General features: G+C 74.3%; 45 protein-coding genes (2 of these 45 cut by a window edge). 24 read left to right on the top strand and 21 right to left on the bottom strand.

The window, feature by feature from the left end; genetic code table 11:
- The 4 genes in view from FHR78_RS06985 to FHR78_RS06970 are tightly spaced (each overlapping or abutting the next) and all read right to left on the bottom strand, a layout consistent with a single transcriptional unit that may run on beyond the window.
- Positions 1 to 1,463, bottom strand: the start of a protein-coding gene (locus FHR78_RS06985) for a glycoside hydrolase family 2 TIM barrel-domain containing protein (protein WP_166759827.1). It extends 1,714 nt beyond the left edge of the window; 1,463 of the gene's 3,177 nt are visible here — the first part of the coding sequence; it begins with the start codon at positions 1,461 to 1,463; its stop codon lies beyond the left edge, outside the window.
- Complete coding sequence (locus FHR78_RS06980; protein ID WP_166759826.1) at positions 1,460 to 2,434, bottom strand: carbohydrate ABC transporter permease; 975 nt, start codon at positions 2,432 to 2,434, stop codon at positions 1,460 to 1,462. Before FHR78_RS06980 ends, FHR78_RS06985 begins: the two co-directional genes overlap by 4 nt.
- Positions 2,431 to 3,324: a carbohydrate ABC transporter permease gene (locus FHR78_RS06975; RefSeq protein WP_166759825.1), complete on the bottom strand. Its 894-nt coding sequence runs from the start codon at positions 3,322 to 3,324 to the stop codon at positions 2,431 to 2,433. The genes FHR78_RS06980 and FHR78_RS06975 overlap by 4 nt, the downstream gene beginning before the upstream one ends.
- The gene (locus tag FHR78_RS06970) at positions 3,321 to 4,658 is read right to left on the bottom strand and encodes an ABC transporter substrate-binding protein (protein WP_166759824.1); all 1,338 of its coding nucleotides are present in this window, start codon (positions 4,656 to 4,658) and stop codon (positions 3,321 to 3,323) included. The genes FHR78_RS06975 and FHR78_RS06970 overlap by 4 nt, the downstream gene beginning before the upstream one ends.
- Before the next feature lie 108 nt (positions 4,659 to 4,766).
- On the opposite strand from FHR78_RS06970, the gene FHR78_RS06965 reads away from it, so the two are divergent.
- The 3 genes from FHR78_RS06965 (at position 4,767) to FHR78_RS06955 (ending at position 8,279) form a co-directional block, all read left to right on the top strand.
- Positions 4,767 to 5,444 carry a TetR/AcrR family transcriptional regulator gene (locus tag FHR78_RS06965; protein ID WP_166759823.1) on the top strand — a complete coding sequence of 226 codons (678 nt, stop codon included), beginning with the start codon at positions 4,767 to 4,769 and terminating at the stop codon, positions 5,442 to 5,444.
- 84 nt (positions 5,445 to 5,528) lie between these two features.
- Complete coding sequence (locus tag FHR78_RS06960) at positions 5,529 to 6,050, top strand: DoxX family protein (RefSeq protein ID WP_166759822.1); 522 nt, start codon at positions 5,529 to 5,531, stop codon at positions 6,048 to 6,050.
- A gap of 99 nt (positions 6,051 to 6,149) precedes the next feature.
- Positions 6,150 to 8,279: a RecQ family ATP-dependent DNA helicase gene (locus FHR78_RS06955; protein ID WP_166759821.1), complete on the top strand. Its 2,130-nt coding sequence runs from the start codon at positions 6,150 to 6,152 to the stop codon at positions 8,277 to 8,279.
- 63 nt (positions 8,280 to 8,342) lie between these two features.
- Here the strand turns inward: FHR78_RS06955 and FHR78_RS06950 are convergent, their stop codons facing one another.
- Together FHR78_RS06950 and FHR78_RS06945 are read right to left on the bottom strand one after the other, a co-directional pair.
- Positions 8,343 to 9,962 (bottom strand): molybdopterin-dependent oxidoreductase, encoded by a 1,620-nt coding sequence (locus FHR78_RS06950; protein WP_243862264.1) that lies wholly within the window; start codon positions 9,960 to 9,962, stop codon positions 8,343 to 8,345.
- A gap of 78 nt (positions 9,963 to 10,040) precedes the next feature.
- Positions 10,041 to 10,325 carry a hypothetical protein gene (locus FHR78_RS06945; protein ID WP_166759820.1) on the bottom strand — a complete coding sequence of 95 codons (285 nt, stop codon included), beginning with the start codon at positions 10,323 to 10,325 and terminating at the stop codon, positions 10,041 to 10,043.
- Between the two features lie 57 nt (positions 10,326 to 10,382).
- Between FHR78_RS06945 and FHR78_RS06940 the strand changes: the two genes are divergently transcribed.
- Positions 10,383 to 10,739: a hypothetical protein gene (locus FHR78_RS06940; protein ID WP_166759819.1), complete on the top strand. Its 357-nt coding sequence runs from the start codon at positions 10,383 to 10,385 to the stop codon at positions 10,737 to 10,739.
- A 33-nt stretch (positions 10,740 to 10,772) separates the two neighbouring features.
- Here FHR78_RS06940 and FHR78_RS06935 read toward each other — a convergent pair whose 3' ends face one another.
- Together FHR78_RS06935 and FHR78_RS06930 are read right to left on the bottom strand one after the other, a co-directional pair.
- Positions 10,773 to 13,280: a glycoside hydrolase family 65 protein gene (locus tag FHR78_RS06935; RefSeq protein ID WP_166759818.1), complete on the bottom strand. Its 2,508-nt coding sequence runs from the start codon at positions 13,278 to 13,280 to the stop codon at positions 10,773 to 10,775.
- The gene (locus tag FHR78_RS06930) at positions 13,277 to 14,098 is read right to left on the bottom strand and encodes an HAD family hydrolase (RefSeq protein ID WP_166759817.1); all 822 of its coding nucleotides are present in this window, start codon (positions 14,096 to 14,098) and stop codon (positions 13,277 to 13,279) included. Before FHR78_RS06930 ends, FHR78_RS06935 begins: the two co-directional genes overlap by 4 nt.
- A gap of 168 nt (positions 14,099 to 14,266) precedes the next feature.
- On the opposite strand from FHR78_RS06930, the gene FHR78_RS06925 reads away from it, so the two are divergent.
- Both FHR78_RS06925 and FHR78_RS06920 read left to right on the top strand, forming a co-directional pair.
- A complete protein-coding gene (locus tag FHR78_RS06925; RefSeq protein ID WP_166759816.1) occupies positions 14,267 to 17,896 on the top strand; it encodes a DEAD/DEAH box helicase in 3,630 nt (1,209 codons plus the stop codon).
- Between the two features lie 69 nt (positions 17,897 to 17,965).
- The gene (locus tag FHR78_RS06920) at positions 17,966 to 18,358 is read left to right on the top strand and encodes a hypothetical protein (RefSeq protein WP_166759815.1); all 393 of its coding nucleotides are present in this window, start codon (positions 17,966 to 17,968) and stop codon (positions 18,356 to 18,358) included.
- A gap of 17 nt (positions 18,359 to 18,375) precedes the next feature.
- Here FHR78_RS06920 and FHR78_RS06915 read toward each other — a convergent pair whose 3' ends face one another.
- Positions 18,376 to 19,545, bottom strand: a complete 1,170-nt coding sequence (locus tag FHR78_RS06915) for an SDR family oxidoreductase (protein ID WP_166759814.1) — start codon at positions 19,543 to 19,545, stop codon at positions 18,376 to 18,378.
- Positions 19,546 to 19,634: 89 nt separating this feature from the next.
- Here FHR78_RS06915 and FHR78_RS06910 point away from each other — a divergent pair, with 89 nt between their 5' ends.
- The 3 genes from FHR78_RS06910 (at position 19,635) to FHR78_RS06900 (ending at position 23,799) form a co-directional block, all read left to right on the top strand.
- Positions 19,635 to 20,270: a T6SS immunity protein Tdi1 domain-containing protein gene (locus FHR78_RS06910; protein ID WP_208393029.1), complete on the top strand. Its 636-nt coding sequence runs from the start codon at positions 19,635 to 19,637 to the stop codon at positions 20,268 to 20,270.
- A gap of 10 nt (positions 20,271 to 20,280) precedes the next feature.
- Positions 20,281 to 21,927: a threonine/serine ThrE exporter family protein gene (locus FHR78_RS06905; protein WP_243862263.1), complete on the top strand. Its 1,647-nt coding sequence runs from the start codon at positions 20,281 to 20,283 to the stop codon at positions 21,925 to 21,927.
- A 72-nt stretch (positions 21,928 to 21,999) separates the two neighbouring features.
- Complete coding sequence (locus FHR78_RS06900; protein WP_166759813.1) at positions 22,000 to 23,799, top strand: DEAD/DEAH box helicase; 1,800 nt, start codon at positions 22,000 to 22,002, stop codon at positions 23,797 to 23,799.
- Between the two features lie 90 nt (positions 23,800 to 23,889).
- Here FHR78_RS06900 and FHR78_RS06895 read toward each other — a convergent pair whose 3' ends face one another.
- Complete coding sequence (locus FHR78_RS06895; protein WP_166759812.1) at positions 23,890 to 24,243, bottom strand: hypothetical protein; 354 nt, start codon at positions 24,241 to 24,243, stop codon at positions 23,890 to 23,892.
- Positions 24,244 to 24,435: 192 nt separating this feature from the next.
- Here FHR78_RS06895 and FHR78_RS06890 point away from each other — a divergent pair, with 192 nt between their 5' ends.
- The 3 genes from FHR78_RS06890 (at position 24,436) to FHR78_RS06880 (ending at position 25,861) form a co-directional block, all read left to right on the top strand.
- Complete coding sequence (locus FHR78_RS06890; protein ID WP_166759811.1) at positions 24,436 to 24,792, top strand: hypothetical protein; 357 nt, start codon at positions 24,436 to 24,438, stop codon at positions 24,790 to 24,792.
- Positions 24,793 to 24,900: 108 nt separating this feature from the next.
- Entirely contained in the window at positions 24,901 to 25,239 is a 339-nt protein-coding gene (locus FHR78_RS06885) for a hypothetical protein (protein ID WP_166759810.1), read from the top strand.
- Between the two features lie 94 nt (positions 25,240 to 25,333).
- Positions 25,334 to 25,861, top strand: a complete 528-nt coding sequence (locus tag FHR78_RS06880; protein WP_347878103.1) for a very short patch repair endonuclease — start codon at positions 25,334 to 25,336, stop codon at positions 25,859 to 25,861.
- Here FHR78_RS06880 and FHR78_RS06875 read toward each other — a convergent pair.
- Complete coding sequence (locus FHR78_RS06875) at positions 25,830 to 29,249, bottom strand: TM0106 family RecB-like putative nuclease (protein ID WP_347878102.1); 3,420 nt, start codon at positions 29,247 to 29,249, stop codon at positions 25,830 to 25,832. The two genes, FHR78_RS06880 and FHR78_RS06875, sit on opposite strands and share 32 nt — an antisense overlap.
- A gap of 141 nt (positions 29,250 to 29,390) precedes the next feature.
- A complete protein-coding gene (locus tag FHR78_RS06870; RefSeq protein ID WP_166759809.1) occupies positions 29,391 to 30,257 on the bottom strand; it encodes an AraC family transcriptional regulator in 867 nt (288 codons plus the stop codon).
- Between the two features lie 90 nt (positions 30,258 to 30,347).
- Between FHR78_RS06870 and FHR78_RS14845 the strand changes: the two genes are divergently transcribed.
- From FHR78_RS14845 to FHR78_RS06825, 9 genes are all read left to right on the top strand, one after another.
- The gene (locus FHR78_RS14845) at positions 30,348 to 33,809 is read left to right on the top strand and encodes a tetratricopeptide repeat protein (RefSeq protein ID WP_208393028.1); all 3,462 of its coding nucleotides are present in this window, start codon (positions 30,348 to 30,350) and stop codon (positions 33,807 to 33,809) included.
- Positions 33,810 to 33,824: 15 nt separating this feature from the next.
- Positions 33,825 to 34,832 (top strand): substrate-binding domain-containing protein, encoded by a 1,008-nt coding sequence (locus tag FHR78_RS06860; protein ID WP_166759808.1) that lies wholly within the window; start codon positions 33,825 to 33,827, stop codon positions 34,830 to 34,832.
- Positions 34,833 to 34,906: 74 nt separating this feature from the next.
- Entirely contained in the window at positions 34,907 to 36,451 is a 1,545-nt protein-coding gene (locus FHR78_RS06855; protein ID WP_208393027.1) for an ATP-binding cassette domain-containing protein, read from the top strand.
- Between the two features lie 14 nt (positions 36,452 to 36,465).
- Positions 36,466 to 37,515 carry an ABC transporter permease gene (locus tag FHR78_RS06850; protein ID WP_166759807.1) on the top strand — a complete coding sequence of 350 codons (1,050 nt, stop codon included), beginning with the start codon at positions 36,466 to 36,468 and terminating at the stop codon, positions 37,513 to 37,515.
- Between the two features lie 3 nt (positions 37,516 to 37,518).
- On the top strand, positions 37,519 to 38,694 hold the full coding sequence (locus FHR78_RS06845) for a zinc-dependent alcohol dehydrogenase family protein (RefSeq protein WP_208393026.1): 1,176 nt from the start codon (positions 37,519 to 37,521) through the stop codon (positions 38,692 to 38,694).
- Entirely contained in the window at positions 38,691 to 39,665 is a 975-nt protein-coding gene (locus tag FHR78_RS06840; RefSeq protein WP_166759806.1) for a hypothetical protein, read from the top strand. The genes FHR78_RS06845 and FHR78_RS06840 overlap by 4 nt, the downstream gene beginning before the upstream one ends.
- Before the next feature lie 171 nt (positions 39,666 to 39,836).
- On the top strand, positions 39,837 to 41,486 hold the full coding sequence (locus FHR78_RS06835; protein ID WP_166759805.1) for a DUF3375 family protein: 1,650 nt from the start codon (positions 39,837 to 39,839) through the stop codon (positions 41,484 to 41,486).
- Positions 41,483 to 42,370, top strand: coding sequence for a DUF4194 domain-containing protein (locus FHR78_RS06830; protein ID WP_166759804.1), 888 nt, complete (start codon positions 41,483 to 41,485; stop codon positions 42,368 to 42,370). Before FHR78_RS06835 ends, FHR78_RS06830 begins: the two co-directional genes overlap by 4 nt.
- Entirely contained in the window at positions 42,367 to 45,921 is a 3,555-nt protein-coding gene (locus FHR78_RS06825; protein WP_166759803.1) for an ATP-binding protein, read from the top strand. Before FHR78_RS06830 ends, FHR78_RS06825 begins: the two co-directional genes overlap by 4 nt.
- A 95-nt stretch (positions 45,922 to 46,016) precedes the next feature.
- Here the strand turns inward: FHR78_RS06825 and FHR78_RS06820 are convergent, their stop codons facing one another.
- Genes FHR78_RS06820 through FHR78_RS06800 form a run of 5 tightly spaced genes read right to left on the bottom strand, consistent with a single transcriptional unit; the run spans position 46,017 to position 51,322 of the window.
- Complete coding sequence (locus FHR78_RS06820; protein ID WP_347878101.1) at positions 46,017 to 46,913, bottom strand: citryl-CoA lyase; 897 nt, start codon at positions 46,911 to 46,913, stop codon at positions 46,017 to 46,019.
- Entirely contained in the window at positions 46,910 to 48,178 is a 1,269-nt protein-coding gene (locus tag FHR78_RS06815; RefSeq protein ID WP_347878100.1) for a CaiB/BaiF CoA transferase family protein, read from the bottom strand. The genes FHR78_RS06820 and FHR78_RS06815 overlap by 4 nt, the downstream gene beginning before the upstream one ends.
- Positions 48,175 to 49,725: a tripartite tricarboxylate transporter permease gene (locus FHR78_RS06810; protein ID WP_166759802.1), complete on the bottom strand. Its 1,551-nt coding sequence runs from the start codon at positions 49,723 to 49,725 to the stop codon at positions 48,175 to 48,177. The genes FHR78_RS06815 and FHR78_RS06810 overlap by 4 nt, the downstream gene beginning before the upstream one ends.
- Positions 49,725 to 50,324, bottom strand: coding sequence for a tripartite tricarboxylate transporter TctB family protein (locus FHR78_RS06805; protein ID WP_208393025.1), 600 nt, complete (start codon positions 50,322 to 50,324; stop codon positions 49,725 to 49,727). Before FHR78_RS06805 ends, FHR78_RS06810 begins: the two co-directional genes overlap by 1 nt.
- The gene (locus FHR78_RS06800) at positions 50,321 to 51,322 is read right to left on the bottom strand and encodes a Bug family tripartite tricarboxylate transporter substrate binding protein (protein ID WP_347878099.1); all 1,002 of its coding nucleotides are present in this window, start codon (positions 51,320 to 51,322) and stop codon (positions 50,321 to 50,323) included. Before FHR78_RS06800 ends, FHR78_RS06805 begins: the two co-directional genes overlap by 4 nt.
- Before the next feature lie 138 nt (positions 51,323 to 51,460).
- Between FHR78_RS06800 and FHR78_RS06795 the strand changes: the two genes are divergently transcribed.
- From FHR78_RS06795 to FHR78_RS06785, 3 genes are read left to right on the top strand one after another with little or no spacing between them, the layout of a single operon-like run.
- Positions 51,461 to 52,273 carry an IclR family transcriptional regulator gene (locus tag FHR78_RS06795; RefSeq protein WP_166759801.1) on the top strand — a complete coding sequence of 271 codons (813 nt, stop codon included), beginning with the start codon at positions 51,461 to 51,463 and terminating at the stop codon, positions 52,271 to 52,273.
- A 59-nt stretch (positions 52,274 to 52,332) separates the two neighbouring features.
- Positions 52,333 to 52,998, top strand: a complete 666-nt coding sequence (locus tag FHR78_RS06790; RefSeq protein WP_166759800.1) for an RraA family protein — start codon at positions 52,333 to 52,335, stop codon at positions 52,996 to 52,998.
- Complete coding sequence (locus FHR78_RS06785) at positions 52,991 to 53,947, top strand: NAD(P)-dependent oxidoreductase (RefSeq protein WP_208393024.1); 957 nt, start codon at positions 52,991 to 52,993, stop codon at positions 53,945 to 53,947. The genes FHR78_RS06790 and FHR78_RS06785 overlap by 8 nt, the downstream gene beginning before the upstream one ends.
- Before the next feature lie 158 nt (positions 53,948 to 54,105).
- On the opposite strand, the gene FHR78_RS06780 is transcribed toward FHR78_RS06785, so the two are convergent.
- From FHR78_RS06780 to FHR78_RS06765, 4 genes are all read right to left on the bottom strand, one after another.
- Positions 54,106 to 54,696: a small multidrug efflux protein gene (locus tag FHR78_RS06780; protein WP_166759799.1), complete on the bottom strand. Its 591-nt coding sequence runs from the start codon at positions 54,694 to 54,696 to the stop codon at positions 54,106 to 54,108.
- A 180-nt stretch (positions 54,697 to 54,876) separates the two neighbouring features.
- On the bottom strand, positions 54,877 to 55,686 hold the full coding sequence (locus tag FHR78_RS06775) for a MerR family transcriptional regulator (RefSeq protein ID WP_166759798.1): 810 nt from the start codon (positions 55,684 to 55,686) through the stop codon (positions 54,877 to 54,879).
- Positions 55,687 to 55,949: 263 nt separating this feature from the next.
- Positions 55,950 to 57,314: an ABC transporter substrate-binding protein gene (locus FHR78_RS06770; protein ID WP_166759797.1), complete on the bottom strand. Its 1,365-nt coding sequence runs from the start codon at positions 57,312 to 57,314 to the stop codon at positions 55,950 to 55,952.
- Between the two features lie 65 nt (positions 57,315 to 57,379).
- Positions 57,380 to 57,671 carry the 3' portion of a carbohydrate ABC transporter permease gene (locus FHR78_RS06765; RefSeq protein ID WP_166759796.1) on the bottom strand. 698 nt of this gene lie beyond the right edge of the window, so only the last 292 of its 990 coding nucleotides appear in the window; its start codon lies off the right edge, out of view; it ends in the stop codon at positions 57,380 to 57,382.

Below are 57,671 nucleotides of genomic sequence, written 5' to 3'. Positions count from 1 at the left end.
GCGCCCGTGTAGTCGCCCTCGTAGTGCACGGGGCGGCCGGCGTCCCGGGCGTGCGTCCACGCGGCCATCGCCGCGAGGTTTCGCCCGGTGCCCGCCTCGTTGCCGAGCGACCAGAGCACGATCGAGGGGTGGTTCTTGTCCCGCTCGACGGTGCGCACCATGCGGTCGACGTAGGCGTCGTGCCAGGCGGCGTCGTCGCTCGGGTTCTCGGTCCAGGCGTCGCGCTCGAAGCCGTGGGTCTCGAGGTCGCACTCGAGCACGACCCAGAAGCCGAGCTCGTCCGCGAGGTCGAGGAGGCGCGGGTGCGGCGGGTAGTGCGAGGTGCGGATGGCGTTCACGTTCGACCGCTTCATCTGCAGCAGGTCGCCGCGCGACCACTCCTCGTCGAAGACGCGGCCGCGGTCGGGGTGGGTCTCGTGCCGGTTGACGCCGTGGAACACGACGCGTCGGCCGTTCACCGTGAACAGGTCGCCGTCGATGCGGACCGTGCGGAACCCGAGGCGCAGGCTGACGACCTCGGCCCCGAGCGCGCTCGAGACGGTGGCGTCGTAGAGGCGGGGCAGCTCGGCCGACCAGGGCTCGACGCCGCCGGGCAGCTCGACGGGGGCGACGTCGTCGGGCGTGGCCCAGGTGACGTCGACGCCGAGCTCGGGCACTGCGAGGGTGACGGGGAACGCCGCGGGACCGGCGGTGACCTCGGGGACGATCGTCGCGCCTCCCTCGGCCTCGCCGGCGGTGCCGTGCCAGGGGGTGCGCAGCCAGACGTCGTCGAGACCGCCGACCGGGCGGGCCTCCAGCGTGACGCTGCGGAAGATGCCGGGCAGCCACCACTGGTCCTGGTCCTCGACGTAGCTCGAGGCCGACCACTGGTGCACCCGCACGGCGATGACGTTCTCGCCGGGGCGCACGACCTCGGTGACGTCGAACTCCTGCGCGAGGCGGCTGCCGACGCCGACGCCGACGTGCTCGCCGTTGATCCAGACCGCGTACCGGGACTCGACGCCGTCGAGGCGCAGCAGCACCCGCTCGGCGCCCTCGAAGTCCGCGGGCAGGTCGAAGCGGCGGCGGTGGTCGCCGGTCGGGTTCGCGTCGGGCACGAACGGCGGCTCGGTCGGGAACGGGAACTGCACGTTCGTGTAGATCGGCGTGCCCCGCTCGCCGTCGCCGGTGAGCACCCAGTGCGACGGGACGGCGATCGTGCCCCACGTCGAGTCGTCGAGGTCGGGGTCGGCCACCCCGTCGACGGCCTCGCCCTCGGGCAGCACCCCGCGCCCGCCGGGCGTGCCGGGCGCGCCGGCCAGCAGGCGGAACGCCCACTCGCCGTCGAGCGACAGCGTCGGCGCGTCGGTGTGCAGCCACGAGCGGGCGGGGCTGCGGCGGCCGCTGCCCGGCCCGGGGTCGGTGAGGTAGGCGGCCGGGGCCGGAGCCGAGGAGGCGGTGGTCGATGGAGCGGTGGTCGTCACTTGACGGATCCTTCCGTGAGGCCGCCGCGCCAGAAGCGCTGGAGGACGACCATGGCGATGACCAGCGGGATGATCGACAGCAGCACGCCGCCGGTCGTCAGCTGGTAGAACTCGGGCAGTCGGTCGGTCTGGCTCAGCCAGTTGTTGAGGCCGAGCGTGACGGGGAACTTGTCCACGTCGCTCAGCATGACCAGGGGCAGGAAGTAGTTGTTCCAGATGCCGACGAGCTGGAACAGGAACACCGTCACGAGGGCGGGCGTGAGGATGCGCAGCCCCAGGGTGTGGAAGATCCGCAGCTCGCCGGCGCCGTCGAGGCGGGCGGCCTCCATCAGCGAGGTGTCGACGGTGGCCTGGGCGTAGATGCGGCAGAGGAACAGCCCGAACGGCGACACCAGCGACGGCAGCAGCACGCTCCAGTAGGTGTTCGCGAGGCCCATCTGGCTGAAGAGCAGGAACAGCGGCAGCGCCGTCGCCGTGCCGGGCACCAGCACGCCGCCGAGGATCGCGCCGAAGACGGCGTTCCGCCCCCGGAACTCGTACTTCGCGAGCGCGTAGCCGCCGGCCGCGGCGAAGTACGTCGCGAGCAGGGCGCCGACCCCGGCGTAGAGCACCGAGTTGCCGAGCCAGCGCACGAAGACGCCGTCGCCGTAGGTGAGCACCTGGCCGAGGTTGTCCCAGAGCGCGAAGGTGGGCGCGAACCAGAACCCGAACGTGCCGAAAAGGTCGCCCGTCGTCTTCGTCGCGGCCACCACGACCCAGTAGACCGGCACCAGGAAGTACAGCGCGACGACGACGAGCAGCCCCGTGACGACGATGGTGGAGGCGCGGCTGCGGCCCGCGGACCGGTCCGGCCCGGTGGTCTGCGAGCGGCGGGCGGCGGCCCGGCCCTCGCCGCGCCTCCTGCTCGATCCGGCCGTGACGATGGACTCGGTCGTGGTGGCGTGCTCCGCAGTCGTTCTCGAGGGGCTCATGCGGACTTCCTGTTCGTGACGGTGAGGAACACGATCGACAGCGTGAACGCGACGACGGCGATCAGCACGGACTGCGCCGCGGCGACGTTGTAGTCGTTGTAGGCGAAGGCCGTCGTGTAGGCGCTGAGGTTCGGCGTGTACTGGCTGTCGATGGCGGGGGCCACGCGCTGCAGCACCTGCGCCTCGGCGAAGAGCTGCAGGGTGCCGATGATCGAGAACACGGCGGTGAGCAGCAGGGCGGGACGGATCAGCGGCAGCTGGATGCTCGTCGCGACCCGCAGCGGCGACGCCCCGTCGACCTTGGCGGCCTCGTAGAGCTCGACCGGGATCGACTTCAGCTGGGCGATGACGATCAGCATGTTGTAGCCGGTGTAGCTCCACGTCACGATGTTCGCGATCGACCAGAGCACCGTGTCCGCCCCGAGGAAGTCGGGCGAGACGCCGACGAGCTCGGCGACGTCGATCAGCGGGCTGAGGCCCGGCACGTAGAGGAACGACCAGAGGATGGTCGCGATGACGCCGGGCACCCCGTACGGCAGGAAGTACGCGGCGCGGAACGCACCCGGCCACTTCGCCGAGGCCGACTCGAGCATCAGCGCGAGGACGGTGCAGAGGATCAGCATGACCGGCACCTGCACGACGCCGAAGAGGAACATGCGGCCGATCGAGGCGACGAAGTTCGGGTCGCCGACGACCTGGGCGTAGTTGTCGAGGCCGGCGAACTCGGTGACGACCCCGGCCTCGCCGAACAGCCCGCCCCGGGTCACCTTCGTGAAGCTCGAGACGAGCGCCATGCCGATGGGCACCAGGAACGTCAGCAGGAACAGCGCCAGGAACGGGGCCAGCAGCACCCACGGTGCGCGCCTGGTCGCGCCGGACGACGCGCTCATGCGCCGGCCTTGCGGATCGACAGGCCCTTGTTGCGCATGACGGCGACGATGTCCTTCTCGGCCTGGACGACGGCGTCGACGAGCGTGCCGCCCGACGCCTTGCCGCGGAACCCGTCGCTCAGGATGTTGAACGACTGCTGGGTGACCGGCCACCAGCTCCAGTCCTGGTTCTGGCTCGACTCCTGGACGGCGGGCACGAAGACCTCCTGGGCGTAGTTCTGGCCGCTGAAGAACGCGCTCGGCTGCTCGCGGAGCGTGCCGACGACGTCGCGGGCGGGCGACCAGCCGATGCCGCAGAACTCGATGAGCGCGTTGACGCCCTCCTCGGTCGTGGTCATCCACACGGCGAAGTCGAGCGCCTCCGCCGGGTGCTCGCTGTTCGCGAGGACGGCGGCGGTCGACCCGCCGAGGAAGCTCGACGCGTAGCCGGTGCCCCAGGTCGGCAGGGGCGCGACCCGCCACCGGCCGGCGGCGCCGCTGACGCCCTCGATGAGCGCGTCGCCCCACGAGCCGGTCGCGACGGAGGCGATCCGGCCGTCGGCCGCGGCCGAGAACCAGGCCGGCGTGTAGGCGCCGTAGGCCGTGGTCACGATGCCGTCGTCGATGGCGCGGTCGAAGAACGCCGCGACCCCGAGGGTGGCGTCGTCGGTCATGTCGATCACCCAGCCGTCGTCCTCCGCCGTGAACCAGGAGGCGCCGGCCTGGGTCGCGTAGGCGGCGAACGGCGACGCGTCGGCGAGCGGGAACGAGTCCATCAGCACCCCGGCGCCCTTGAGCTCGGCGCCGACCTCGGCCCACTCCTCCCAGGTCGCGGGCACGGCCGCGCCGACTTGGTCGAGGACTGCGGGCTGGTAGAACATGCCCATCGGGCCGCTGTCCTGCGGGATCGCGTAGACGCCGCCGGTGTAGCTGACCTGGTTCCACAGCGTGGGGTCGTAGAGCTCCTCGTACTGGTCGACGCCGTACCGGCTGAGGTCGACGACGCCGTTCGCGAGCAGGAACTCGGGCAGCGAGCGCAGCTCGACCTGGGCGATGTCGGGCCCGGCGCCGGCGGCGAGCGCCGAGTACAGCTTCTGGTAGCCGCCCGCGTTGCCGCCGGGGATGAACACGGCCTCGACGTGCACGCGGTCCTGGGTGCGGTTGTAGAGCTCGGTGACCCGGTCGATGCCCTTGAGCCAGGCCCAGTACTCGAGCCGGACCTTGCCGGAGGCCGGCGGGACGGTGGGCAGCGTGTTGACCGAGGTCGTGCCCGGGGTGGCACACCCGGCGAGGACCGCGGCGGCCGACGCGCCGAGGCCGAGGCCCAGCAGCTGCCGACGACTGAGAGGACTCATCAGGACTCACTTCGTTGTGGACGGGTTCGGCACGACCGTAACACGACTTTTCGAGTGGGTGCTCGAAATTGAAGCAGAGGAGGCGCGGGTCGTCGTAGGCTCCCGGTCATGACCGAAGGTGCTCCCGTCGCGGCCCGTGGCCGTCGTGGCCCGTACGCGAAGTCCGCCGAGCGCCGTGCCGCCATCGTCGAGGCCGCGTTCGAGGTCTTCGCGGCGCACGGCTACCAGGGCGGGTCGCTGCAGCGGGTGGCGGACGTCGTCGGCATGAGCCAGACGAGCCTGCTGCACTACTTCCCGTCGAAGAGCGACCTGCTGCTCGCCGTGCTCCGCCGACGAGACCAGATGTCGAGCGGCGAGTTCGAGCGCGGCACGGGAGCGCAGCTCGCGGGCGACGTCGAGCGCCAGGCCCGCTACAACGAGGGCGTGCCCGGGCTGATCGGGCTCTACACGGTGCTGTCGGGCGAGGCGGTGACCGAGGGCAACCCCGGGCGCGAGTACGTGACCCGACGCCTGGCCGACCTGCGCCGCGACTACTCGGCCGACTTCCGGGCCCTCGCCGCGGCGGGGCGCCTGCGCGCGGGCGTCGACCCGGACCGCGCGGCGGCGGGGCTCGTCGGCCTCTGGGACGGCGTGCAGCTGCAGTGGTTGCTGGCCCCCGACGAGATCGACGTGCCGCGCCTGCTGCGGGACTACCTCGACCTCGTGGTCCTGCCCGACGACGCGACCCTGCCCGACGCGACCCTGCCCGACACTGTCCTGCCCGACGACGGGGCCGACCGGGCCTGAGCCACGGTGCCCCGCACGCCGGTCGCGGACGGCGACTCCCCCGCGACGCAGACGTCGACGGCCGCCAGCGGGTAGGCATGATGCATGAGCCTCGCATCCACCCTCCTCCGCCTGACCGTCGGCGGCTTCTTCGTCGGCCACGGACTCCAGAAGCTGACCGGCGCCTTCGACGGGCCCGGCCTCGCCGGCACCGAGCAGATGATGGCCGGCACGGGCATGCACCCCGCGGCACGGAACGCCCGCCTGGTCGCCCTGACCGAGACGGCCGGCGGAGCCGCCCTCGCGCTCGGCGCGGCGACCCCGCTCGCCGCCGCCGGCATCGTCGGCACGATGGTCACCGCCGTCCGCAAGGTGCACCTCGCCAAGGGACCGTGGGTCACCGAGGGCGGCTACGAGTACAACGCCGTCCTCATCGCCGCGGCCGCGGCCCTGGCGTCGGGCCCCGGCGGCCCGTCGGTCGACCAGCTCTTCGGCAAGAAGTCGTGGGGAGCGGGCGGGACGCTCTTCGCCCTCGTCGGCGGCGTCGTCGCCTCGGTCGTCGCGGTCGAGCTGGGCAAGCGCGCGACTCCCCCGGCCGAGCCGGACGCCGACTCCTCGGCAGCCTGACCGACCTCCCCTCTCGTGCCCCGGGGCGCGGCCGCCCCACGGGCGGCCGCGCCCCTCGTCCGTCCCCCGGGTGTCGGCGGCCTCTGCGAGCATGGGCCCATGACACCGACCAGCACCGCCACCGACATCGACGCCGAGGCCCTCGAGCTGCTCCGGGCCCTGACGGGCCGTGACGACGCCGTGTTCCACGACGGCCAGCTCGAGGCGATCCGGGCCCTCGTCGCCGATCGCCGCCGCGCGCTCGTCGTGCAGCGCACCGGCTGGGGCAAGTCGGCCGTGTACTTCATCGCGACCCTGCTGCTGCGCCGCCGGGGCGGCGGGCCGACCCTGCTGGTCTCGCCGCTGCTCGCGCTGATGCGCGACCAGGTGGCGGCCGCGCAGCGGGCCGGCGTGCGGGCCGTCGCGGTCAACTCGGCCAACGCGCACGAGTGGTCCGACGTGCAGCAGGCGCTGGCCGCCGACGAGGTCGACGTGCTGCTCGTGTCGCCCGAACGGCTCAACAACCCGCGGTTCCGCGACGAGCAGCTGCCCGTGCTCGTGGCCCGTCTCGGCATGCTCGTCGTCGACGAGGCGCACTGCATCAGCGACTGGGGCCACGACTTCCGGCCCGACTACCGTCGGCTCGCCGACCTGATCCGCACGCTGCCGACCACGGTGCCCGTGCTGGCCACCACGGCCACGGCCAACGAGCGCGTCGTCGCCGACGTCGAAGAACAGCTGACGGCCGGGCCCGACGACCAGGTGCTGACGATCCGCGGCTCGCTGGCCCGCGCCTCCCTGCGCCTCGGGGTGCTCACGCTGCCGACCTCGCGCGACCGCCTGGGCTGGCTGCTCAGCCACCTCGACGACCTGCCGGGCAGCGGCATCATCTACACGCTCACGGTCTCGGCGGCCGACGACACCGCCCGGCTGCTGCGCGAGGCCGGGCACGCCGTGCGCGCCTACTCGGGCCGCACCGACAACGAAGAACGAGAGGCGCTCGAGGGGCAGCTCAAGGCCAACGAGCTCAAGGCGCTCGTGGCGACCAGCGCCCTCGGCATGGGCTTCGACAAGCCCGACCTCGGCTTCGTCGTGCACCTCGGGGCGCCCTCGTCGCCGGTCGCCTACTACCAGCAGATCGGCCGCGCCGGGCGGGCCACCGACAACGCCGACGTGCTGCTGCTGCCCGGCACGGAGGACGCCGAGATCTGGCAGTACTTCGCGACGGCCTCGATGCCCTCCGAGGCGCGGGCCGCCGCCGTGCTCGCCGAGCTCGGCGAGACGCCGCTGTCGACCCCGGCCCTCGAGGCCCGGGTCGACGTCAAGCGGTCGCCGCTCGAGCTGATGCTCAAGGTGCTCGACGTCGACGGCGCCGTGTCGCGCGTGCAGGGCGGGTGGGTCAGCACGGGCAGGCCCTGGGTCTACGACGCCGAGCGCTACGGGCGCATCGGCGAGGCGCGGGTCGCCGAGCAGCAGTCGATGCTCGCCTACGAGCAGGCGACGACCTGCCGCATGCAGATGCTCCAGCTCGACCTCGACGACCCGGCCGCCGCCCCGTGCGGCCGGTGCGACGTCTGCGCGGGCGCCTGGTACCCGAGCGAGATCGCGGGCGACGCCGCGGCGTCCGCCTCGACCTCGCTCGACCGGGTCGGCGTCGAGGTCGAGCCCCGGGCGCAGTGGCCCACCGGCGCCGACCGGGCCGGGGTGCCCGCCAAGGGCAAGATCGCCGAGGGCGAGCGCGTCGAGACGGGCCGCGCCCTCGCCCGCCTCACCGACCTCGGCTGGGGCTCCACGCTGCGCCAGGTGTTCGCGGCCGGGGCTCCCGACGGCCCGCTCACGAAGAACCTGCTCGACGGCGTCGTGCGCGTGCTGAAGGAGTGGCCCTGGGCCGAGCGCCCGGTGGGCGTCGTGGCGATGCCCTCGACGTCGAGGCCGCAGCTCGTCGGCTCGCTCGCCGAGGCGATCAGCACCGTGGGCCGCCTGCCCCTGCTCGGCTCTCTGACGCCCACGCGGCCGTCGGCGGGGCGGGGCACCGGCGGGGGCGGCAACAGCGTCTACCGCCTCGCCGACGTCTGGCAGGCCGTCGAGGTCGGGCCCGACCTCGCGGCCGCCCTCGCGGCGACGCCCGGGCCCGTGCTGCTCGTCGACGACCTGATCGACAGCCGCTGGACGATGACGACCGCGGGCCGCGAGCTGCGCCGGGCCGGGGCCCCCGCCGTGCTGCCGTTCGCCCTGGGCGTCGTGGCCTGAGCCTCGCGGGCCGTGCCGCAGACCGCGTCGCGGGTCACACCGCGGGCGCGCGGACACCCTCGATCAGCGCACGGTGACGGCGTGCTCGTCCCAGCCCTCGGCGCCGTTCGGCGCCGGCGGCAGCTCCGTCTCCGACTGCACGGTGCCGTCGGCGCTCGTCGCCCGCACGCGCAGCGAGTGCGTGCCCGACGTCGCCGACCAGCGGTGCACCCACTGCACCCAGGTGTCGGCCGAGATCGACTCGGCCAGCTCGGCCTCGGCCCAGACGCCGTCGTCGACCTGCACCTCGACGCGCGAGACGCCCGTGTGCGGGTGCCACGCGACGCCGGCGACCGCGACCGTCCCCGCGTCGACCGTGGTGCCGGCCGCGGGCACGTCGATGCGCGACTCGAGCTTGACCGGCCCCAGGGCGTCCCAGCCGCGAGGCGTCCAGTAGCCCTCGGCGTCGGCGAAGCGCGTGACCTCCAGCTCGGTGACCCATTTCGTGGCCGACACGTAGCCGAACAGGCCGGGCACGACGAGCCGCGCGGGGAACCCGTGCTCCTGCGGCAGGGGCTCGCCGTTCATGCCCACGGCGAGCAGCGCCTGCGTGTCGTCGTCCTGCAGCACCTCGAGCGGGGTGCCGGCGGTGAACCCGTCGATGCTGCGCGACAGCACCATGTCGGCACCCGCCTGCGGCCGCGCCCGGGCGAGCAGGTCGCGCAGCGGGTGGCCGAGCCACCGGGCGGTGCCGATCAGGGTGCCGCCGACCTCGTTCGAGACGCAGCTCAGGGTGGCCGTGTGCTCGACGAGCGGCAGGGCGAGCACGTCCTCGAACGTGAGCACCACCTCCTCGTCGACGAGTCCGTGGATGCGCAGCGACCAGTCGGCCGGGTCGATGCCGGGCACGCGCAGGGCGGTGTCGATGCGGTAGAACTCGTCGTTCGGGGTGACGTAGGGCGTGATGCCGTCGACGTCGAGCGAGGCGCCGGCCGGCACGGCCTCCTCGGCCGAGGCGGGGGCCGGCAGGCTGAGCGCCGCGCGCAGCTGCGACACGTTCGCCCGGGTCGCGTTCCAGGCGCGCGCACCGGTGCCGAGCAGCACCGCCGCGCCGCCCGCGACGGCCGCGGTCAGCACGAAGCTACGACGCTCGACGTCGGGCCCGCGCAGCATCGGGGCCGGCACGTCGGCCTCCGACCACCCGGTGCGGGTCGTTGCGCGCCAACGCGACAGCCGCCGGACGAGGGTCGTCAGCAGCAGCAGGGCGACCAGCGTGCCGACGGCCGTCGGCACGCCGTCGATGCCGGTCGCGTCGGCCCGGGTGAGCACGGCCACCATGGCCAGGACGCCCCCGAGGCCGAAGACGACCTTGCCGACCGGGGGCCGGCGCAGCTCGCCGACGCCGGCGCCGGCCGTGATGGCGGCGAGCAGCACGCCCATCAGCGTGAAGAGCGCGACCTTGTCGCCGGTGCCGAAGAGGGCCACCATCGTGTCCTTGGCCGCGGGCGGCGCGAGGTCGATGACGGCCGACCCGACCGCGTAGAGCGGGCTGCCGCCGGGCCCGGTGACCACCGCCGCGAGCTCGGCCGACGCGAGGAACCCGGCCGCCGACACGACGCCGGCCAGGGCGGCCCAGGCCGAGGAGGCGCGGGTCGTCATGCCCTCGCGGGTCGACGTGGCGGGTGACTCCAGGCGCACGGACATGGCGTCAGGCTAGAGGCCGCTGCTCGGGAACGGCTGGGGCCGGGGCGCCCGGGGCAGGCGGCCCGAGCTCGCCGCGCCTCACTCGTCGTCGTCGACGAGGCTCTCCATCAGCTCGGTGATGAACGCGACCGACGACTCCGAGCCGGCGACCGGCTCGACGTCGTCGTCCGCGTCGACGACGAGCAGCGGGATGCCGGGGCCGATGACCAGCTGGGCCATGTGCGCGACCCCGCCGAGGCGGGCGGCCACGGGCACCCGGAACGTGCGGTCGTCGTCGCTGAACTCCATGGCGGCGGCGAGCAGCACCTCGGCGAGCTCGTCGGTCACGATCAGTTCCTGGCCGGCGTAGAACAGCGTCTTCATGCCCGCCACCCTACGGGCGCGGCGGCCCGGGCCACGACGTGCCGTAGCCTCGGGCGCATGGCACAGAAGCGAGCACCCCAGGTCGAGACCGGCGACGCGGACGTGACCCGCGCCTCCTTGGAGCTGGCCCTGCCGGTGTCGCTGCTGGCCGGCGTCGTGCGCCGCGCCGTCCAGGCGACGCCCGCCTTCGCGTTCACGTCGGCCGACGAGCACGGCGCCCTGCTGATCCGTCGCTCGGCGACGGCGAGCGACGCCGACGCCGTGCACCTGGTCTTCGAGGAGTCGGACGGCGGCAGCCGGATCACGGGCGAGGTGCACGCCCCGGCGGGCACCATCGGCGCGAGCGTCAAGAAGCGCGACGCCGACACCACGGCCCTGTTCGACGCGATCGCCACGGCGGCCGGCCCCTTCTAGCGGGGACCGGCCGCGCGAGGCGGGGCCGGACGGCTAGGCCGAGGCCTCGTCGTCCTCGTAGCGGTCGCTGCTGATCGTCGGGATCGACGCCGTGATGACCGAGCCGTCGGCCCGGACGAGGCCGCGCAGGTCGCTCGTCGTGGGCACCTTCGTCGTGATGCGCGGCCCCTGGTCGTCGAGCGCGACGCGCACCGGGCGGTCGGTCGGCACCTCGACGGTCTCGCCCCGGACGCTCACCGTCACGCCGTCGCCGGTCTCGACCGTGAAGACGATCTCGTCGGCGGCGAGGTCGACGCGCAGGCGGCTGCCCTTGATCGTCAGGCGGAACGTGAGCTCGTCCCAGTCGGCGGGCAGGCGCGGGTCGAAGCTGATGCCGCCGAGGTAGTCGCGCATGCCGCCGTAGCCGCAGACGAGCGCGCTCCAGATGCCGCCGGTCGAGGCGACGTGCACGCCGTCGGCCGTGTTGCGGTGCAGGTCGGCGAGGTCGACGTAGAGCGACGAGAGGAAGTACTGCATCGACAGCTGGTGGTGCCCGACCTCGGCCGCGACGATCGACTGGACGACGCCCGACAGGGTCGAGTCGCCGGTGGTCAGGGCGTCGTAGTACTCGAAGTCGCGCAGCTTCTGCTCGGGCGTGAACTCGTCGCCCTGGAGGAACAGCGCGAGCACGACGTCGGCCTGCTTCAGCACCTGGAACCGGTAGATCACGAGCGGGTGGTAGTGCAGCAGCAGCGGCCGCTTGTTGGCGGGGGTGGCGTCGAGGTCCCAGAGCTCCTTGTCGAGGAACTGGGCGTCCTGCGGGTGGATGCCGCGGTGCTCGTCGTAGGGGATCTCCATCGCCTCGGCGGCGAGCTGCCAGCCGGTGATCTCGTGCTCGTCGAGCCCGAGGCGCGACACCATCCGCTCGTAGGCGGCGGGCGAGTGCTCGGCGAGGGTGTGCACGTAGCGGACGGCGGCGCGCAGGTTCGCCCGGGCCATGACGTTCGTGTAGAGGTTGTCGTCGACGACGGTCGTGTACTCGTCGGGGCCGGTGACCCCGTCGATGTGGAACCGCTGGTCGCCGTTCGAGCGCCAGAAGCCGAGGTCGGCCCACAGGCGCGCCGTCTCGACGAGGATGTCGACGGCGCCGCGCTCCATGAAGTCGAGGTCGCCCGTCGCCTGCACGTACTGGCTGAGCGCGTGGCTGATGTCGGCGTCGATGTGGTACTGCGCCGTGCCGGCCGCGTAGTACGCCGACGACTCGAGGCCGTTGATGGTGCGCCACGGGAACAGCGCGCCGCGCTGGTTCAGCTCGCCGGCCCGGTCGCGGGCCGCGTCGAGCATGCCGAGGCGGAACCGCAGCGCGTTGCGCGCGACGTTCGGCGCCGTGTAGGTGAGGAACGGCAGCACGTAGATCTCGGTGTCCCAGAAGTAGTGGCCGCCGTAGCCCGACCCCGTCACGCCCTTGGCCGCGATGCCCTGGCCGTCGGTGCGGGCGCTCGCCTGGGCCAGCTGGAACAGGTTCCAGCGGACGGCCTGCTGGATCTCGGGCTGGCCGCCGACCACGACGTCGGTGCGCGCCCAGTAGTCGTCGAGCCAGGCGCGCTGCTTGACGAAGAGCGCCTCGGGCGGCTCCTCCGCGGCGCGGTCGAGGGTGCGGTCGCAGCGGTCGGCGAGCTCACGCGGCGGCACGCCGCGGCTCGTGTGGTACGTCACGGTCTTGACCATGCGCACCGGCACGCCCGCCTTCGCCCGCACCCGGTACACGTGCTTCGAGAGGTCGTCGTCGATCGACGACGACTCGTCCCACTCGTTCTCGGTGTCCATCACGTGGTCGGCGCCGACGGCGATCGTCATGCCCGAGTTGGTGGTGCGGTAGCCGAGCACGGCGCGCGAGCCGCCGTTGCGGGCCAGCACCGGCTGCAGCACGCGGTCCTCGAACGACTCGGCACGGCGCGGGTCGAAGGCGTCGGCGGCCGCCCGCATCCCGGCGTGGTACTCGTCGCCCATGTCCTGCCGGTTGAGGATCTGGCTCGAGATGAGCAGCGACGCGTCGGCGTCGAGCACGGTCACCTCGTACTGGATGATCGCGAGGTGGCGGTCCTCGAGGCTGACCAGGCGACGGCTCGTCACGAGCACCCGCTTGCCCGAGGGCGTGCGCCACTCGACCTCGCGCGACAGCACGCCGTCGCGGAAGTCGAGCCGTCGGCAGTGCCGCAGGATGTCGGCCTCGAAGAGCACGAACGGCTCGTCGTCGACGTAGAGGCGGATGACCTTCGCGTCGGGCACGTTCACGATGGTCTGGCCGACGCGGGCGAAGCCGAAGGCCTCCTCGGCGTGCCGGATCGGCCAGGTCTCGTGGAACCCGTTCACGTAGGTGCCGAACGAGTGCCCGCCGCGGCCCTCGTCGGGGTTGCCGCGCAGGCCGAGGTAGCCGTTGCCGACCGCGAAGACCGTCTCGGTGACGCCCTCGTCGCCCTGGGCGTACTCGTCCTCGACGAGCGCCCACTCGTCGACGGGGAACCGGCTGCGGTCGAGCGGGTCGGAGGTGATGTGGTTCACGGCTGGGCCTCTGCGGTGTGGGTGCTGGTCGTGTCGGTGCTGGTCGTGTCGGTCGTCGAGGAGGCGCGGGCCGGGCCGAGCGCGACGACCGCCTCCTGCAGGTCGTCGACGACCACGTCGGCGCCCGAGCGCAGCAGGGCGTCGCGACCGGTGCCCCGGTCGACGCCGAGCACGAGGCCGAACGAACCGGCACGGCCGGCCTCGACCCCGCTCGTGGCGTCCTCGACGACGACGCAGTCGGCGGCCGTGAGGCCGAGCCGGCGGGCGCCCTCCAGGTAGGTGTCGGGGGCCGGCTTGCCGGCGATGCCCTCCGCGGCGGCCACGGCGCCGTCGACGACGACGTCGAAGCGGTCGCGCAGGCCCGCGGCCTCGAGCACCGGCACGGCGTTGCGCGAGCTCGACACGACGGCGACCTGCACGCCGAGCGCGATCGCCCGGTCGAGGAACTCGACGCTGCCCGGGTAGGGCTGCACGCCGTTCTCGGCCAGCTCGGCGGCGAAGACGGAGTTCTTGCGGTTGCCGAGGCCGCGCACGGTCTCGACGTCGGGCCCGTCGTCGTCGGCGCCCTCGGGCAGCACGACGCCGCGGGCGGCGAGCATCGCGCGCACGCCGTCGTAGCGCGGGCGGCCGTCGACGTACTCGAAGTAGTCGTCGTCGGTGTAGGGGGCGAGGTCGTGGGCCGCGAACCAGTCGTTGAACAGACGGGACCAGGCGCGCATGTGCACCTCGGCCGTCGGCGTGAGGACCCCGTCGAGGTCGAAGAGCAGCGCCGACAGCTCGCCGAGGCGGGAGACGTCGCGCGGGAGGGAGGTGGCCATGCACGGGTCCTTCGAGGAGGGGACGGTCAGAGGCGTTCGGAGCGCCCCGGGGCGACGACGGCCCGCTGCGCTCGTCAAGTGTGGCACCGGTCGGGCGCGCGACACGACAGGCGTGTGCGCGTCGGGCCGGCGCCGCGCGGTGTCGGCGGCTGCTGGGATCATGGACCCATGCCCTCCCCCGCCCCGCCGGCCTCGACCGCGCCGCTCGTCGACGCCGTCGACGTCATCCGGCTGGTCGGGCCGCGGGCGTTCTCGCGGGCGAAAGAGTACGCGCGAGACGACCACGTCGTGTCGTCGTCGTGGGACCCCGAGGCCCAGGCGCTCTCGGCCGAGGTGCGCGGCAGCGTGGCCGCGCCCTACCGCTGCCGCGTCGTGCTGACCCCCGGCCGCGGCGAGCACGGGCGCCCCACCGCCAGCGAGTGCAGCTGCCCCCTCGGCGGCGACTGCAAGCACGTCGCCGCGGCGCTGCTCGCCAACAACGCCCGTGTGCTCGCGCCCGGCGCCGGTCTCGTGCAGGCGGCGAGCGCAGGAGGCACGGGTGCAGCCGCCGGGCTCGGCCAGGCCGTCGACCTGGTCGCGTCGGGCGGGCTGCCCGCGGGCTCGACGGGCTCCGCCACCGACTGGCGCTCGCGCCTCGCGCAGCTGACCGATCCCCCGCGCCCCGTCGACGCCCGCACGACGCGCATGGGGCTGCTCTTCGAGCGGCGCCCGCGCGCCCGCCCGTCCCGCAGCCGGTGGGACGCCCCGTCGCCCTCGCCCCTGGTCGACCCGCACGACCGGGCGACGGGCGGGCTCGGCGGCGGTGCGGGTGCGGGCCTCGTGACCGGCGGCTCCCTCGCCGGGCCGGCCGGCGCCTCCTGGCGTCTCGGGGTGCGGCCGGTGAGCCTCAGCCGCACGGGCAACTGGGTGCGGGGCGACCTCACCTGGACGTCGCTGCCCTACCAGATGAACCGGCTGCAGATCGCGGCCGACGTGCACGCGTGGTTCGGCCAGTTCGCGGCGCTGCACCGTTCGGTGCACGCCGCCTACGTGGCCGGCGAGAGCGACTGGCTCATGATCGACGACTTCTCGAGCCCGCTGCTGTGGCCGCTGCTCGCCGAGGCCGAACGGCTCGGCGTCGCGCTCGTCACCGGCAAGCGCGCCGCCGACGTCGCCGTCGCGTCCCGGGCCCGCGTGGCCGTCGACGCGCGTCGCGACGGCGCGGGCGGTCTCGTGCTCGAGGCGGGCGTCACGGTCGACGGGGCGCTGCGCACCGGCGACGAGGTCGGCACCGTCTCCGACCACGGCGTCTACCTCGTGGCGCCCGGCCCGGTGCTCTCGGTCGTGCTCGCGCCGACGGACGCGCCGCTCGGCGACGAGCAGCGACGCCTGCTGACGACGGCCCGCCGGCTCGACGTGCCCGCCGGCGACGCCGACGAGTTCCTCCGCGACTTCTACCCCGCGCTGCAGCAGACCGTGGCGGTGACGAGCAGCGACGCGTCGGTCGAGTTCCCCGAGGTGCTGCCGCCGCAGCTCGTGCTCACGGCCCGGTTCGGCCGCTCGGACAGCCTCGCCCTGGCCTGGCACTGGGACGTCGCGGGCCGCGTCGTGTCCCTCGGCGCAGAGCCGCCCGCCCCGGGCGTCGCCGTGCCCGACGTCGAGTCGTGGGGCGTGCCGGCGCGGGGCACGACGCTGCGGGGCGTCGCCGCCGCCGAGTTCGCCCACGCGCGGCTGCCCGACCTCGAGGCCCGACGGGACGTCCGGGTCGACGTCGTCGGCGAACGACCCGACTACCGCGAGCTGACGGAGGCGCCCCACCTGACGGTCACGACGGTCGAGACCGAGAAGCGCGACTGGTTCGACCTCGGCGTGCTCGTCACGGTCGAGGGCCGCACGGTGCCGTTCGTGCCGCTGCTCACCGCCCTCGCGAAGCGGCAGCGGAAGATGCTGCTCGTCGACAAGTCGTACCTGTCGCTCACGCACCCCGCGTTCGACGAGCTCAAACGGCTGATCGACGAGGCGACGTCGCTCGACGAGTGGGAGGTCGAGACCCCCCGCATCAGCCGCTACCAGGCGGGGCTCTGGGCCGAGTTCGACGACCTCGCCGACGCGACCGTGCAGGCGGAGAGCTGGCGGCGCACCGTCGGCGGGCTGCTCGCGCTGGCTGAGGCGGCCGACGCGGCGACGGGCGGGAGTCGGGCCGAGGGCGAGACCGAGACCGAGACCGAGACGGACGACGCTGCCGACGACCGTCCCGCCGCGGGCGACCCGCTCGCCCGGGCGCTCGGCGCGGTCGCCGCCGTCGACGCGCCGGCCGATCTCACCGCGACCCTGCGGCCGTACCAGCTCGAGGGCTTCCGCTGGCTCGCGTTCCTCCACGAACACGGGCTGGGCGGTGTGCTCGCCGACGACATGGGGCTCGGCAAGACGCTCCAGACGCTCGCCCTGTTCGCCCACGTCCGAGAACAGCAGGGCCGAGAACAGCAGGGTCGCGACCAGCAGGGCCGAGAGCAGCAGCACCCCGACGCCGACGCCGACGCCCCCGAGACCGCGCTCGGGGCCGACTCCTCGGCGGCGCGCGCCCCGTTCCTCGTCGTCGCCCCCACCTCGGTCGTGCCGAACTGGGCCGCCGAGGCAGCCCGCTTCGCGCCGGGCCTGCGCGTGCACACCGTCACCGAGACCGAGGCGAAGAGCCGCGGCAGCCTGCGGGAGGCGGTCGTCGACGCCGACGTGGTCGTCACCTCCTACGCCCTGTTCCGTCTCGACTTCGCGCAGTACGCCGCGCGGCCCTGGGCCGCCCTCGTGCTCGACGAGGCGCAGGCCGTCAAGAACCCGCAGTCGCAGGCGCACCGCTGCGCGGTCGACCTCGACGCCCCGGTGAAGATCGCGATCACGGGCACGCCGCTCGAGAACGGCCTGATGGATCTCTGGGCGCTGTTCCGCGTCGTCGCCCCCGGGCTGCTCTCGACGAGCGTGCGGTTCTCGGACGACTGGCTCAAGCCCATCGCGACCGGTGAGCGGCCCGAGCTGCTTCAGGCCCTGCGCCGACGCATCCGCCCCCTGATGCTGCGGCGCACGAAAGAGGTGGTGGCGCCCGAGCTGCCCGAGAAGCAGGAACAGGTGCTGCGCGTCGACCTCGCCCCGGCCCACCGCGAGCTGTACGACGCGTTCCTGCAGCGGGAGCGCCTCAAGCTGCTCGACCTGATCGACGACCTCGACCGCAACCGCTTCATCGTGTTCCGGTCGCTGACCCTGCTGCGGATGCTCGCCCTCGACGCCCGGCTGATCGACCCGGCCTACGACGACGTGCCGTCGGCGAAGCTCGACCAGCTGCTCGACGAGCTCGACGACGTGGTCGCCGGCGGCCACCGGGCGCTCGTCTTCAGCCAGTTCACGTCGTTCCTGTCGCGGGTGGCCGACCGGCTGGCCGAGCGCGGCCTGGCGCACGAGTACCTCGACGGCTCGACCCGGCGCCGCGGCGAGGTGATCGAGCGGTTCCGCTCCGGCGGCTCGCCGGTGTTCCTGATCAGCCTCAAGGCGGGCGGCGTCGGGCTCAACCTCACCGAGGCCGACTACGTGTTCGTCCTCGACCCGTGGTGGAACCCGGCCGCCGAGTCCCAGGCCGTCGACCGGGCGCACCGCATCGGCCAGACCGAGCGCGTGATGGTCTACCGGATGATCGCGAACGACACCATCGAAGAGAAGGTGCTCGCCCTGAGCCGCAAGAAGGCGGCCCTCTTCGACGCGGTCGTCGACGACGACGCCGTGTTCAGCGCGTCGCTGACGGCGGACGACATCCGCGGGCTGCTCGAGGCCTGACCCGTCGCGGGGTACGCCCGCCTCCGAGATCCCTGACGATCGCTCGCGGGCGCGGCGTACGGTCGCCGCATGGACGAGACGACACCGACCGACCGGACGCCCGAGCGCGACGCAGCAGAGCTCGCCCTCGCGATCGTCTCGCAGGCAGCCGCCATCACCCAGGGCGACGACGAGGCCCTCGACGCCAGCGACGACAACCTGCGCGAGGTCGTCGCCGAGCAGGCCGACGACCCGCTGACCGAGAAGCAGGAGGCGGTCGTCTCGACGCTCGGAGCCGCCGGCGGCAGCCTCGCGGCCGGCCTCAGCTCGGCGCTGGCCGAGGCGCGCGGCGTCGACGCCACCGTGGTGCTCGGCGCCACGGCGCAGTCGATCCTCGCGCACGCGGACGCTCCGCTCGTCGACGGCGCACCCCGCGCCGACGACGGCCGGGACGACGCGCCGGACGACCGACCGGGCGTCTAGCAGTACCTAGCGGCGCCCTACGGCACCAGGCGCGCGGCCCGGTACCGGTCGAAGAGCTCGGTGAAGGCCCGCTCGGTGCGCCGGAAGCCGACGAACCCGGCCTCGCGGCTCTTGCCCATGTCGGTGACGACCTCCATCTCGCGCCCGAGGTCGGCGTCGGTGTGCCACCACGACGCGACGCGGACGAGGTCGGGCTCGACGAGCCCGTGCCGCTCGGCGAGCGCGGTCCAGTCGGCCTCGCGGCCGGCCATCTGCTGCTCGAAGGGCTGCGGGGCGCCCGACGGGCCGGCGACCAGGGCCGGGTCCACGCCGAGGTGCGAGGCGAGGCGCGGCCACATCCAGCGCCAGCGGAACACGTCGCCGTTCACCACGTTGAACGGCTCGTCGGCGCCCGCGGGGTCGGTGGCGGCCCAGACCATGTGCTCGGCGAGCAGGCCGGCGTCGGTCATGTCGGTGAGCGAGTTCCACTGCGTCTCGCTGCCGGGGAACACGAACGGCAGCCCGTGCTCGCGGCTCAGCGCCGCGGCCGCCGCGATCGTCAGGCCCATGTTCATCGCGTTGCCGACGGCGTAGCCGATGACGGTGTGCGAGCGGTGCACCGACCAGGTGAAGCCCTGGCGGGCCGCGGCGGCGAACAGCTCGTCCTCCTGCGCGTAGTAGAAGTTCGGGGTGTCGAGCCGCGGCTCCTCCTCGTGGAACGGAGTGTCGGGCATCTCGCCCGCGGCGTACGCCTCGAACGGGCCGAGGTAGTGCTTCAGGCCCGTCACGAGGGCGACGTGCTGCAGGGGCGCGTGGGCCAGGGCCGCGAGCAGGTCACGGACCATCCCGGCGTTCACGGCGATGTTCTCGGCCTCGGTCTCCTGGCGCGACCAGGCGGTGAAGAAGACGTGGGTGGGTCGCTCGTCGGCCAGGGCCTCGGCCAGGCTGTCGGCGCCGCGCAGGTCGGCGGCGATCCCGCGGACGCCGGGGGCCGAGGAGGCGCGGCGCGACAACGCGAGGACGTCCCAGCCGTCGGCCGTCAGGCGCTCCACCAGCGCGGTGCCGGTGATGCCGCTGGCGCCGACCACGAGGGCCGTCCGCGTCCCGGGGGCGTCGGTCACCGACGCGCCGACGGCGTCGGCGGAGGATGCGGTGGTCGAGGAGGCGGTGGTCGGGTCGGTCGGAGGGGTCGTCTCGGCGGTGCTCATCCGTGGTGCAACCGTGCAGCGCGGCCTGCATTCCCGCTCGACGCGACCGGGCCTCGACGGCGGGCCCCCGCCGCCCTAAGCTCACGCGAATGAGGAACCCCTTCCGGCGGTCGACGACGACGCCGCAGGACACCACGGCCGCGGCCGGACCCGGCGTCCCCGACGACGAGCGGGGCGACGACGAGGCGACCGTCTCGGAGGCCGGGCCGACCGGCTCGCCCGGCTACCGCCTCCTCGACTCGCCACGGCCGGTCGCCGACCTGCTCGGCTGGGAGGGCCTGCGCCGTTCGTTCACCGACGTCGTCGGCTACTCGCACCTCGGCCACGTGTTCCTGCACGACAGCCGCGGCGGCACCTTCGGGGTGCTGCACCCGTTCCGCGACGCCTTCAAGGACTACGGCCGGTTCGACTCGCTCGAGCACTTCGACGCGATGGTGCTGTCGGACGACGGCTTCGCCGAGTTCGTGCTGCGCCGGCCGCACCTCGACGAGGTGGCCCGGCGCACGGGGCCGCTCGGGCCCGACCAGGTCTACGTGCCGGTGCCGTACCCGTTCCTGGGCGGCGACGAGTCGCCCGCGCGGTACGACCGCGGCGACGTCTGGACGTTCCTGGCCCTCGTGTCGCAGATGTTCGCCGACCTGAGGGCGCAGGAGGCGGAGGCCGAGTCCCAGGGTGACGCGCCGGTCGACAGCCCGCGCACCGACCCCCCGGGCGCGCCTGCCTAGACTCGTCGCGATGTCCGAACGCCCCGCCTCCGACCGTCCCGCCGACCCCGACGGGACGCCCTCCCGGCCGGGCCTGCCCGGCCTCTCCGACGGGCCCCGGGCCTACGACCCGCCCACGGAGGTGCCCGGCACCTCCCGGCAGCCCTCGGCCCCCTGGATCCCCACCTACAAGACGCCCCCGAAGGCGCCGGGCAAGGGCGCCCAGCCGCCGCGGCCGCCGCGCACCCGGCGCCGTAGCGTCGACGCCCGCGAGATGCGCGACGTCCGCGCCCGCCTGCGCGGCACGATCTACGAGGGCACGACGCCGGCCCACGGCCACCTCGGCGACCTGTACTCGCCTCGCCAGATCGTCGACTTCTGCCTCGACCTCGGCGAGGTGATGCTCGCGTCGGGCGCCGACGTCCGCACGGTCGAGGTCGCCATCGTCGCCGTCGGCACGAAGTGGAACCTCGCACCGCTCGAGCTCGACATCACCGGCACGGCGATCACCGTGCAGTACACGCCCGCGGAGGGGCCGCCGCTGGTGAAGATGCGCGTCGTCGCCGCGGAGGGCAGCGACCTGCACCGGCTGTCGCTCGTCTACCAGATCGTCGACGAGCTGCTGCACGACGAGCGCGACATGACGAGCGCCGTCGAGGGCCTGGTGACGGTGCTCCGGTCTCCCCCGCGCTGGCCCACCTGGATCACGGACGCGGCCATGGGGCTGTTCGGCGTCTCCGTCTCGCTGCAGGCGGGCGGCTCGCTGGCGGGCGCGGCGGGGGCCTTCGTGCTCATGGTCGGCGTCATGGTGCTCGGCCGCTGGCTGACCCGCAAGGGCATCCCGAACTTCTTCGTCGTCGCCCTCCAGTCGGCCGGCGTCGCCGCCCTCGGCTCGCTCGCCATCTGGGCGGGCGCCGTGGGGGCCGGCAGCGCCGCGGCCATGGTGGCCGCCGTCGTGGTGCTGATCCTGCCCCACGTGACGATCGTCACCTGGGCCCAGGACGCCATCTCCGGCTTCCGGGCGATGGCGCTCTCGCGGGCGCTGATCATCGCCCTGATCGTGGCCGGGATCGCGGTGGGCATCCCCGGCGGGCTCGCCCTCACCTCCGGCCTGTCGATCGAGGTCGACCCGACCGACATCACGCTGCGGACCCTGCCGATCTGGCTCCTCCTCGTCACCACCTTCTTCGCGGCCTCGGCGACCGCGGTCACGCAGGGGGCGAACGCCCGGGTCGTGCCCGTCTCGATCGTCGTCGCGCTCGTCGGCACCGTGACGCTGTGGTGCCTCAAGCAGCTCGACGTGCCGCTGCTCGGCGCGACGTTCCTGGTGGCGACGCTGCTCGGCGCGCTGAGCACCGTGCTGGCTGCCCGCCTGCGGGTGTCGGCGACGGCCATCGCGGTGCCGGCCTTCTGCGGCTCGCTGCTGCCGTCGCTCGCCGTGGCCAGCGCGCTGCTCAACGTGATGGCGGGCACGGGCGGCGCCGCGCTCGACGTCGTCGGCTCCGTGTCGACGACGCTGGCGATCGGCGCGGGCCTCGTGCTCGGCAGCCTCCTCGCGACCCCGGGGGCGCGACGCTCGCTGCGGCGCCGGGCCAAGCGCGTCGTCGTGCAGTCGGAGCGCCTCGACACGTCGCCGATCAGCGTCGTCGGGCCCGCGGCGCCCGCGTCCGACGCCTGACCGCCGGGCCCTAGGCGGCACGCCCCGCGCGGGCGGACGCCGCGGGACCCCGCCGTCCCGTACCCTTGCAGGATGAGCGACACCACCGAGAACGACACGATCGACGCCGACGCACCCGAGGTTGGTCCGACGTTCTCGGACCTGGGCCTGAGCGACCAGGTGCTCAAGGCGATCAAGGAGATCGGCTACGAGACCCCCTCCGCCATCCAGGCGGCCACCATCCCCACCCTGCTCGGCGGGCGCGACGTCGTCGGCCTGGCCCAGACCGGCACGGGCAAGACGGCGGCCTTCGCGCTGCCGATCCTGTCGCGGCTCGACGTCTCGGCCAAGAAGCCGCAGGCCCTGGTCCTCTCCCCCACGCGCGAGCTGGCCCTGCAGGTCTGCGAGGCGTTCGAGCAGTTCGCCAGCGGCATGCGCGGCGTCCACGTGCTGCCCGTCTACGGCGGCCAGGCCTACGGCGTCCAGCTGAGCGCGCTGCGCCGCGGCGTCCACGTCGTCGTCGGCACGCCCGGCCGCATCATGGACCACCTGGCCAAGGGCACCCTCGACCTGAGCGAGCTCAAGTACCTCGTGCTCGACGAGGCCGACGAGATGCTCAAGATGGGCTTCGCGGAGGACGTCGAGACCATCCTCGCCGACACCCCCGACGACAAGCAGGTCGCCCTCTTCAGCGCGACCATGCCGCCCCAGATCCGCCGCATCTCGAAGCAGTACCTCAACGACGCCGAAGAGATCACGGTCAAGGCGAAGACCACCACGTCGGTGAACACGACGCAGCGCTACCTGATGGTGTCGTACCCCCAGAAGGTCGACGCCCTGACGCGCATCCTCGAGGTCGAGGCCTTCGAAGGCATGATCATCTTCGTCCGCACGAAGAGCGAGACCGAGACCCTCGCCGAGAAGCTGCGCGCCCGCGGCTACACGGCCGCCGCGATCAGCGGCGACGTGGCCCAGGCCCAGCGCGAGCGCACGGTCGGCCAGCTCAAGAGCGGCAAGCTCGACATCCTCGTCGCGACCGACGTGGCCGCCCGAGGCCTCGACGTCGACCGCATCACGCACGTCGTCAACTACGACCTGCCGATCGACACCGAGTCGTACGTGCACCGCATCGGGCGCACCGGTCGTGCCGGCCGCAGCGGCGCGGCGATCAGCTTCGTCACGCCCCGTGAGCGCCGCCTCCTCGGCGCCATCGAGAAGGCCACGCGCCAGCCGCTGACGCAGATGCAGCTGCCCACCCTCGAGGACGTGAACGTCACTCGTCTGGCCCGCTTCGACGACCAGATCACCGAGGCGCTGTCCCAGGAGGCGCGCATCAGCGCCTTCCGCGACATCATCGGCCACTACGTCGAGCACCACGACGTGCCCGAGGCCGACGTCGCCGCCGCCCTCGCCGTCGTGGCGCAGGGCGAGACGCCGCTGCTGCTCGACCCGGCCGACGAGCGCCCCGCCCGGCGCGACGACCGCCCGGCGCGCGACGACCGCGGCACCGGCGCGCGGGACGACCGCGGCGCCCGAGGCGAGCGTCCCGAGCGCGGCCCCCGCACCTCCAAGCCGATGACGGCGTACCGCATCGAGGTCGGCCGTCGTCAGCGCGTCGAGCCCCGCCAGATCGTGGGCGCCCTCGCCAACGAGGGCGGGCTCAGCCGCGACGACTTCGGGGCGATCCAGATCCGTCCCGACTTCTCGATCGTCGAGCTCGCCTCCGACATCAGCCGCGACATGCTCGACCGCCTCGCGGACACGCGCATCAGCGGCACCCTCATCGAGATCAAGCCCGACCGTCGTGGCGGTGCGCCCCGTCGTGACCGCGACGGCGACCGTGGCGGCAGCGACCGTGGCGGCGACCGCTTCGACCGCAAGCCGCGCCACTGACCCGAGCGCAACATGCCCGAGAAGGGACGAGATGACGGCGGGCCCGCCGCCATCTCGTCCCTTCTCGCGTAGTCAGCCGAGAGGCGCGTCCTACGCGGAGCGCTCGCGGCGCGCCCGCACCTGCCGGCGCACGAACTGGATGACGGCGAGCAGCACCATGGCGGGCACGAGCACCGACAGCAGCCCGCTCAGCCCGTTCTCGAGCATGGCGAGCGACACCGTGTCGTCCGTCACCTGACGGGCGCCGACGAGCAGCGCGACCCCGGCCAGCGCGGTGGTGAGCGAGAACACGGCGGCTAGGCCGAAGACCTTGAGGCCGTGGCCCCGGACGATGTGGACGAGTCCGTCGAGCAGGAACGACCCGATGAGGGGCAGCGCGACCGCGAGGAGCAGGACCCCCACGGTCATCAGCAGCAGGCCCAGGAGCCCGGTGGCGTCGAACACACGACCCCCTCTCGTCGCAGCGACCCTAGCGACGCCGTCTGGGCGACCCCTGCTGCCCAGCCGTGAGCGACCCGGGCGCCCGACCCGCACCTCCTCGGCTCGGACGGCCAGGTGCGAGGCGGCGCGACCGGGCAGGATGGTCGTGCGACGCTCGCCGCCGCTCCCCCGCCCCCGACCCGTGAGGACGTCGCCGTGACCTACCAGCCCGAGGGCGTGCCCGCCCTGTTCGGCATCGTCCAGCTGGCCCTCACGCTCGGCGCCCTGGTGCCCCTCGCCGTCGGCGTGCTGGCCGTCGTGCTCTTCGTGCCGAGGCACAGGAGGCGCGCCACCGACGACGACGCCCGTCGCCTCCACGACCTGGCTCGCGTCGGCCTGCTCGGCTCCGGGCTCGCGACGGCGGCCCTGCTCATCGGCCGGCTGGTGACCTCGGCGTCGGGCGGGGCGTCGTTCGTGTCGGCCGTGTCGTCGCCGCTGCTGGTCGTCGCCGTCCTGACCGTCGTCGTCTCCGGAGTGCTCTTCGTCGTCGTGGCACCCGCGCCCCGGGACTGAGGCACGGCTCCCCCGCGCGGCCCAGAGCGGGCTCGCGTCTCCGCCTCGCGACGGAAGCGCGTCCGACCCTCTGTCGTCTGCTCCGACCGGTCGGTATGGTTGCGCGGCATGACGTCCCCGCCCCTCCCGCCGTCGCCGGCGAGGCGCCGCCGCGTGCGTGCCGCCCGCATCGTCGCCGCGCTCGGCGGCCTCGTCGGCGTGGTCGCGGCCGTCGTGCTCGTGAGCGTGCCCTGGGACGAGCCGGGGCCGCTGGTGCTCGCCCTCGCCGTGACGGTGCCGACGGCGGGTGCGGTCGGGGTCGGCGCGGCGGTCACCACGGTGCTCCCCACGGACGAGCCCACGGAGCACGAGGCCGTCGACGTCGCCCTGCTCGTCGTGGACGTCGCCGTCGTCGTGCTGGTCCTGCCCGCCGTGGGGCTGGTCGGGGTCCTCCTCGGCGGTCCGTAGCCCCTCCTCCCCACCCTCCGTCCCGGACCGCGGGCTCCACAGGCCTGCGTCCGCCGACGTGCCCCGAGTCCTGGCCACGCCGTAGCGTCGCCGCGTGTCCCCTGCTCCGCCGCCCTCGAGACCGCGCTCGGACGAGTTCGACTCGGACGACGAGACCCGACGGCGGATGAGCCGCATCCGTCGGCGCGACACCCGTCCGGAGCAGGCGCTGCGCCGAGCCCTCCACGCCCGGGGCTGGAGGTACTTCGTCGACCGGCCGGTCCGCGGGGTGAGCCGGTGCCGACCCGACCTGCTGTTCCCCCGCCTTGGCGTGGCCGTCTTCGTCGACGGCTGCTTCTGGCACTTCTGCCCACCGCACACCCACCTGCCACGGGCGAACGCCGCGTACTGGCAGGCCAAGCTGCTCGCGAACAGGCAGCGCGACGCCCGCCACGACGACGAGCTCGCGCGGGCGGGCTGGCGAGTGGTCCGCGTCTGGGAGCACGAGCCCCTCGAGACCGCCCTCGCCGCGGTCGAGACCGTGCTGGTCGCGGCCAGGGTCGACCTGGCGAGGAGGCGCGGGCCAGCCGAGCGAGGGCGTGCCGACGGCCCTACCCCCGCCCGCCCTCGACGAGCTCGATGAACCGCGACAGCAGCCCGAGCCCCGCGATCGACGTCGGCATCGACGACGCCAGGGCGGGCGAGTGGACGAGCCACGCCGCCCACTTCGCCCGCGAGATCGCCACGTTGAGGCGGTTCGGCATGAGCAGGAACTCGAGCCCGCGGGGGATGTCGGCGGCGGAGGACGCGGCGAGCGAGACGATCGCGACCACCGCCTCCCGCCCCTGGAACAGGTCGACGGTGCCGACCGTCGTGCCGCCGAGGCCGGCGGCGTCGAGCAGCTCGCGGATCACGGCTCCCTGCGCGTTGTACGGCGCGACGACGATGACGTCGGCGTCGGTCAGCGACCGCGTGCCGTGCTCGTCCGTCCAGCGGCGGCCCACCACGCCCCGCACGAGGTCGACGACGCGCTCGGCCTCCGCCACCGACGACGTCGTGTCGCCGGCGTGCACGACAGGCGCGACGTGCAGCCCGGGCTCGACCCCCTCGAGCGACCGGTCGGGGGCGCGCGACTCGAGCCGGCCGGCGTACGAGAGCCGCGACACGGGGGCGGTGACCGCCGGGTGCATGCGGTAGGTGCGCCAGAGGAAGTACCCCAGCTCGGCGGGCAGCACGTCGTGGCCGGCGGCGACCCAGCCGAGCGCCGACTCGTCGACGGGCTCGGGGTGAGAGCCCTGGCTCACCTGCGGCAGCTGCTGCGGGTCGCCGAGCAGCAGCAGGCGCCGCGCGGCCACCGAGGACGCGATCGTCGGCGCCAGCGAGAACTGCCCGGCCTCGTCGACGACAAGCAGGTCGAGCGAGCGACGCGGGATCGTGTCGCCGTTGGCGAAGGTCCACGCCGTGCCGCCGACGACGCCTCCGGTCTCGCCGCGCCCGCCGAGGAACCCGGCCACGGCGGAGCCGTCCTTGACCGGGGTCCACCCGGCGGCCTCGAGCACGTCGGCGTCGGTGCCCTTCTTCGGCACCTTGACCACGCGCTCGGGGTCGACGCCCTTGGCGACGACCGCCTCGAGGAAGTTCTCGACGACGGCGTGCGACTGCCCGACCACGCCGACACGCCAGCCGTGCTCCGTCACGAGGCGGGCGACGACGCCCGACCCGACGAAGGTCTTGCCCGTGCCGGGAGGCCCCTGCACGGCGAGGTACGACCGGTCGAGGCCGAGCAGCGTGCAGGTCACGGCCGAGACCGTGTCGTCGCCGACGACCGGCGCGACTCCCCCGCGAGGCGGAACGCGCCGCAGCAGGTCGAGCGCCGGGTCGGGCAGCATCTCGGGCAGCTCGTCGAGCACCGCCCGGCCCCACTCCGAGATGGCCTCGGGCTGGGGCGCGGCCCGCGGCGGCGCCGCCGGCGTGAGCGCGAGCGGGAACTGGTGGTGCGGCTCGCCGCCGCTCGCCAGGGACTCCTTGACGAGCAGCACGACGCTGTCGCCGAACGCGTCGACGTCGAGCACGGTCGCCCGAGGGCTCGCCCCGCGCAGCCCGGGACCGGCGGCCCGGACGGTCGGCGGCAGCGGGGCCTCGTAGACGAGGTGCGGCGAGGGCCCGCCCGCGCTGAGCCGGCTGCCCGGGCCGAGCGAGCCGACGAGGCGCAGGTCGCGCGACAGCGTGCGCGCCCGCGGCAGCTTGTCCCAGTCGCGGACGACCTCGGCGCGCTCGACGACGAACACGTCCCGGGTGTCGCCCCACTCGTCGACCGGCCCGCGCAGTCGGTCGAAGTGCTCCTGCCAGAAGGTCTTGGCCTCACGTCGGTGGTAGTCGATCGCGGCGGCGGCGAGCGCCAACGCCGTCTGGTCGGCGTCGCGGTCGAGCGGGTCGACGTCGGCGAGCAGGGCGGTGAGCTCGACGTGCACGGGGTCGGGCTCGGCCGCGACCCGCTCGTCGTCGACGAGCGGCAACAGGTCGTCCGAGGCGCCGACGTCGCCCGACTCGGCGAAGCCGAGCAGCCAGTCGCGCAGGCGCAGGGTCGACCGGCAGTCGTACTCGTTGTAGTCGGCCACCTGCTCGAGCCGCGCCTGGCCCGACGGGTCGCCCGCCCTCAGCGCCGTGACGGCCTCGACGTAGGCCGTGATGCTGTCGGCGGCGTTCACGACGCCGTCGCCGTCGCGGAGGTCGGGGCCCATGTAGAGCGGCTCGAGCGCCTTGATCGAGTAGCTGCGCGAGCCGACGATCAGCGCCTTGCGCACGACCGGGTACAGGTCGACGAGCACGCCGTCGCGCAGCAGGTCGTCGACCTCGTCCTCGCCGACGCCGTGGCGGGCCGCCAGCGAGAGCAGGTGCGTGCGCTCGTAGGAGGCGTAGTGGTAGACGTGCATGCCCGGGTGGGCGGCGCGACGCTCGCGGACGAACGCGAGGAACTCGACGAGCGCTCGGCGTTCTTCTCGGTAGTCGTGCGCCCAGAACGCGGTGAACCGCGCCTCCTGGTCGACGAGGCCGAACAGGTAGTCGAGGCCCCAGACGCTGCTGTCGCCCTCGGTGTACAGCGGGTCGCCCTCGAAGTCGAAGAAGACGTCGCCGGGATCGGGCGCCGGGATCGCCGCGAGCGCCCCGGCGTCGACGACGCGCACCTCGGGTCGGCCGTGCTCGCCGGCGAGCTGCAGCTGGGCCTGGCCCCGGAGGCGCGCGAGGGCAGCGCCGCCCACCCCCGGCACGCTGCCGGTGCTGGTCGCGAGCTCGTCGATGCTGTGCACCCCGGCGTCGTTCAGCCGCGCGCGCTGGGCCAGCGTGAGCCCGGCGACGAGCACGAGGTCGCGGTGCCGCTCGACCTCGGCCGAGCACAGCGAGCACCGACCGCACGCCGTGACGCCGGGTGCCCCCCAGGCGAGGGGCTCGTCAGCCCGGAGCCGCTCGGCGACGACCGCCCGGAGCTGCGCCTGCTGGGCCCGGAAGACGGGAGCGACGTCGGCGAGGTCGTGGGTGGACCACGACCCGTCGCCGAGGACGAGGTGCACCTGCGAGCCCACCGGGACGCCGAGGGCCTCGATCTGCTCGGCGTAGGCGGCGAGCTGCAGCAGGGCCGGGATCTTGGCGTGCCGCGCGAGCTTCGTGTCGTGGACCTCGTACTCGCCGGCGTCGTTGCGGACGAGGAAGTCGCTGAACCCGATGAACGAGCCGTCGAAGAAGGTCGCCTGGTAGAGCACGTCGGCGCCGGCGCGCATGGCGTCGGCCGCGGCACGGGCCGCCGCCGGGTACTCGTCGCGCGACGGCCGCTCGAACTCGACGACGTCGTGCGTCGCGCGCAGGGTCTCGAGGAACCGGACCTCGTGGTCGTCGCCCAGCCGCGCCGTGCGGTCGAGCATCGCGTCCGCCTCGTCGGCGACGGCCTCGACCCGCCCCAGCTTCGCGTCGAGCCGCCGCAGGAACGCCCACTCGCACGCCGCCCAGGTCGTCAGGTCGGTCGGGCTCGTGACCACGGTGTCGTCGTCGATGTAGATGGCGGTCTCCTCGTGGTGGCGGCGTGGCCCGGGCGGGGCGTCGACGTCACCGTAGCGCCCTCGTCCGACACCGGCCGTGCGCCGGCGGGATGCGCGTGCCCCGGCCCGACGGCGTCCCGTTCAGCCCTTGCGCTGCGCCCGGTAGGCGACGGGCGTGAGCCCGTGCACGGCGCGGAACTGCCGGCTGAAGTAGAAGGGGTCGACGTAGCCGACGCGCTCGGCGACGAGGCCCACGGGCAGGTCGCTGGTGTCGAGCAGCTCCCGGGCGCGCGCCATGCGCAGCTGCGTCTGGTACCGCAACGGGGTCGACCCCGTCTCCTCCTTGAAGCGGGCGGCGAAGTGCGACGGGCTGAGCCGGGCCATGGCCGCGAGCTCGTCTACGGAGACGCGCTCCGTCACGTGCTGCCGCAGGTACTCCTGCGCCTGCTCGACGGCCGACTCGCGGGGCGTGCCGACCCGGCGCTCCGAGCAGAGCAGGGCCATCAGGTGCCAGGCGGCGCCGGAGGCGGCGAGCACGCTGGCGAACGTCTGGTCGCGCTCCATGGCCTGCACGACCTCCTCGATGAGGGCGACGACGCGGTACACGTCGGACAGCTGCCGCACGGGGGCGGCCGCCGAGAGCCCCGCCACCCGGAGGAACTCGGCGAGGTCGCGGCCGTCGAGGTGCAGCCACCAGAGCGTCCAGGGCGCGGCGTCGCCCGAGCCGTACTCGTGCGGCGTGTCCGGCGGCACGACGACCACCTGGCCGGCGGCGACCTCGTGGCGGATGCCGTCGACGACGCACCAGCCCCCGCCCCGGACGCAGACGAGCACGACGCTCTGCGGCACGCCGTCGGGCCGTGCCATCCCGTGCGCCCGGGCCTCGGGGAAGTACCCGGCGTCGGTGACCACGAGGTGCGAGGTGCCCGGTCGCGCCAGCGCGGTCGCCACCCGAGGGCGCGGCATCACGAGGAGGCGCTGGCCCGGGAACCCGTCTTCGATCGTCATGCGGCCATCATGGCACCCGCCGTGGTTTCGTCCAGGCACGCCGTCGGATCGGGCGTTCCGCCGCCTCCTCGGCCTCCCTACGCTGAGGACATGCTCACCGTCGAGTCGAGGCTGACTCTCCCCACCGTGCCCCCGGAACAAGCCGAGGCAGGCGTCGCCGCCTGGTCGGAACCGATCGTCGTCGACACGTACCCGCCCGGCGAGGCCGACGAGTACCCCGCGTTCCTCGACGCCCGCGTGTACCAGGGATCGTCCGGGCGGGTCTTCCCGCTCCCGTTCCACGACCACATCGAGCCCGAGAAGCGCCCGGTCTCGTGGGACGCGGTCCACCTCGAGAACCGGTGGCTCCGGCTGGTCGTGCTGCCCCAGCTGGGCGGGCGCATCCACGTCGCCTACGACAAGACGGCCGACTACGACATCTTCTACCGCAACAACGTCGTCAAGCCCGCGCTCGTGGGCCTGGCCGGGCCGTGGATCTCCGGCGGCGTCGAGTTCAACTGGCCGCAGCACCACCGCCCCGCGACGTTCCTGCCCACCGACGTGTCGATCGAGCGCGAGGACGACGGCTCCGTCACCGTCTGGTGCTCGGACCACGACCCGTTCGCCCGCATGAAGGGCATGCACGGCATCCGTCTGCGGCCCGACTCGTCGCTGATCGAGGCCCGCGTGCGCCTGTTCAACCGCAGCGACGAGACCCAGACGTTCCTGTGGTGGGCCAACGTCGCCGCCGCGGTGGGCGACGACTACCAGTCGTTCTTCCCGACCGACGTGCGCCACGTCGCCGACCACGCCAAGCGCGCCGTCGTCGAGTTCCCCCGCGTCGCGGGCGAGTACTACGGCGTCGACTACCCGGCCCGGGTCGACGCCGAGCACCCCGACGCCGACCGGCTCGACTGGTACCGCAACATCCCGGTGCCCACCTCGTACATGGTCACGAAGACCGACGACGAGTTCTTCGGCGGCTACGACCACGGCCGCCGTGCCGGCTTCGTCCACTGGGCCGACCGTGCGATCTCCCCCGGCAAGAAGCAGTGGACCTGGGGCGACGCGCCCTTCGGCCACGCCTGGGACGCCAACCTCACGGACGGCGACGGCCCCTACGTCGAGCTCATGGCCGGCGTCTACACCGACAACCAGCCCGACTTCTCGTTCCTGGTGCCCGGCGAGACCAAGACCTTCAGCCAGTTCTGGTATCCGATCACCCAGATCGGCCCGGCCCACCAGGCGAGCCGCGACGCCGCCGTGCGCCTCGACCTCGGCGAGGGCGACGCCCCCGTGCTGCGCGTCGGGCTGGCCGTCACGGCCCCGCACGCCGCGGTCGACGTCGTCGTGCGCTCGCGCGGCGGCTCCGTGCTCAGCTCGAGCCGCGTGCCCGCCGAGCCCGGCACGCCCGCGCTGCTCGACCTCGCCCTGCCCCGGGGCACGCGCCTGTCCGACCTCGTCGTCGAAGCCGTGTCCGACGGCCGCCTGCTCGTCGCCGTCGAGGGCGACCGCGTCCAGGACCGCCTCGACCACGAGGCACACGAGGCCCACGAGGCCGACGAGGCACACGAGGCGGACGCCGGCACCGACGACGCACTCGACGCCGACGACGCCCTCGCCCCCGGCGCCCCCGCCGCCGCCGTCGCCCCGCCCGCCCCCGAGGAGGTCGGCACGGTCGACGAGCTCGTCCACGTGGCCCAGTACCTGGCGCAGTACCGCCACGCCACGCGCTCGCCCGAGCCGTACCTCCGCGAGGCGCTCAGCCGCGACCCCGGCGACGTCCGCGCCAACGTGGCGCTCGCCACGAGCCTGCACGACGCCGAGCGGCACGACGAGGCGCTCGAGCTGCTGCGCACCGCCGTGCGACGCCAGCTCACCTGGACGCCGAACCCGGCCGACGGCGAGCCGCTCTACCGGATGGGCCTCGCCCTCACGAGGCTCGGGCGCCGCCGGGAGGCCGAGGAGGCGCTGGCCAAGTCCGCCTGGAACGCCGCCTGGGCGGCCCCCGCCTCGCTGGCCCGGGCCCGGCTCGCCGGTCGCGCCGACCCCGCCGCGGCCGAGACGCTGCTCCGCGACGTCCTCCGCCGGGACGCCGACAACCTGCAGGCCCGGGACCTCCTCGCGCTGACCCTGCGCACCCTCGACCGCGGACCCGAGGCGGACGCGCTGCTCGCCGAGACGCTCGCCCTCGACCCGCTCGACCAGTGGGCGCGCCACCAGGCCGGCCAGGTGCTGTCCGACGACGCCCCGACCCTGCTCGACGTCGCGCTCGAGTACGCCTCGGCGGACTACCTCGACGAGGCCCTCTCGGTGCTCGACCTGGCCCAGGCGCAGCTGTCGCGCACCGCCCCCGGACAGGTCAACGTCGGCCCCCTGCTCGGCTACCACCGCGCCTCCGTGCTCCGTCGCGCCGGCCGCGACGGCGAGGCCCGTCGCGCCCAGGTGGCGCTGCACCTCGTCGACGCGACCCGGTGCCTCCCGTCGCGGCTCGACGACGTCGCCGTGCTGCGCGAGGCCGTGGCCGTCGACGCGGCGGACGGGCTCGCCTGGTCGCTGCTCGGCAGCTGGCTCTACGCCCACGGCCGCGGCTCCGACGCGGTCGACGCGTGGCGCTGGGCCCTGTCCGGCGACCTCGACGACGCCCAGGCCGCCGTCGTCGAGCGCAACCTCGGCGTGGCCGCCTACAACGTGCTGCACGACGCCGACCTCGCCGCGGCCCACTACGAGGCCGCCCGACGACGACGCCCCGACCACGCCCGCCTGCTGCAGGAGGCCGACCAGCTCGCCGAGCGTCGCGGCGTCGCCGCCGGTGACCGGCTCGCCGAGCTCGAGCGGCGCACCGACCTGGTCGACCAGCGCGACGACCTCACCGTGGCCCGCGCGCACCTCCTCACCCTGGTCGGCCGCGAGGACGAGGCGCTCGTCGTGCTCGCCTCCCGCCGGTTCCAGCCCTGGGAGGGCGGCGAGGGCCTCGTGCTCGGCGCCTGGGAGCGCGCCTCGGTCGCCGCGGCGCGCCGGGCGCTCGCCGACGGGCGCCCCGCTGACGCCCTGCGGCTGACCGAGTCCGCGCTCGAGCCGCCGACGACCCTGGGCGAGGCCCGCCACCCGCTGCAGACGACGGCCGAGCTGCACCTCCTGCTCGGCGACGTGCTCGACGCCCTCGGCGACGACGACGGCGCCCGGGCCGCGTGGCGCGAGGCGGCGAGCGCCACGGGCGACTTCGCCGGGATGGCGACCCAGGCGTTCTCCGAGCGCAGCGCGGCCTCCGTGCTCGCCCTGCGCCGCCTCGGCGAGACGGACGCGGCGGACGACATGCTGGCCCGGTTCTCGGACTTCGTGGACGAGCTCGCCGCCACCCCGGGCGAGATCGACTACTTCGCGACGTCGCTGCCCGCCATGCTGTTGTTCCAGGACGACCCCCAGGACGTCCGCGACGTCGAGGCGACCACCCTGCGACGGATCGTCGCGTCCCTCGGCGCCCGCGACTCCCGTGCCCCCGGCTCCCCCGCCGGCACCCCCGACCCGGTCGCCCCCGCGGCCACGCCCGGCGACGTCGCCGAGCGCCCCTAGAAAGGAACCCGACCCATGTCACCCATCACCAGGACCCGACGGCGCGTCCTCGCCGTGGCCGTCGCGCTCGCCGCGGCGGTCCCGCTCGCGGGCTGCTCCATCCCCAGCGCCGACGGAGGCGACGGCGGCACCGAGCGGATCGGCGCGCTCTACCTCGACTCGCAGGGCTTCTACGGCGGCGTCAAGAAGGGCGTGCAGGACGCCGCGGACGCCGACTCGAAGAACGTCGACTTCCTCGAGTCGACCTCGGCCGGCGACGTGTCGAAGGAGAGCTCGTTCATGAACACGCTCACCTCGTCGGCGGTCAGCGCGATCATCATGTCGGCGGTCTCGACGGACGGCAGCGTGCCCGCGGTGCGGCAGGCCAGCGAGGCCGGCATCCCCGTCATCTGCTACAACACCTGCGTCAGCGACGACGCCGTCGACAAGTACGTCACGGCGTGGGTGCTGGGCGACCCGCTGAAGTTCGGCGGCGACCTCGGCACGCAGGCGGCGGCGTACTTCACGGAGGCGGGCATCACCGCGCCGAAGATGGGCGTCATCAACTGCGAGCAGTACGAGGTCTGCCAGCAGCGCTTCAAGGGCTTCTCGGAGGCCCTGACGGCGGCCCTGCCCGGCACCGTCTTCGTCGCCAACCAGGAGGGCGCCGAGGTCGACACCGCCGTCTCGACGGCCGAGCAGATGCTCAGCGCCAACCCCGACCTCGACGGGCTCTACGGCGAGGCCGGCGGCGCGACCGTCGGCGCCTACAAGGCCGTGCAGACGCGCGGGCTGGTCGGCCAGGTCGCCGTCTTCGGCTCCGACATGACGAGCGACATCGCCGCCGAGCTGGCCGACGGCTCGGTGCTGAAGGCCGTCGTCGACATCAGCGGCATCGAGGCCGGCAAGCTGGCCTTCGCCGCGGCCCAGGACGCCGTCGACGGCAAGACGCCCGACGAGAAGATCGTCGCCGCCCCGATCGACCTCTACCTGCCGGCCGACGCCGCGGGCTGGACCGAGACCCACCCCGACGGTCTCCCGTGATCGGCGCCGGGGGCCCGGCACGTCGCCGGGCCCCCGCCGCCCCTCACCCGCTCCCCGATCCCAGGAGGATCCCCGTGTCAGAGTCGACAGCCCCCGTGCCCGACGCCCCGCTCGATCCCGACCGCGACCGCGGCGCCCCCATCGCCGAGGCCCGCGGCGTCAGCCAGGTCTACCCCGGCGTGACCGCGCTCGACGGCGTCGACTTCGCCGTCCACGCCGGCGAGGTCCGCGCCCTGTTGGGCCAGAACGGCGCCGGCAAGTCCACGCTCATCCGCCTGCTCAGCGGGGTCGAGACCCCCACGACCGGCGAGGTGCTGCTCGGCGGCGAGCCGCTCGGCACCGGCGGCGTGGCCGCGGCCTCCGCCGCCGGCGTCGCCACCTGCTACCAGGAGCTCAGCCTCGTGCCCGGCGTGACCGTCGCCGAGAACCTCGCCATGGGCCGCTGGCCCCGCGGCCGGTTCGGCATCGACACCCGGGCCATGGTCGCCCGCGCCCGCGCGACGTTCGAGCGCCTCGGCGCCGACATCGACGTGCACGCCGAGGTGGCCGGGCTGACGCTCGCCCAGCAGCAGATCGTCGAGATCGGGCGGGCGCTGCAGGACGACCCGCGCCTCCTCATCCTCGACGAGCCGACGAGCGCGCTCGCGGCCGCCGAGGTCGACCTCGTGCTCGACACCGTGAAGCGGCTCGCCGCCCAGGGCGTCGCCGTCCTCTACGTCAGCCACCGCATGGACGAGATCCGGCAGATCGCCGACACGGCGACCGTGATGCGCAACGGCAAGGTCGTCGAGACCGTGTCGATCGCCGGCAGCGACACCGCGCACATCATCGAGCTGATGATCGGCGCCGACCCCGAGGAGCGCGCCGTCGCCACCCGCCCCGTGACGAGCGGCGAGGTGCTCCTCTCGGTCACCGACCTGGCCGTCGCGCCGAAGCTCTCGGGCGTCACGTTCGAGGGCCGGGCGGGCGAGGTGCTCGGCATCGCCGGGCTGCTCGGCTCGGGACGCACCGAGCTGCTGCAGGCGATCGCGGGGTTCCGTCCGACGACGTCGGGCACGATCGCGGTCGCGGGCACCGTCGTCGACCGTCCCACCGCCTCCCGCATGCTGTCGCTCGGGGTCGGCATGACCCCTGAAGACCGGAAGGGCCGCGGCGTCGTGCCCGGCCTCGGCATCGACGAGAACATCGTCATGAGCGACTTCGGCCGCGTGACCCGAGGAGGCGCGCTCTCGTCGGGTGCGATCGCCACGGCCACGAAGGCCCTCGCCGAGCGCCTCAACATCAAGGCGCACGACCTCTCGCGCCCCATCAGCACCCTGAGCGGCGGCAACCAGCAGAAGGCCGTCATCGCGCGCTGGCTGCACGCCGACAGCCGCGTGCTGCTGCTCGACGAGCCCACCCGCGGCGTCGACGTCGAGGCGAAGGCCCAGATCTACGAGATCATGCGCGCCGTCGCCGACACCGGCAAGCTCGTCGTCTTCGTCTCGAGCGAGGTCGAAGAGCTGCCGCTCGCCTGCGACCGCGTCCTGGTGCTCCGCGACGGCGGACTCCGCGAGGAGTTCCGCGCCCCCGACATCTCCCTGCCCGTGCTGCTCCAGGCCTCCATGGTCTCGAGCTGAAGAAGGACGACCCGATGACCACCACGCTCGACCCCACGACCACCCCGGCCCCGGGACGAGGAGGCGCGCCCCGCGACTCCGCCCTCGGCCGCGTCCGCGACGCGTTCCGTCGCAACACCACCCTCGTCAACATCGTCGGCCTGCTGGTCGCGATCGTGGCGCTGTACCTCTACCTCATGTTCAACGCGGTCGGCTTCTTCACGCTCGCCAACCAGAGCGGCCTGCTGCGCGACGCCGCCCTGATCGGCATCGCGGCGACCGGCATGACCCTGGTCATCATCGCGGGCGAGATCGACGTGAGCACCGGCCCGGCCGTCGCGCTGTCGTCGGTCATCGTCGCCGTCGCGATGACCCAGTGGGGCCTGCCCGCCCTGCTCGCCATCCTCATCACGCTCGTCGTCGGTGCCGGCTGGGGCGCCCTCGCCGGCGTGCTGCGGGCGAGGTTCCTCGTGCCGTCGTTCATCGCGACGCTCGGGCTCTGGAGCGTGCTCCGCGGCCTCGGCCAGTTCGGCACCGACGCCCTGCCCGTGCCGCTGCCCCTCGACGACCCGGTGATGCCGTTCCTCACCGGCACCGTCCTCGGCGTGCCCACCCCGGCCGTCGTGATGATCCTCGCGTTCCTCGTCTTCGCCTTCGTGGCCCGCAAGACCGCCTTCGGCCGGTCGGTGTTCGCCATCGGCGGCAACGCCGCGGCCGCCCGCCTCGCCGGCATCAAGGTCGCCCGGGTGCGCATCGTGCTGTTCGCGATCATGGGCATGCTCGGCGCCCTCAGCGGCGTGCTGCTCGCGGCGCGCCTCGGCTCGGGCAACGCCGGCGCCGCCAACGGCCTCGAGTTCGACGTCATCGCCGCGGTCGTCATCGGCGGCACGGCGATGTCGGGCGGGCGGGGCAGCCTGATCGGCACGTTCCTCGGCGTGATCTTCATCACCCTGATCGGCAACGGGCTCGTCCTGCTCGGCGTCGACTCCTTCCTGCAGAGCGTCGTGCGCGGTGTCATCATCGTGCTCGCCGTGCTGCTCAACGTCACCCTGTCCCGCAAGCGCGGGTCGATCGAAGAGAGCTAGGCCATGACCACCACCGCACCCTCCCCCACCGGCGCGACCGGCGCCTCCTCGTCGCCCTCGGGCACCATGCAGGGCGTGTTCCTGCCGGGCGACGGCACGGCCGAGCTGCGCACCCACGACGTCCCGACGCCCGGGCCCGGCCAGGTGCTCGTGCAGGTCGGCGCCTCGGGCATCTGCGGCAGCGACATCGGGTTCATCTACAACGGGTACAAGACGCACAAGGGCCTCGACGGCGCGCCTGCCTACAAGGGCGTCGTCGCCGGGCACGAGCCCTGCGGCCGCATCGTCGCCTCGGGCGACGGGGTGACGCGCTTCGGCGTCGGCGACGACGTGATCGTCTACCACATCCAGGGCTGCGGCCGCTGCCGGAACTGCCGCTCCGGCTACTTCATCAGCTGCACCGACCAGCCGCACAAGGCCTCGTACGGCTGGCAGCGCGACGGCGGCCACGCCGAGTACGTGCTCGTCGACGAGTCCACCTGCGTGCCGCTGCCCGACGGGCTGTCGTACGTCGACGGCGCGCTGATCGCCTGCGGCTTCGGCACGGCCTGGGAGGGGCTGCGCCGCACCGGCGTGCACGGCGGCGAGGACCTGCTCGTCGTCGGCCTCGGGCCGGTCGGGCTCGCCGCCGCCATGCTCGGGCGCCTGCTCGGCGCCCGCCGCGTCATCGGCGTCGAGCGCTCGCCCGAGCGCATCGAGTTCGTCCGCGCCACGGGCCTCGTCGACGACGTCGTGCTCGCCGACGGCGACACGGTCGAGAACGTCCTCGCCCTGACCGACGGCGTCGGCTGCCAGGTCGCCGTCGACTGCTCGGGCAGCACGCCCGGCCGCTCGACCGCGGTGGAGGCGGCGGCCGAGTGGGGCCGCGTCGGCCTGCTCGGCGAGGGCGGCCGGCTCGAGACCGAGGTCTCGGACACGCTGCTGCACAAGCAGCTGACGCTCACCGCGTCGTGGGTCACGTCGCTGCAGGGCATGGAGGACGTGGCACGCCTCATCGCCGAGGGCGGCCTCAGCCCCGAGATCGTCGTCTCGCACCGCCTCCCGCTCACCGACGCCGACGAGGCGTACCGCATCGCCGCCGCCGGCGCGACGGGCAAGGTCGTGCTGGTGCCCGCCGGGGCGCCCGTGCGCGAGGAGCCCGCCGACCGCGTCCCGAGCGTCGGGCACCCTGCCCCGTGACGGTCGTCGTCGACCAGCCGGGCCGCGCCGACCTGCCCCTGCTCCGCGTCACGACCGACCGTCTGGCACTGACCTTCGCGCCGACCCGCGGTGGTCGCCTGCTGTCGCTCGTGGCCGACGGGCACGAGCTGCTCTGGCAGAACCCCGAGCTGGTCGACGCCGGGCTCGCCCCGGTGCTGCCCGTGGCCGAGTGGCCCGCGAGCGACGGCGGGATGGACACCTGGGCCAACCTCGGCGGGTCGAAGACCTGGCCCGCCCCGCAGGGCTGGTCCGGCCCCGACGAGTGGGCGGGCCCGCCCGACCCCGTGCTCGACTCGGGCGCGTGGACGGCCGAGTGGGAGGCGGACGCGACGACCGCGACGGTGGCCCTCACCAGCGCCGACGACCCCCGCTCCGGCCTCCGCGTCCAGCGGGTGTTCCGCGTCGCCGACGGGGCGACGTCGTTCACCGAGCACGTCACCTTCACCAACGTCTCGGCGACGCCGCGACGCTGGTCGATCTGGGAGGTCTGCCAGGTCGACACGTCGGCCGGAGCCGGACGCCCGGTCGGCGAGGCCGCGGTCGTCGTCGGACTCGTCGACGGCGCCTCCGGCCCGGAGGCCGAGCTCGACCTCGGCTCGTACGAGGGCGAGGTCGCGAGCTCGCGCCGCGGCGACGACGTGCTGCTGCCGCTCGGCGCCGGGGTCGCCAAGCGCGGCTACCCGGGCGCCGCCGGGTCCGTCGCCCTGCACGGCCCCCACGGCCACGAGATCGGGCTGTCGACGACGCCCGCCGCCGACGGCACCTGGCCCGACGGAGGATCCCGCGTCGAGGTCTGGCTGCAGCGGCCCACCGACGCCCCGATCGCGTCGCTCGAGGGCCTGCACCCGAGCGCCCACCTCGTCGAGCTCGAGGTGCTGGGGCCGCTGACCACGCTCGAGCCGGGGGCGTCCTCCGTGCTCGACGTGGAGTGGACCACCGCCGCACGCTGACGACCGGCCTGCCGTCCCCCGGGTGCGGCGGGTCGCCGTGCCCGTCGGCGGGCGGGCGCCCGCCCGCCGGCCACGACGGGGACCCGCCGATGCCGGCCGCCTCCCGCGCGCACGGTATCGTCGTCCGTCGACATCCAGCACGGTCGGCGAGGCGCAGGAGGGGACGAGACGGTGGACGAGGCAGCAGCCCCCGGCGGCCCCCTGACCCGCGACGACGTGCGCGTCGTGTGGGAGTCCGACCCGACCTGGACCCTCCTCCGCAGCACGAACAGCCGCTGGGTCGTCCCCCTCTTCTCCGAGCACCTCGAGCAGGCCGAGGGCCCGGTGTCGGCCGACTGGTTCCACCAGCGGGTCGCCGACGCCCTGGAGCGCACCGCGGCCGAGCACGCCGAGGAGGCGCCGGTCCCGTCGCCCCCGGACGACCCGGCACCCGAGACGCGCACGCCCCCCGCCGATTACTGCCGGGGCTGGGTCGACGCCGGGTGGCTGGTCCGTACCCGCGCCTCCTCGGCCGACCCGGACGCCGCGCGCGACGCGGGCGACGGTCGCGCAGGCCGCGCGCAGTACCGGCTCTCGCCGCACGCGCTCCGCGCCCTGCGCGTGGTGCGCGAGCTCGTCGAGGCCGACAACGCGGTCTCCGAGGCACGGCTCGGCAGCATCGCGAACGCGATCCGGCAGCTCGCGGGCCTCGCCGACCCGAGCGTCGAGTCGCAGCTGGGCCGCATCGACGAGCAGATGGCCGAGCTGCAGCGACGACGCGACCGCATCGAGCAGCACGGCACCGAGCCCGTGCCGCTCGACGCCCTGGGCCGCCAGCTGAGCGAGGTCGTGCGCCTCACGGCGTCGCTGCCGGCCGACTTCCGCCAGCTGAGCGCGATGGTCGAGCAGCGGCACCGCGAGGTCGCCCGCCGTGCGGCCGCCGAGGGCGTCGGCAAGGGCGCGCTCGTCGACCAGTACCTGCGCGAGAACGACCTGCTCGAGCAGACGCCGGAGGGGCGCGCCTACCGCGGCTTCGCGCAGATGCTGTCGTCGCGCGAGCTCGACCAGATGCGCGCGGACATCGACGCGATCCTCGCCCAGCCGGACGCCGCCGCGCAGCTCGGCGAGCGGCAGCGGACGCAGCTCGAACAGCTCATCTCGTCGCTGCTCGCCGAGGAGCAGGCGGTACAAGAGACGTACGGCCGCTGGACGTCGTCGCTGCGACGGTTCCTCAGCCGGTCGAGCACCGACCGGCACCAGCGCCTGCTCACCCTCGCCGACCGGGCCCTCGACGCGGGCGCCGCCTGGGTCGAGCGGCGTCCCGGCGCGGCCGTCCTCGCCGAGGACGTGCTCGGGCTCGGCCCGCTCGACGCCGTCGACCTGACCCAGCTGCAGCCCTGGACCGAACGCGGCCGCCCCACCGTCGACGTCCAGGTGACCGAGGGCGACCTCGCCCTGCCCGAGGCCGACCGCGTCGCCCTCCGCCTCACCGCAGGCACCAGCCCCGCGGCGGTCGCCGGCACCGTCGACCGGCTGCTGGCCGACCGCGGCGAGGTGACGAGCACCGACGTCTGGCTCGCGACCGAGCCCGAGTTCCGCCGCCTCGGCCTCGTGCTGAGCATGCTCGACCTCGCCGTCGACCGGGGCGTCGTCACCGACGACCGGGAGTCGGTCGTGTTGACCGCCGACGGGGCAGGAGCGGGCCGCGAGGTCGTGCTGCCCCGACTCGTCTTCGCCCGCGCCGACGCGGACGGCCGTGCCCCGGCCGACGAGCGCGACCCGGCCGACGACCGGGCCGACGCCGACGCGCCCCCGCTGCACCTCCAGGGAGACCCCGCATGACCGACGCCCCCGCCGACACGACCCGCGACGCCGACGGCGCCACCACGGCCGAGGCCGACACGGCGGCCGACGCCGCCGCCCTCCTCGCCGCCCCCGGCACGCTCCCCCTGGCCGGACGCCGCGCACTGGTCACCCTGCTGACCCACCGTTTCGTCTCGCGGTCGAGGCAGAAGGAGGCGTGGGCCGGGCTCCTGGCGCACGAAGCCGACATCCGCGCCCGCCTCGCCGAGCTGTTCCTCGACCTCGAGGTCGACCACGCCCACGAGGTCGCGTTCAAGCGGCAGTCGGGCGGCGACGACGCGCCCGTCCTGCTGCGCCGCGAGAAGCCGCTGTCGCGCGACGCGTCCCTGCTGCTCGTGTTCCTGCGTCGCGAGCACGCGTACACCGACGGCGACGACGAGCCCGTGGTCGTCTCGCGCGACCAGGTCGCCGAGTTCCTCGGCCGGTTCCACGACGACACGGCCCAGGACGAGATCCGTGCCGACCGCCGCGTCGACGCCGCGATCGCCGCGATGGTCGCCCGCGACCTGCTCGAGGCCGAGCCCGACGACCCGCAGCTGTTCACCGTCTCGCCGGCGATCGTGCCGCTGGTGCGGCCCGAGCAGCTGCTGCACCTCGAGCGGCTCTACCTCGACGCGGCCGCGGGCACGGCCGACGGTGCGGACGCCGTGCTCGACCCCGACGACGAGCTGGGCGAGACGGAGGACGACGCGGCCGCCGACGCCGCGGACGACGACGCGCACGACTCGGCCGACGCGGCAGGCGACGCCCCGGACGACGCTCCGGGCGATCCCGCCGACGCGGCGGACGACCCCACCGCGGTCCCGCTCGACCTCGACCTCCCGCTCGACCTCCCCCGCGACACAGGAGCAGACCAGGCATGACCACCGCCTCCCCCGCCGACGCGACCACCGCCTCCTCGGCCCCCGCCGAGCCGCGCGAGGCCGAGCCCCTCACCCCCGCCCTCGACGTCGACGTCGAGCCCGACGCGGCGCCCGACCTCGGCATGTTCCACTCGGGCCAGTACCGCATCGAGCTGGTGCAGCTGCTCAACTGGGGCAGCTACTCGGGCCTGCACCGCATGCCGGTCGGCCGGGGCGGCATCGCGATCCTCGGCCCCACCGGGCGCGGCAAGTCGACGGTGCTCGACGCCATGAGCGCCGTCGTGATGCCGAACCCGCAGGAGTTCAACCGCGCCGCCCGCGACGACTCCCGCCAGCGCTCCGAGCGCACCGTCTACAGCTACGCCCGCGGCAAGACCGACGAGGTGCGCGACGCGGGCACCGACCAGACGACGACGCGGTTCCTGCGGCCGCTCGGCGAGGCGTTCGCGAGCGGGTCGGCCGTCACCTGGAGCACCGAGCTCGGCGAGACCCTCACGGCCGTGCGCCTCGCGTGGATCGGCCCCGAGACCGCCAGCCAGGACGAGGTCACGCAGTCGACGGTCTACCTGCTCGTCCGCGGCCGCTTCGACCTCAGCCGCCTCACCGAGGCGCGTCGCGACCCGACGAGCAGCTCGCCGCTGACGAAGAGCTCGCTCAGCCGGCTCGTCGACCCGGCGCACGACCTCGTCACGTACTCGCAGCCCGAACTGAGAGTGCGGCTCTGCGGCGTGCTCGGCATCGGCGGCAGCGACGAGTCGCAGCTCAAGGCGCTGACGCTGCTGCGCCGGGCGCAGGCGTCCAAGGGCGTGTTCTCGATCGACGAGCTCTTCACGCAGTTCGTGCTGACGCAGCCCAAGGCGCTGTCGCGCTGGGAGACGACGCTCGCCACCTACCGCGAGGCGTCGCAGCTCTACGACGTCTTCGAGACGACCCGCAAGAAGCTCGAGGTGCTCGAGCCCGTGCCCGCCCTGGCCGAGCAGTGGCGGGCCGCGGGCGACGACGCGACCGCGAAGCGCCGCCTGCTGGCCGAGGGCGACGAGGCGGGCGGCGAGCCCAGCCGGCTGCGCGTCTGGCTGGCCGAGAAGGTCGGCGACTGGGTGGGCGGCGAGGTCGACCGCGTGCAGGCCGCCAAGCGCGAGGCGACCGAGACGAGGAGGCGCGCGGCCGACGACGAGGAGGTCGCGCTCCGGGCCCGCGAGCAGGCCCTGGCGCAGATCGCCGACCTCGGGGGCGACCCCTCGCACTCGCTCCGCGAGCAGGTGCGCTGGGCCGAGGACGCGCTCGCGCGGGTCGAGGCGCAGCACCGCCGCTTCGCCGAGCCGCTCGAGGGCGTCGGCGAGGCCGTGCCGACGACGGCCGACGAGCTCGCGGCGCTCCGTGACCGGGCCGCGTCGCTGGCCCGGGACGAGGCGGCGGCCCGCCGTGGGCACGACGAGCTGCGCGGCGACCTCGCCGCCCGCATCGCCGAGACCCGGCGCGCGGTGGGCGAGCGCCAGCGGCAGAAGGAGTCGTTCGAGCGCCGCCGCAGCAACGTGCCCGACGAGGCCGTCGAACGTCGCCGCCGCATCGCCGACGGCACGGGCGTGCCCGTGTCGCGGCTGCCCTACGCGGGCGAGCTGATGGAGGTCGCGCCCGAGCACCGCGACTGGGCCACCGCGGTCGAGCGGGTCCTCGGCGACCTGGCCACGCACCTCCTCGTGGACGACGACGACTTCGCGGCCGTGCGCCGCTTCGTCGACGACGAGGACATGCGCGGGCGCGTCACGCTCGTGCCCGCGACGCCCGGGCTGACCGCGCGGCTGACGCCCGTGGCGCGCACCGTGCCCTCGATGCTCGTGCTCGACGAGGCCAGCCCGTTCCGCGGCTGGCTGCACGACGAGCTCGTCGCCGAGCGCAGCGTGCTCTGCGTCGAGGGCGCCGACGACCTCGACTCCCCGCTGCCCGAGGGAGCGCGCGGCGCCGTGACCCGCTCCGGCCTCCGCACCGGAGGTGGTCGTCGCGTCACGAAGGACGACCGCCGCCTCCGCTCGTGGATCGGCCTCGACAACGCCGCCCGCGTCGCCGAGCTCGCCGACGAGATCGCCGAGCTGACCCGGTCGCTCGACGCGGCCCGGGCCGAGTGGGACGCCGCCGAGACCGTCGCGGGCGCCCGCCGCCGCGTCGTCGAGACCGTCGAGCGCGCCGCCGGGACCGTCTGGTCGGACGTCGACGCCGCCCCCGCCCGCGCCCGGCTCGACGACCTGCGGGCGCAGCTCGACCGGGTCGCCCTCGAGCGCCCCGAGGTGGCGACGCTGCAGGCCGCGGCCGCCGAGCACGACGAGGCCCGGCTCGAGGCCGTGCGGCGCGGCGCCGAGGTGCAGCAGCTGCTCGACCAGCTCGAGCGGACGCACGCGACGCTCGTCGACATCGAGGACGCCTCCAGCGACGCCCTGCACGGCGCCGATCCGCTCGACGACGACGAGCGCGCCCTGCTCGCGTCGCTGCCGTTCACCGCGCCCCGCGAGGCGGCCGACGTCGAGCGCACCCGGCGCGAGGCCGCGGCCCAGCTGCGGTCGCAGGTCGACGCGCACGACCGCGAGCGCGGCCAGCACGAGCTGACCCTCGAGCTCGTCTTCGCGCGCTACCTCGAGCTCGACCGCAACGCGGGCGTCGACGCGACCATCGACAGCCTGCCCGCCGTGCTCGCGATCCACCGCGGGCTCGTCGAGGACGACCTGCCGCACGCGAAGCAGCGCTGGCTCGAGAAGGCCGGCAGCGACATGGGCGACAGCCTGCGGGCGCTGCTCGTGCAGATCGAGGAGGACGGCCACGTCATCCGGCGCGGCGTCCGCCCCATCTCGGAGGCGCTGCGGGCGATCGAGTTCCGCGAGGGCTCGACGCTCGACATCGAGCCGCGGCCCGTGTCGAACAGCGACCTCGCCGACTTCCGCCGCACCCTGCGGGAGCACATCGGCGACGGCCGGGCCGACGGAGGCGCGGGCGAGGCAGGCGCACCGGCCGGGTCGCGCGACCCTGCCGAGGTGGAGCGCCGGTTCCTCCGCCTCCGCCGCGACCTCGCCCACCTCGAGGAGCGCTCGAAGATCGGCGACGCCTGGCGCCGCCGGGTGCTCGACGCGCGCGAGCACGTGCAGTTCCGGGCGATCGAGACGCGGGCCGACGGCACGCAGATCGTGCACGAGGGCGTCGCGGGCAAGTCGGGCGGCGAGGGGCAGGAGCTGATCGCGTTCGTGCTCGGGGCCGCCCTGCGGTTCCGGCTGGGCGACGGCACCGACCGGGTGCCGACCTACGCCCCGATCGTGCTCGACGAGGGCTTCGTCAAGGCCGACACCGAGTACACCGGCCGGGCGCTGTCGGCCCTGCGGTCGCTCGGGTTCCAGCTGATCGTGGGCGCGCCCCGCGACAAGGTGGCCGCGTTCGAGCAGCACGTCGAGAGCGTCGCGTACATCTCGAGCGACCCGACCCGGCCCGAGCTGTCGCGCATCTGGCCGCTCACCATCCGCGAGGCGATGGAGGTCGAGCGCCACGGCCTCGACCCGGCCCTGCTCGGCTGACCTGCCGGGCGCCGAGTGGTCGGCGACGGTCCTTCCCCGGGCCTCGGGAGACCGTTCCTGACCACTCGGCGCCCGCCCCGGGCCAGGGGCCCGGTTCAGACGTCGCGCGTGGGCGGGCCCGTGTAGTCCGCGAGGAACCCCTTCGGCAGCGGGCCCTTGATGCGCTGGCCCGAGCGGGACTCCTCCCACGCGTGCGCGAGGATGCCGACCGACCGCGACAGCACGAAGAGCCCCCGCGCCAGCTCGGGCTCGATGCCGAGCTCGCCGTAGACGACGGCCGAGACGCCGTCGATGTTCATCGGCACGTCCTTCGCCGCCAGCTCGGCCTCGATCGCGAGCGCCGCCGCGAGGTGCCGGCCGGCCACGACGCCCTCGTCGCGGGCGCGCTCGACGAGCGCGAGCAGCGGGTCGCGTCGTGGGTCGCGCGGGTGGAACCGGTGCCCGAAGCCCGGCACGAAGGCGCCGCGCGCCTTGTGGTCGGCCACGAGGGAGGCGGCGAGCTCGTCCAGAGGACGCCCGGCGCCCTGCCCCTCGGGCCCGCCGAGGTCGTGCGCAGCGACCATCTCGTCCAGCAGGGCGACGCACTGCTGGCCCGCGCCTCCGTGGGTGTCGCCGAGCACGGCCACGCCGTTGGCGATCGCCGAGTTGAGGCCGACGCCGCAGGTCGCCGCCATGCGGGCGCTCGCGATCGACGGCGCCTGGGGCCCGTGGTCGACGCTGGCGACGAGCGCGGCCTCGAGCAGGGCGGCCTGCTGCCGGGACGGCAGCTCGCCCCGGGTCATCAGCCACACGGTGCTGATGAAGTCGACGGTGCCGATCAGCTGCTGCACGGGGTAGCCCCGCAGCTCGATGACCCCGGGCTCGATCTTGGTGATCGCGGTCGACCACCACGCGGTCGTCGACGCCAGGCGCGACTCGAGCCGGGCGTTCTCGGCCCGGGCGGCGGCGAGCTGCTCCTCGAGCGACGCCGAGCCCGCGTCCTGCGCGCTCACACCGCACCTCCCTCGTGCAGCTCCCGGATCTCGTCGGCGTCGTAGCCGAGCTCGGCGAGCACCTCGTCGGTGTGCTCGCCCAGCAGCGGCGGCGACACGGTGGGCGTGCCGGGCACGCCGTCGATGCGGATGCCGTGCCCCATCACCCGCAGGGGGTCGTCGCCCGCGGCTCCGCCGGGGAACGGCAGCTCGTGCACTAGGCCGCGGTCGCGCACCTGCGGGCTGTCGAGCATCTCGGCGACGGTGAGCACGGCCGCGGCGGGCACCCCGGCGTCGCTGAGCACGGCCTCCCACGCGAGCGCCGGCCGCGACGCCAGCGCGGCCTCCAGCTCGACGGTGAGCGCGGCCCGGTGGGCCTTGCGCGCCTCCCGCTCGGCGAAGCGCGGGTCGGCGACGAGGTCGGGCCGGCCGACGACGCCGCAGAGCAGCTCGAACTGCTCCTGCTTGTTGGCGGCGATGTTGAGGGCGCCGTCGCCGGTCGCGAAGGTGCCCGACGGCGCGGCGGTGCCGTTGTCGTTGCCGAGGGCACGCGGCTCGGTGCCGGCGACGAGGTGGTTCGAGACGACCCAGCCCATCGCGGTCGCGGCGGTCTCGAGCATCGACACGTCGATGACCGAGCCGACGCCGGTGCGCTCGCGGCCGAGCAACGCCGACGAGATGGCGAAGGCCGCCGCGAGCCCGCCGAGCGTGTCGGCGATCGGGTAGCCCGCGCGCAGCGGCGCGGTGTCGGGGGTGCCGGTGACGCTCATCATCCCCGAGCTGCCCTGGATGATCTGGTCGTAGGCGGGCTTCGACCGCAGCGGCCCGGTCTGCCCGAAGCCCGAGATCGCGGCGTACACGAGACGCGGGTTGATGGCCCGCAGCGTGTCCCAGCCGAAGCCGAGCCGCTCGAGCACGCCGGGCCGGAAATTCTCGAGCAGCACGTCCGCCTCGGCGACCGCCCTGCGGAGCACCTCCGCGCCTCCCTCGGTCTTCAGGTCGACCGTGAGCGACCGCTTCTGCGCGTTCTGCGCCAGGAACGAGATGCCGAGGAGGCGCCCGTTCAGCTCCGAGGACGCGCCCAGCTGTCGGGCCAGGTCGCCTCCCTGCGGCGTCTCGACCTTGATCACGTCCGCACCGAGCAGGGCCAGCTGGTAGGCGGCGTAGGGCCCGGCGAGCACGTTCGTCATGTCGAGCACGCGCACGCCGTCGAGGGGTCGCGGACCGGGCGCGGCGAGCGGGGACTCGGCGGCGTGCGGTGCGGTCAGGGGTGGGGCGTCGGTCACGCGTCTTCTCTCTGTTCGGTGTCTCGGACGGCGGCGGCTGCCGGCCTGGCGGCCCGGCGCCGGGCGCGGATCTTCGTGACCGCGGCTCCCGCGACGGCGAGGAGCAGCACCACGTAGAGGGTCACCGAGATGCCGCTCGAGACGAGGATCGCCGGGTCGCCCTCGCTGACGAGCAGGGCCCGGCGCAGCTCGGTCTCGGCGAGCGGGCCGAGGATGATCGCGATCAGCATCGGCGCGACCGGCAGGCCGTAGCGCCGCATGAGGAACCCGATCAGCCCGATCACCGTGACGAGCACGAGGTCGAGGATCTTGCTGCTCGTCGCGTAGACGCCCAGCATCGCGAAGACGGTGATGCCCGCGTAGAGGTAGTGGCGGGGCACCTTGAGCAGCTTCGCCCAGAGCGGCGCGAACGGCAGGTTGAGGATGAGCAGCACGACCATGCCGACGAAGAAGCTCGCGAGCAGCGCCCAGACGAGGTCCGGCGCACGGTCGAAGAGCAGCGGCCCCGGCTGCAGGCCGTACTGGCGGAACGCGGCCAGCAGGATCGCGGCGGTGGCCGACGTCGGCAGGCCGAGCGCGAGCAGCGCGCCCATGGCGGTGCCGGCGGTCGCGTTGCCCGCCGCCTCCGGACCGGCGACGCCCTGGATGGCGCCGCGGCCGAACATCGAGCCCTTGCCGCGCTCGGCGAGACGCCGCTCGGTGCCGTAGGCGAGGAACGTCGGCACCTCGGCGCCGCCGACCGGGATGATGCCGAACGGGATGCCGATGGCGGTGCCGCGCAGCCACGCGGGGGCGGCCTTGCGCAGCTCGCGACGCGAGAGCCAGAGGCGGCCGGTCGACGGCAGCAGCTGCGTCTCGTCGCGCGACCCGCGACGGGCGGCGACGCTGAACACCTCGCCGAGCGCGAGCAGGCCGACCGTGATGACGACGATGTCGATGCCGTCGAAGAGCTCGGGCACGCCCAGGGTGAACCGCGAGGCGCCCGAGATCGCGTCGATGCCGACGACCGAGATCGAGAGCCCGATGGCGAGGGCCGCGAGGCCGCGGACCACCGAGTCGGTGACGACCGCCGAGATCGCCACGAAAGCGAAGACGGCCAGGGCGAGGTACTCGGCCGGCCCGAACAGCGTGGCCAGCTCGGCGAGCCTCGGCGCGAAGAACACGACGAGGATCGACGCGATGATGCCGCCGATGAACGCGCCGATGGCCGAGGTGGCCAGCGCCTGCGCGGCCCGGCCGCTGAGGGCCATCTTGTGGCCCTCGATCGAGCCCGCGATGGCCGTGCTGTTGCCCGGCGTGTTCATGAGGATGCCCGAGATCGAGTCGCCGAACAGCCCGCCGAAGAGCACGCCGGCGAACATGATGAACGCGCCGATCGGGTCGAGCGAGAAGGTGACCGGCAGGAGGAGCGCGACGGCCATCGCGGAGCCGAGGCCCGGCAGCACGCCCACGGCGGTGCCGAGGACGGCGCCGATGAGCACCCAGAGCATGTTGATCGGCGTGAGGACGGTGGCGAAGCCGTCGCCGAGGTTCGCGAGCGACTCCATCAGAGGATCCCTCCCAGGACGCCCGGAGGCAGGTTGAGGCCGAGGCCGGCCGAGAAGGCGAGCTGCACGATCGACGAGATCGCGAGCGAGAGGACGATGTCGAACACGGGGCGCTGGCTGCCCAGGGCCCGTGCGACGCCCCAAAACAGCAGGGCGCCCGAGAGCAGCCAGCCGAGCGGGGTGAGCGCCGCGATGAACACGACGACGGTGAGCAGCGCGCCGAGCAGGGCGCGGTGGTTGCTCGTCGGCCGCAGGGGCTGCGGCTCGCCCTCGTCGTCGAGCACGAGCTCGTCGTCGGGCTGGCCGGGGGCGGCGGGCTGGGCGACCTCGACCACGTCGGCCTCGGGCTTGCGCAGCACGTCGACGGCGAGCAGCACCGCGAGCACGATCACGAGGGCGGCGACGAGCGCCGGGAACACCTGGGGCCCGGGCGACGCCGTGTTGGCCGGCACCTCCATGGCGACGGTGCCGAGCACGAGGCCGATCCCGATGACGAGCATGAGCGCCGGGACGATCAGCCCGGTGCGGCGGCGCCAGAAGCCGTCGGCGACGACGACGGCGCGACGGGTGACCGTGACGGTCCGGATGACGCCGCTCACAGGCCCAGCTCCTCGATGATCGCGTCGACGCGCGCCTGGTCCTCGACGATGAACTCGGCGAAGTCGTCGCCGGTCACCACCGCGGGCTCCCACGAGTTGCGGCGCAGGGTGTCCTGCCACTCGTCCGAGGCGACCATCTCGTCGATGATCGCGACGAGCTCGTCCCGCTGGTCGTCGGTGATGTCGGCCGGCGCGACGATGCCGCGCCAGTTCGGCAGGTTCACGTCGATGCCCTGCTCGATGAACGTGGGGGCGTCGATGCCGTCGACGGGCTCCTCGGCCGAGAGGGCGAGGGCGCGCAGGTTGCCGGCCTCGATCTGGTCGCTGAACTCGTTGTAGCCGCTGACGCCGATCTCGACGGTGCCCGAGAGCAGCGCGGTGAGCACCTCGCCGCCGCCCGGGTACGACACGTAGTTGATCTCGCCGGGGTCGACGCCGACCTCCTGGGCGAGCAGCCCGGCCAGCAGGTGGTCGGTGCCGCCCAGCCCGCCGCCGCCGATCGGGTGGCTGTGGGGCGCCTCCTGCCAGGCGGCGACGAAGTCGTCGATCGTCTCGTACGGCGAGTCCTGCGGCACGATGAAGACCTCGTAGTCCTCGGCCAGCTTGGCGATCGGCGTCGTGTCCGCGAGGCTCACGCTCGAGCCCTGCACGGTGATCGCGCCCTCCATGACCGTGCCGGTCATCATGAGGTTCGTCGGGTCGGGCTCGAAGTCCGCGAACTGGGTCAGGCCGATGGTGCCGCCCGCCCCGGGCACGTTGACGACCTGGACGTTGTTGACGATGGAGGCGGCCCGCAGCGCCTGCTGCGCCTCCCGGGCCGCGAGGTCCCAGCCTCCGCCGGGCGCGGCCGGGGCCATCACCGTCAGCTTGGCCCGGGGGTCGGCGCCCTCGGTGCCGTCGCCGGCGTCGACGGCGGCGAAGCCGACGAGCGCGGCGGTGACGGCGATGCCGACTCCCCCGAGCAGACGGCGTCGCGTCTCGGTGTTCGATCTGACCACGTTCACTCCCTTGTGACGTCGGACGGGCGCCCACTAGGTGGATGCCGGTGTCCGCCTGATGGTAGCTTCGCGTCGAGACATCGTGCAAGGCGGCGGTCCACCACGCCGGAGGCGCGGGTCGCGAGAGAGAGGTCGGCGATGGCCACGGAAGCGAGCGGGGTGCGCGCCGTCAGCCGCGCGCTCGACGTGCTGCAGGCGTTCACGCCCGAGCGCAGCACCCTGACGGTCAGCGACCTCGTCCGGGCCGTCGCCCTGCCGCGCACGACCGTGCTGCGCCTCGTCGACACGCTCGTCGCCGAGCGGATGCTGCAGCACGTCGGCGACGGCCGGGTCGCCGTCGGAACGCGCCTCATCCGGTGGGGCGCCTTCGCCGCCGCCGCCTGGACCGTCCCGACCGCCACCGCGTCCCGCATGGCCGCGCTCGCGGCGGAGACGGGCGAGACCGTCAGCCTCTACGTGCGCAGCGGCACGACCCGCGTCGTCGTCGCCCAGTCGCCCAGCCCGCACTCGCTGCGGCACGTCGTGCAGGTCGGCGACGAGCTGCCGCTGTGGATGGGCGCGGCCGGCATGGTGCTGCTCGCCGCCGTCGAGCCGCACGCGCTGCCCGACGAGCTGGCGGCCGTCGCCGCCTCCGTCGCGGCGGCCCGCACCTCGGCGGGCGCCGCCGCGGCAGCCGTGCCCCCGCCGGCGCCGGTCGACGAGGAGGCGGTGCTCGCGCGCGTCGAGCAGGCCCGGGCCGACGGCTGGTCGCTGTCGCACGGGGTCCGCGAGCCCGGCAACAGCGGCATGGCGGTCCCGGTCCCCGGTCGCGACGGCGGGCAGCCCGTGGCGCTCGCGCTCGGCGGGCCCACCAGCCGGTTCACCGACGAGGCGACCGCGAGGTTCCTCGGGGCGCTGCAGGCCGCCTCCTCGGACGTCGCCCGCACCGGGCTGCCGCCCGCCCTCGACTGACACCGCCCCGGCCCGGGCGACGTCGCCGCGGGCTGCCACCCCGATCGACAGGAGCGACGATGCCCCAGCCCGACCACTCCCAGCAGCCCGACCAGCAGCAGCCCGACCCCCAGCAGCCCGACCGCGGACGACCCGACGAGGTGGCCCCGGCCCGGCCTGCCGCCGGCGAGCTGCCCGTCGCGACGATCTCCGACGCGATGGAGCGCTTCGGCGTCGCCGACGGCATCCGCCCCCTGTGGCGCGGGGCCGCCGTCTCGGGCCCGGCCTTCACCGTGTGGACGCGGCCCGGCGACAACGCCGGCCTGCACGCCGCGTTCGAGCGGATCCGCCGGGGCGAGGTGCTCGTCGTCTCCGGCGGCGGCGACGAGACCCGGGCGCTGATCGGCGAGCTCGTGGCCGAGAAGGCCCTCGCGCTCGGCGTCGCGGGCATCGTCCTCGACGCGGCGGCGCGCGACGTCGTCGAGCTCGAGCGGGTCGGCGTGCCCGTCTTCGCCCGGGCCGTGACGCCCGCCGGCCCGTGGAAGACGGGCCCGTTCCGCCTCGGCGAGACCGTGGCCGTCGGCGGGGTCGCGGTCGCGCCCGGCGACTGGGTGGTGGGCGACGACGACGGCGTGGCGATCGTGCCCGCCGCGCGCGTCGACGAGGTCGTCGCGGCCACGCACGAGCTGCTGCGCGGCGAGGGCGAGCGGCGCGAGGCGAACCGGCGGCTGGTCCCGCGTGGCTGACGACGGCGCGGGCACCCGCCCCGTCGTCTGGGTGCCGGGGCGGATCGACGACGCGGTCGTCGTCTCCCTGGCGGAGTGGGCCGACGTGCGCCTCGGCTGGGGCGCGACCGCCGCCTCCTGGGCCGACGTCGCCCCGGAGGTGCAGGGCGTCCTGCTGCGCACCGCCCGCGTCGACGGGGCGATGATGCGCGAGGCCCCGCGCCTGCGCATCGTGGCCCGGCACGGCGTCGGGCTCGACACGGTCGACGTGGCCGCGGCGGCCGAGCTCGGCGTCGAGGTGACGACGACCCCTGCCGCGAACAGCCGCTCGGTCGCCGAGCTCGCGGTCGCGCTGCTGATGGTCACGCGCCGCGGTCTCGGCCCGGCGCTCACGGGTGCCGGTGGCGGCACCTCCGCATCCTCGTCGACCGACCGCTCCGGGATGACGGGACGCGAGCTGGCCGGCGCCACCCTCGGCCTGCTCGGCCACGGCCGCATCGCGCAGCTCGTCGCCGGCGTCGCGCGCGACGGCCTCGGCATGCGCGTCGTCGCGCACGACCCGCACCTCGACGACGCCGCGATCCGGGCCGCGGGCGCCGAGCCGGCCGGTCTCGACGACCTGCTCCGCGCCTCCGACGCCCTCAGCGTCCACGTGCCCCTGACCGACGCGACCCGCGGCCTGGTCTCGACCCGCGAGCTGGCCCTGCTCCCGGCCGGAGCCGTCGTCGTCAACACCTCGCGCGGCGGCGTCGTCGACGAGGAGGCGCTGCTCGCCTCGCTCGAGTCCGGCCACCTCGCGGGGGCGGGCCTCGACGTCACGACGGTCGAGCCGCTGCCCGCCGACCACCCCCTGCGGCACCGCCCCGACGTCGTGCTCACCCCGCACGTCGGCGGGCAGACCCACGAGGCGATGTCCCGCGTCGGACACGAGGCCGCCGACCACCTGCGGCGGGTCCTCCTCCCCCGCTAGCCGCCGAGAGCCCCCGGATCGACCTTCCAGGTCCGCCGGCAGGTCGATCTGTGGCCTCTCACCCCCTCCAGGACGAGGTGAACCGTCAGAGATGGCTCTTCCCGGGGGCGGCAAGAGCCTTTTCTGACGGTTCACCGACCGTCGGCGGAGTTGCCGGGCTAGCCGACGGCGGAGAGCACCCCGGTGGCGATCAGGGTGGTCAGCGTCGTCCAGACGGCGATGGCCACGGCCTGCCAGAGGATCACCCACGTCCTCGGCACCCCGGACGCCACGAACGTCGCCGCCGTGACCATGGTGGGCAGGGCGAGCGGGGCCAGGAGGCTGGCCCCGGGCACGCCGAACCTCACCAGCCAGCGACGCAGCCTGGCCTTGCCCTTCTTCTCGGACACGGCCGCGGTGGTGTCGGCCGACCCGGCACCGGCGGACTCGGCCGACCCAGCGGTCTGCAGACCGCGAGCCGCGCGCCGACGCACCAACGCCTCCCTGATCCGCGACCCGAGCAGCACCACGCCGACGACGCAGAGCAGGTTGCCGGTGAAGGCGGCCAGGGCCGCGACCGCGGGGTGCAGCCCGCCGAGGATGCCGAGCACCGACCCCAGCTCGCCCTCGACGAAGGGGACGGCCGCGGCGAGCGCGATCAGGAGCGGCTGGACCGCCTCGGGCACCTGGTCGACGAGTCCTCGGAACCAGGCGAAGGGTCCGTCGGGGTCGGTGGCAGCCGAGGAGGCGGTGAGGACGATGCGGGACATGGTGGTCTCCAGAGAGGGGGGAAGAACAGGGCGGAGGGGGGATGCCGCGCGACCGAGCAGCGGCTCAGTCGCGCCGGGACGGCAGCACGACGTCGACAGGGAGTGTGTTCGAGAGCACGGAGGCGGCGACCGCGACGGCCTCGCGGGTGGCGGCCCCCCGCTCCCCGCGGCCGATCTCGGTCATGGTCGTGCCGTCGGGTCGGGTCCAGGCTCGGCCGGTCCTGCTGCGTCGGCCGCGTCCAGGGCGGCGTCGAGCGCCGCGAGCTCGGCGTCCTTCCCGGCCGAGACCAGGTAGGCGCGGTACGGCACCTCGAGCTGCGCCTGGTTGTAGAGCTGCGTGACGGCTGCGCCGACGGTGGCGGTGGCCGACGCCGCCCCGTGCACCGCCTGCGTGCCCGGTTCGGCGAGCCACGGGTACTCGTCGAACAGCCGGCCCATGGCGGGGCCGAGCGCGGCGCCGAGACGTCGGCGCGTCTCGCGGTCCGCGTCGGCGGGCAGGGCGTCGAACGCGTCGTCGTCGGAGGTGCGGTGCTCGTCCCGCAGGATCGTCCGGAGGTCGTCCATCGCCGACTCGTCGAAGACGCGCGACCAGATCATGACGAGCGACCGGTCGGCCTCGCTGAGGCCGCTGCCGACGTCGCTGAAGCCGGCGGGCAGCTCGGCCGCCGCGCGGTGCTGCAGGATCAGGGCGAGCTCGCCGCGGATGCGCTGCAGCCGTTCGATCGTGGCCGCCAGTTCCGAGTCGAGCACCCGGAGCGCGGCGTCGGGGTCGTCCCCGGCGTGCCCGACGGCCTCGATCTGCGACAGCGGGACCCCGAGGTCGGTCAGCCGCGTGATCTGCAACAGCCGGACCAGGTGCCGCACCTCGTACTGCTTGTAGCCGTTGCTGAGCCGCTCGGGCTCGTCGAGCAGCCCGAGCTGGTGGTAGTAGCGGACGCTCTTGACGGTGGTGCCGGCCATCTCGGCCAGCTGGCGGGTGCTCCAGGCCACGGGGCGCCTCCTCGTCGGTGTCTGGTCCGACGGCGGGTGTCGCCGTCGACTACGAGTAGAGACCCTGCCCCTGGGGCACGGTCAAGCTCCGTCGCCGAGAAGGTCCGACAGCGACTTGCCGAGCGGTCGGCACCGGTCCTCCCGCCGCACGGGAGGGGCCGTTCCCGACCACTCGCTCCCTCGGGCGGGGCCACAACGACGGAGGCGCGGTGCAGCACCTGCTGCACCGCGCCTCCCGAGGGCACCCGGCCGGGCCCCTCGGCTCAGTCGTTCGCGAAGAGCTGGTCGACCTCCCCCGACGCGTCCGCGAGCGACTCGGGGTCGGACTGGCCGATCAGCACCGACTCCATCGCGGGCTCCATGACGGCGAGCACGTCGAGCCAGTGGTTGGCGATCGGCGCCAGCTCGGTCTCGCCCGCGGCGACGGCGTCGTAGTAGGTCGAGACGTCGATGCCGGCGTCGGCGAAGGCGGTCGCGGCCTTCTCGCTCGAGCTGTTCAGGGCGGGGAACACGACGGCGGCCTCGGCCACCACGTCCTGGCAGGCGGCCGACGAGAGGTAGCCGACCCACTTCTTCGACAGCTCGGGCTGGTCGGTCGTCGACAGCACCGAGTCGGCCAGGCCGTTCAGCACGCCGGCGCGCTCGCCGTCCGGGCCCTTGGGCAGCGGCGCGATGCCGGCCTCGACGCCCTCGAAGCTGAAGTACGTCTTGGCGTTCCAGCTGCCGTCGGTGGCGAGCGCGTAGCGGCCCGCTCCGAACGCCTCCTGGATTCCGACGCCCGACGACGCGGCCTGGTAGCTCGGCATGTAGCCCTTCTCGATCAGGCCCTGCCACCACTCGATCGACTCGACGAACTTCTCGTCGTCGTAGTTGAAGTCGGTGCCGAAGGGGTTCTTGTCGGCGTAGGTCCAGTCGTTGCTCAGCGCGTAGGGGCTCCACTGCGTCTGGCCGAAGGCGCCGATGCCCGACTTCGACTTGAGGCCGAGGCCGTAGACGGCGACGTTCGACGCGTCGAAGCCGGGCTCGTCGCCGCGGACGCCGTTCGCGTCGACCGACAGGTGCGCGATGGTCTGCTCCCAGGTGCCGCCGTCCTCCGGGTTCCAGCTGAGGTCCTGCAGCGACTCGGGCGTGAGGCCCGCGTCGGCGAGGTACTGCGCGTTGTAGATGGTGGCGACGGTGTCCCAGTCCTTGGGCAGGCCGTAGCGCTCGCCGTCCTCGCCGACCCAGAGCTCGGGGATGCCGGCCTGGTAGTCGTCGAAGTCGATGCCCTCGCTCTCGACGACGTCGTCGAGCGGCAGCAGCTGGCCGGTGCTCGCGAGCTGCGGGAAGAACGACGCGTGGTTCGTGATGACGTCGGGGGCGTCGCCGCCGACGAGGCTCGTCGTCAGGGTCTGGAAGTAGTCGTCCCAGCCGAACTGCTGGATGCTCACCGTGCTGCCGGGGTTCGCGGCGGCGAAGTCGGTCGCGCACTGCTCGTAGGCGGGCTGCTGGTTCGAGTCCCACAGCCAGTAGGTGATCTCGCCCGAGGCGGAGTCGCCTCCGCCGCTGCCGCCGGCGCAGGCGGTCACGGCGAGCATCGGGAGCACCGCGATCGCGGCGGCGAGGCTCCTCTTCTTCGTGGTCTTCATTGCTGTCCCTTCGTCGTTGATGTGGATCAGTCGTGTCGGTGGTCGGGTGGGGTCGGGGGCGGCGGCTACTTCGTGCCCGAGTAGCCGATGTTGTTGATGACGCGGCGGCCCAGCACGGCGAAGAGCACGAGGATGGGCAGCGCGGCGATGAGCGTCGCGGCCATGAGGCCCGCCCAGTCGGGCCCGCCCTGGGGCGTCTGCGAGCGGAACACGCCGAGCGCGACCGTCAGCACCCGCACCTCCTCGGTCCTGCCGACCAGCTGCGGCCAGAAGTACTCGTTCCAGGCGGTGATGTAGGTGAGGATCGCCAGCGTCGTGATCGGCGCGGCGCCGAGCGGCAGGATCACCTGGAAGAAG

The sequence above is a fragment of the Frigoribacterium faeni genome, from assembly GCF_011761235.1.
Taxonomy (GTDB): Bacteria; Actinomycetota; Actinomycetes; order Actinomycetales; family Microbacteriaceae; genus Frigoribacterium; species Frigoribacterium faeni_A.
This window is presented reverse-complemented; position numbering and strand designations above follow the sequence as displayed.

Bases quoted from the DNA above. Each gene is read 5' to 3' on its own strand.
- FHR78_RS06980 (WP_166759826.1), bottom strand. From the start codon at position 2,434: ATGAGCCCCTCGAGAACGACTGCGGAGCACGCCACCACGACCGAGTCC.
- FHR78_RS06975 (WP_166759825.1), bottom strand. From the start codon at position 3,324: ATGAGCGCGTCGTCCGGCGCGACCAGGCGCGCACCGTGGGTGCTGCTG.
- FHR78_RS06970 (WP_166759824.1), bottom strand. From the start codon at position 4,658: ATGAGTCCTCTCAGTCGTCGGCAGCTGCTGGGCCTCGGCCTCGGCGCG.
- FHR78_RS06965 (WP_166759823.1), top strand. From the start codon at position 4,767: ATGACCGAAGGTGCTCCCGTCGCGGCCCGTGGCCGTCGTGGCCCGTAC.
- FHR78_RS06960 (WP_166759822.1), top strand. From the start codon at position 5,529: ATGAGCCTCGCATCCACCCTCCTCCGCCTGACCGTCGGCGGCTTCTTC.
- FHR78_RS06955 (WP_166759821.1), top strand. From the start codon at position 6,150: ATGACACCGACCAGCACCGCCACCGACATCGACGCCGAGGCCCTCGAG.
- FHR78_RS06950 (WP_243862264.1), bottom strand. From the start codon at position 9,962: ATGTCCGTGCGCCTGGAGTCACCCGCCACGTCGACCCGCGAGGGCATG.
- FHR78_RS06945 (WP_166759820.1), bottom strand. From the start codon at position 10,325: ATGAAGACGCTGTTCTACGCCGGCCAGGAACTGATCGTGACCGACGAG.
- FHR78_RS06940 (WP_166759819.1), top strand. From the start codon at position 10,383: ATGGCACAGAAGCGAGCACCCCAGGTCGAGACCGGCGACGCGGACGTG.
- FHR78_RS06930 (WP_166759817.1), bottom strand. From the start codon at position 14,098: ATGGCCACCTCCCTCCCGCGCGACGTCTCCCGCCTCGGCGAGCTGTCG.
- FHR78_RS06925 (WP_166759816.1), top strand. From the start codon at position 14,267: ATGCCCTCCCCCGCCCCGCCGGCCTCGACCGCGCCGCTCGTCGACGCC.
- FHR78_RS06920 (WP_166759815.1), top strand. From the start codon at position 17,966: ATGGACGAGACGACACCGACCGACCGGACGCCCGAGCGCGACGCAGCA.
- FHR78_RS06915 (WP_166759814.1), bottom strand. From the start codon at position 19,545: ATGAGCACCGCCGAGACGACCCCTCCGACCGACCCGACCACCGCCTCC.
- FHR78_RS06910 (WP_208393029.1), top strand. From the start codon at position 19,635: ATGAGGAACCCCTTCCGGCGGTCGACGACGACGCCGCAGGACACCACG.
- FHR78_RS06905 (WP_243862263.1), top strand. From the start codon at position 20,281: ATGTCCGAACGCCCCGCCTCCGACCGTCCCGCCGACCCCGACGGGACG.
- FHR78_RS06900 (WP_166759813.1), top strand. From the start codon at position 22,000: ATGAGCGACACCACCGAGAACGACACGATCGACGCCGACGCACCCGAG.
- FHR78_RS06885 (WP_166759810.1), top strand. From the start codon at position 24,901: ATGACGTCCCCGCCCCTCCCGCCGTCGCCGGCGAGGCGCCGCCGCGTG.
- FHR78_RS06870 (WP_166759809.1), bottom strand. From the start codon at position 30,257: ATGACGATCGAAGACGGGTTCCCGGGCCAGCGCCTCCTCGTGATGCCG.
- FHR78_RS14845 (WP_208393028.1), top strand. From the start codon at position 30,348: ATGCTCACCGTCGAGTCGAGGCTGACTCTCCCCACCGTGCCCCCGGAA.
- FHR78_RS06860 (WP_166759808.1), top strand. From the start codon at position 33,825: ATGTCACCCATCACCAGGACCCGACGGCGCGTCCTCGCCGTGGCCGTC.
- FHR78_RS06850 (WP_166759807.1), top strand. From the start codon at position 36,466: ATGACCACCACGCTCGACCCCACGACCACCCCGGCCCCGGGACGAGGA.
- FHR78_RS06845 (WP_208393026.1), top strand. From the start codon at position 37,519: ATGACCACCACCGCACCCTCCCCCACCGGCGCGACCGGCGCCTCCTCG.
- FHR78_RS06830 (WP_166759804.1), top strand. From the start codon at position 41,483: ATGACCGACGCCCCCGCCGACACGACCCGCGACGCCGACGGCGCCACC.
- FHR78_RS06825 (WP_166759803.1), top strand. From the start codon at position 42,367: ATGACCACCGCCTCCCCCGCCGACGCGACCACCGCCTCCTCGGCCCCC.
- FHR78_RS06810 (WP_166759802.1), bottom strand. From the start codon at position 49,725: ATGGAGTCGCTCGCGAACCTCGGCGACGGCTTCGCCACCGTCCTCACG.
- FHR78_RS06795 (WP_166759801.1), top strand. From the start codon at position 51,461: ATGGCCACGGAAGCGAGCGGGGTGCGCGCCGTCAGCCGCGCGCTCGAC.
- FHR78_RS06790 (WP_166759800.1), top strand. From the start codon at position 52,333: ATGCCCCAGCCCGACCACTCCCAGCAGCCCGACCAGCAGCAGCCCGAC.
- FHR78_RS06780 (WP_166759799.1), bottom strand. From the start codon at position 54,696: ATGTCCCGCATCGTCCTCACCGCCTCCTCGGCTGCCACCGACCCCGAC.
- FHR78_RS06770 (WP_166759797.1), bottom strand. From the start codon at position 57,314: ATGAAGACCACGAAGAAGAGGAGCCTCGCCGCCGCGATCGCGGTGCTC.